Source organism: Martinezella miluonensis (assembly GCF_900094545.1).
Lineage (GTDB): Bacteria > Pseudomonadota > Alphaproteobacteria > Rhizobiales > Rhizobiaceae > Rhizobium > Rhizobium miluonense.
The window spans coordinates 114,260-169,589 of the sequence record NZ_FMAH01000005.1; the positions used below are offsets into that span (position 1 = coordinate 114,260).

The window sequence follows — 55,330 nt, forward strand, 5'->3', positions numbered from 1 at the left end:
GCAGCGGGCCATTATTGGGCCTTTTTCGGCGAGCGGCGGTCGTGGCTCCGTTGACTTGAGCTTCGGCTCGCAAGGCCGAGTCCTTCGGCTTGAAAACTTGCGGCTTGTTGTTATGATTTCTTAATGGAACTCACTTTGCTCGCTCACGCCCTTGCCTGGACCGTGCTCGGTCTGGTCGTGTTGACCACCGTCGTCCCGGTCGGGGCGAAATATCCATTCATGGCGATGGCGAGCATCGAGAGCGTCATTCCCTTTGGGCTTATGGGGTTCCTGTTCGTCATGGCCTATCCTGAAGACCGCCGCATTATTGCTCTCGTCTGCATATCGGTGGCCGCTATCAGCGAAGGGATGGCGTCGGTCCTGCCGGAAAAGTGTCTGCGGATCGAGCGTGCGATCCTGAAAGTGCTCGCCACGGTAGCGGGGTTGCTTTTGGGGGCACTGCTCATGGAATGCGTGTTGCAGATTTCTTAGCTTTGCCGCCCGTATCCAGGGTTCTGCGAAACGCAGCCACCTGAGCTACGCTCCTGCGCAGCGAATAGGTGATCTTATCTTCCATATACAACTAACGATCTGAAGGCTTGCCGCTTTGGCTCTCCAGCCGATAGCGATGCCCGGGGTAGACGAGGCGCGCCAGGGAGACGACGCCGCGCGCCGACCATGTCCGCCGACGGATCGTCAGGCAGGGTTCCGTCTTGAGGATCGTCAGCAGCTTGCATTCCCAGGCCTGCGGCATCACCGATTCGACCACATGTTCGGAGCCGCTGAGCGGGGCCACGTCCGAAAGATAGGCATTCGGCGTCATGACCGTGAAGTCCTGCTGCAGGTAGTCGGGAGCGGCTTCGGGGTGGACGTGGCGGTCCTCGATCTGCACCGGCACGCCGTTCTCGCTGTGCACGATCAGTGAGTGGAAAACGAACGATCCAATGTCCAATTCCAATGCGTCGGCAACGTCAGGTGACGCTGCTTCGCGGGCAAGCACGATCACGGTTGCCTGGTGAGAATGGCCGCGTTCGGCGATTTCTTCGGCGATATTGCGCACTTCGAATAGGGCGGACACGCCTTTGCGCTCGGCAACGAAGGAGCCGACGCCCTGGATGCGGACCAGTTCGCCCTCGTTAGCTAGCTCACGCAGGGCGCGATTGGCCGTCATCTTGCTGACGCCGAGTTCGGTGACGAGTTCGTTTTCTGAGGGTACGCGATGCTTGGGTGGCCACTCGCCGCTGTGGATGCGATCGAGTATCATTTGCTTGACCCCGACGTAGAGCGGCGATGCGTCGTTTTCCGCCAGTTCGCGTTTCATCTCGCCGGAGTGCTTCATTGATTAATCCCTTTGCACGACCTGAATCTGCCTCGAAAACAACTTTCCCACTTGCATATCATAAATTATCTCATATGGTACCCTATACAACCTCGCAATCAATCCAAAAATAAATTGGAAAAAAGCGGGCAAGCCGGCGAAGATCGGTAGGAAGTGCTGCAAGGCCCATTTCAACCTCAGAGGAGCTCTATACGATGAAATTCAGTGCAATTCTCTTGTCAGGCGTCGTAGCTGCCGTCGCCTTCACGGCGCCCGCCGTCGCCAAGGACTGGAAGACGGCGACGATCACCCTGGAAGGCGCCTATGCGCCCTGGAACATGACGAATGCCGACGGTACGCTCGGCGGCTTCGAGCCGGAACTCGCCAAGATCCTGTGCGAGCGCGCCAAGATCGATTGCAAGCTGGTCGCTTCCGATTGGGACGGCATGATCCCGGCTCTCAACGCCGGCAAGTTTGACGTCATCATGGATGCGCTGTCGATCACCGACGAGCGCAAGCAGGTTATCGGCTTTACCGTTCCCTACGCGGCTACTCCGGCAGCCTTCGCAACTGCCAAGGACAGCCCGCTTGCCAAGGCTGCAGGCACCGGCGCCACGATCAAGATGACCCCTGGCCAGACCGGCGTCAAAGAAATCGACGTGCTGAAGGAAGCCTTCAAGGGCAAGACGATCGGCATTCAGGCCGCCACGGTCTATGCCAAGTTCGTCTATGACAATTTCGGCTCGATCGCCACGATCCGCGAATACAAGACCGGTGCTGACCGCGACCTCGATCTGCAGAACGGCCGTATCGATCTCGGTTTCGACGACGCGGTCTACTTCGCGAACGCTTTTGCCAGCGCCAATGACTCGCTCGCCTTCACTGGTCCGGAAATCGCCGGCTCCATCTGGGGCGAGGGCGAAGGCCTCGGCATCCGCAAGGCCGATACCGACCTGCGCGACAAGCTGAATGAGGCGATCAAGTCGGCACTTGCCGATGGCACCATCAAGACCCTGTCGATGAAGTGGTTCAAGGTCGACGTCAGCCCGAACTGATCGGTGCGACCTCCGGGTCGCGGCCGCGGTCTCCGGCTTTGCCGCCGGAGGCCGTATGATATCCTGACGCTTGAAACTGCCACGGACGGGGAATGGACGCTATGGCAACCTTGCAATTGCTGGGCTTCGGCTCGAACGGGTGGGGCGCGCTGCTGCTCGTCGCGGCCTTGATGACGCTCGCCGTCACGGCGACGGCGTTGTTGATCGGGGCGGTGCTGGGCGCAATCGTCGCCTCGGCGAAGCTCTCCGGCAACCTGATCCTAAAGACGCTCGGCAATGTTTACACGACCGTCTTTCGCGGCGTGCCGGAGCTTCTGATCATCTATCTCATCTATTTCGGCGGTTCGTCGGCGGTCACCTCAGTCGGCAAATGGCTCGGCTATGACGGCTTTCTCGGCCTGCCCTCCTTTGCGGCCGGCGCGCTTGCCGTCGGCATCATTTCGGGCGCCTATCAGGCCGAAGTTTTTCGCGGCGCCTATCTCGCCATTGCCAAGGGCGAATTGGAGGCGGCCTCAGCGATCGGCATGCATGGCGGCCTGCGCCTGCGCCGCATCATCATTCCGCAGGTGATACGCTATGCCATTCCTGGGCTCGGCAATGTCTGGCAGCTCAGCCTGAAGGATTCGGCGCTGATCTCCGTGACGGGACTTGCCGAACTGATGCGCACCAGCCAGGTCGCTGCCGGTTCCACCCGCCAGTATTTCCTGTTCTTCATCGTTGGCGGCACCCTCTATCTGATCCTGACCAGCCTGTCGGATCGCATCTTCAACAACGCCGAACGCCGCGCCAACCGCAGCATGCCGGCTGCGACCATCGGCCAGGCCTGAGGAGGAAGACATGGATTTCGACTTCCTCTCGAGCACGATGATCACGCTGCTGCAGGCAGTGCCGATGACGTTGCTGCTGTTCTCTCTGTCGGTCGTATCGGGCGGCCTTTTAGCGCTCGTTATCGTCGCCATGCGCGTCAGCGGCAATCCGATCCTGTCTGGTTTCGCCAAGGGCTATATCTTCGTCTTTCGCGGTTCGCCGCTGCTGATCCAGATGTTCCTCATTTTCTACGGCTTGGCGCAGTTTTCCGTCATCCGCTATTCGTTCCTCTGGCCTTTCCTGCGTGAGCCCGTGGTCTGCGCGATCCTTTCGCTGGCACTGTGCACGGCCGGCTATACGGCCGAGATTTTCCGCGGTGGCATCCGTGCCGTTTCGCCGAAGGAAATCGAGGCGGCACGCTCGATCGGCATGTCCCGCCTGCTGCTCGTACGCCGCATCATCGCGCCGATCGCCTTCCGGCATGCTCTGCCGGCCTATTCCACCGAGATCGTGCTGATGATGAAGTCGACCGCGCTCGCCAGTCTCGTCACCGTTTGGGAAGTGACAGGCGTTGCGCAACGTCTCATCTCGCACACCTATCGCACCATGGAGGTCTTTCTCTGTGCGGCGATCATTTATCTCGTGCTGAATTTCATCATTCTGCAGGCCATGGCCCTGCTGGAATATTCGCTGTCCCGCCATCGCCGCGCCGTTCCGGCGGCGTTGAAGGCCTAAAGACTTCATTGGAGCAGGCAAATCATGCCAGGTGTCACCCGACTTTCAGTTCGCAACATCCGCAAGAGCTTCGGCACGCATGAAGTTTTGCGCGGTATTTCCCTCGATGCCCAGGATGGCGACGTGATCTCCTTGCTCGGTGCCTCCGGCTCCGGCAAGTCGACCTTCCTCCGCTGCATCAACCTGCTTGAGATCGCCAGTGACGGCGAGATCTGGGTTGACGGCGAGCAGATCCGCATGATCCACAAGAACGGCCAAAGCCGCCCGGCAAGCCACAAGCAGGTGGATCATATCCGTTCCGAGCTCGGCATGGTGTTCCAGAGCTTCAATCTCTGGTCCCACATGACGATCCTGCAGAATGTGATCGAAGGGCCGATCCATGTCCTGAAGCGCTCGCGCTCCGACTGCATCGCCGAGGCCGAAGCGCTTCTGGAAAAGGTCGGTATCGCCGACAAGCGCCATGCCTATCCAGCGCATCTTTCCGGCGGTCAGCAGCAGCGTGCGGCGATCGCCCGCGCGCTCGCCATGAAGCCCAAGGTCATGCTGTTCGACGAACCGACATCGGCGCTCGATCCCGAGCTCGTCGGCGAAGTGCTGCGCGTCATGCGCGCTCTTGCCGAGGAAGGCATGACCATGCTCGTTGTGACCCACGAGATGAGCTTTGCCCGCAATGTCTCCAACCGCGTCGTCTTCATGAAGGAGGGCCTTGTCGAAAGCACCGGCACTCCGGACGAGATGTTCGGTGGCGGCGCATCGCCGGCCTTCCGCCAGTTCATCGGTCATTTCGGAAACGGACAATGAGCGTCACCATCGATAGGCCTCTATCCTGGCGCGAGGTCGCTCGCATCGGCGTCGGCGAACCGCTGACCTTGTCTGAAGCGGCCTGGAAGTGTGTCGACCAGGCCAGCCGCATCGTCGAGCGCATCGTCGAGACGGGCGTGCGTGCCTATGGCGTCAATACCGGCGTCGGCGCCTTGTCCGATACCGTTGTCGACCGCGCTTCGCAGAGCCGTCTTTCGCGCAATATCATCATGAGCCATGCCTGCGGCGTCGGTCCTCTGCTGCCGCCGTGCGAAGTGCGCTCTATCATCGCGGCGCAGATTGCTAATTTCGCCCATGGCCATTCCGGCGTGCGGCCTGAGATTATCCGGCATCTTGCGGCGTTTCTCGAGCATGATTGCATCCCCGAAGTGCCCTCCAAGGGCTCGGCTGGCTATTTGACCCACAACGCCCATACAGCGCTCGTTTTGATCGGCGAGGGACGGGCTGTTGTGAAGGGGAAGGCCATGACCGGTGCGCAGGCGCTTGCCACGATCGGTCTCAGCCCCCTGGTGCTTGGCGCCAAGGAGGGGCTGAGCCTCGTCAACGGTACGGCTTGCGCCACGGGATTGTCGGCGCTAGCGGTCTACCGCGCCGAGCGCCTGCTCGATTGGGCCGATGCCATCGCCGCGTTGACGCTGGAAGCCGCCGGTTGCCAGATGGCGGCCTTCGATGAGGCCGTGCTCGCACTGCGCCCTTCGGCAGGCATTGCCAAGGTCGGCCGCAGGCTGCGCAGCCGCCTGCAAGGTAGCGGCCTCGTTGCCGCAGCCCTTGGTCGACGGACGCAGGATGCCTTGAGCTTGAGATCGGTGCCGCACGCCCATGGCGCCGCTTGGGATGTCTTCGAGCAGACCGCCCGCATCGTGGATCAGGAATTGGCCTCGGTAACGGACAATCCGGCGGTTTCGGGTACGCCCGAACAGCCTGTCGTCTCTTCGGAAGCCCATGCCGTCGCGCCGGCCCTCGGTCAGGCGGCCGATAGTCTCGCGATCGCGATCGCGCAGATTGCTGCCATGAGTGAGCGGCGGATGGATCGTCTGGTCAATCCGCTTGTCAGCGGGTTGCCGCCGTTTCTGGCAAGCGATGCCGGCAGCCATTCGGGTTTCATGATCGCGCAATATACGGCTGCTGCACTCAGCAACGACAATCGGCGGCTCGCCGCTCCCGCCTCGCTCGATGGCGGCCTGACATCGGGTCTGCAAGAGGATTTTCTTGCGCATCCGACGGCGGCCGCCGGCAAGCTGCTCGCGATCCTCGACAACGCCGAATATATCCTCGCGATCGAACTGATGGCGGCGGCGCAGGCGCATGATTTCCTTGCTTCGAAGGCCACGAGAGCACCGGGAACGGATCGTCTTTATGCTATGGCCCGTTCGCGCGTTCCTCTTTACGGCGACGACCGTCCATTGAATACCGACATGGAGAGCCTGCGGGACATGATCGCGCAGACTGCGCCGCCCGCTGAAAGTGAAACTGGAGCATAGAATGTCCGTGGAATTCGACGTCGCCGTTGTCGGTCTCGGCGCGATGGGGAGCGCTGCTCTGTCGTCGGCTGCGGCCCGAGGAGCAACGGCAATCGGCATTGAAGCGCATTTTCCGGCGCATGCCCTCAGCTCGTCACACGGCGACAGCCGGTTGATCCGGCTGGGTTACTTCGAAGATCCATCCTATGTTCCGCTGCTGAAGCGGGCCTATCATAACTGGCGCTCACTCGAGGCGAGGCTGCGTGCGGAGATCCTGACCGTCACGGGCGTTCTGCAGATCGGCGCGCCCGACAGCAAGATCGTCAGCGGCACGCGTGCATCCTGTGACATGCATGGATGCCGCATGAGATACTCGACAAGGATGCCATGAAGCGCCGCTTCCCGGCCTTTGCACTTGAGGACGGCGAGATCGGGCTGCTGGACCCGCAGGGCGGCTATGTGCGCCCGGAGGCGGCTATCATGGGCTATTTGAGACTTGCCGCGGAAGATGGAGCAGTGCTGCATTTCGGCGAGCGTGTTGTCGCAATCGAGCCTGACGACACCGGCGTGACCGTCATTTCCACGACCGGGAGATATCGGGCGCGCAAGGTGGTCGTCGCCACCGGTGCCTGGATTGCAGAGCTTGTGCCGCAGCTGAAGGCGAATGCGCAGCCGATCCGACAGGTGGTCGCCTGGTATCAGCCGAAGGATGGCTTCGTGGCGGAGCCGCAGCGCATGCCCTGCTTCCTGCGCGACGAAGGGGACGAAGGCTCCTATTTCGGCTTCCCTGCGATCGGCATCGACGGCGTCAAGATCGGCCGCCACGCGCATTTCCGGGAGCCCATCGACCCGGAAGTGCCCAACCCGCCCGTGAACGAGACCGACACCGAACTGCTCGACAGTTTCGCCCGCAAGCGTCTACCGGACGCGGCCTCATATCGCGTGCGGGCGACGACCTGCCGTTATACAATGCTGCCGAGCGAGGATTTTCTGATCGACACATTGCCGGGGCAGGCGAATGTGGTTGTTTCTTCGGCTTGCTCCGGTCATGGCTTCAAGTTCACCAGCGTGGTGGGCGAAATCCTCGCGGATCTGGCGCTTCAGGGCGGCAGCGCACTACCGACCGCTCTCTTCTCCTTCGAGAAGCACTTTGGCGGCCAATCGGCTTAGCCGCCATTTTTGCAGCCAGTCTAGCCGATCGTCATGCGCCGCAGCACGTCCGACCTGAAGTAGAAATGCTGGACGAGCGCACCGAGTATATGCAGGACGACAACGGCCCAGAGCAGGGACTTGATCGGACCGCCATGGACGAAGGCGGCCGTGTCGATGCCGAAATAGTAGGCTGCTATTCCCGATAGAGGCATTGCGAAGATCAGCGCATAGAGCAGGAAGTGCGTTACGCTGGCGATATAATGCAGGAACGCGGGCTGATCATCCGGCGGCGTTGGGACATCGGATACCAACCTCAAGCCAAGGCGCACGATAGCCAGCAACAGGATAGCAATACCGGCATAGGCGTGGATATTGGCGCTGGCGACATCGGCTGGCGTCGGCGTCTGTCCATGGCGAATAAGACGCCGCCAGGCATTCATGCCATCGGGAAACAAGAGATTGAAGAAGATGAGTATGGCCATAAGCCAATGAAGGATGCGTTGCGGAACGGAGTAGGCGGATCTTGCAGGCATCGGATCTCCTTAGATTGGAATTGTTCTAAAGGTAGAACATGATTCTAACGAGAACCTGAATGTCATTGCCGCTTAAGGCGCCCCGGAAACCCATCGAGGTCCTCCGGGGCTCTCGCATGTCAGCTTAACACGGCACGCGGCTCGAGAAACGATTCCAGGCCGTAGGCGCCGAATTCGCGGCCCATGCCGGATTGCTTGAAGCCGCCGAAGGGTGCCAGCGGCTCGTGCGGCGCGCCGTTGATGACGACGCGGCCTGCCTCGATCTGCTCTGCCACCCGCTTTGCCCTTTTTACATCGGAGGAGAAGACGTAGGCCTGTAGGCCATAGACCGTGTCGTTTGCGATCTCGACGGCATGGGCATCATCGCGATAGGGAATGACACACAACACAGGCCCGAAAATCTCTTCGCGCGCGATCCGCATATCGTTGTTGACGCCGGAGAAGATCGTCGGCCGGACGAACCAGCCGCGATCGAGCCCTTCAGGACGTCCTTCCCCGCCAACGATCAGCCGTGCGCCTTCCTCCTGGCCGAGGTGAATATAAGACTGAACGCGATCCCATTGTTTCTGGCTGACCATTGGGCCGATACTGACGGCCGGGTCTTTGGCGTCGCCCACCTTGAGCGCCGAAACGGCATCAGCCAGTCGTAGTTGGATTTCGTTGAGACGGCTTTCGGGAGCGAGAATGCGGGTGCCGGCAATGCAGGCCTGGCCGCTATTGGCAAAGCTTGCCGCCAGTACCTGCGGAATGACGAGATCGAGATCGGCGTCATCGAGAATGATGTTCGGGCTCTTGCCGCCGAGCTCAAGCGTCACCCGCTTCATGGTCATCGATGCAGCCTGCAAGATCGCCCGTCCTGTGGCTGTCGAACCGGTGAAACTGATCTTTGCGATGTCGCGGTGGGCGCTAAGGGCGGCGCCGACGACATGGCCATAGCCGTTGACGATGTTGAAAACACCATCCGGCAAGCCGGCGGCGTGCAGGCATTCGGTGATGAGCTGCGTCTGGATCGCACTCATTTCCGATGGCTTGATGACCATGGTCGTACCGGCGGCGATGGCTGTCGCCAGTTTGCTGCAGATGAAGCCGTAATTGCTGTTCCAGGGCGTAATGGCGGCGGCGACACCGGCGGGCCTCATTTCCACTTCGGCATGGCCGATGCGGCGTCGAAACTCATAGTCATTGAGCGTCTCGGCCATGTGCAGAAAAGCCGTTGCGGCATGTGGCACTGAAAAGCCGATGAAGGCAGCCGGAGCGCCGTATTCCTCGCGCATGGCGTCGACGAGGTCCGCGGCACGAGCCGAGACGGCCTCATGCAAGCCATGCAGCATTGCAATGCGTTCGGCCTTGGAGCTTTGCGATAACCCTGCAAATGCCGCCTTGGCGGCGGCGACGGCATCGTTGACGTCCTGCTCGTTTCCAAGGCGTACGGCGCCAATCTGCGCTTCGGTGGTTGGGTTGAAAAGAGGGGCTAGCTCTGTGCCATGGGGCTGAACGAAGCGGCCGTTGATGTAAATCGTATCTATCGTGCGCATGAGCGTCTCCTTCATCTTTCCGATAAAGGTAAAGCGCGCTATTTGATTGGTGTAGTAGGACAAAGATGGACAGGCTGATGAGGAAAATTGCGCAATGAAGGCAAGCCTGGCGGAGCTTGAGGCAATCGCGGCTGTTGCGCGCCATGGCGGCTTTCGTGCCGCCGCACGCGAACTCGGCATGTCCTCGTCGGCGCTCAGCCATGCGGTTGCGGCGCTGGAGGAGCGTCTGTCCGTTCGGATCTTCAATAGGACGACGCGTAGCGTGACACTGTCGGATGCGGGTGAACGTTTTATTGCGGATATAGCGCCGGCTCTCGCCGCGATCGACAGGGCGATCGAGAACGCCGGCATATCCTCAGGGTCGGTATCGGGTACGCTGCGGCTCAACATGGCGCCCGGCGCGGCGCGCATGCTTTTGGTCCCCCTTATCCTCCAATATGGGCGGCGTTACCCGAACGTGGAGGTCGAAATCGTCACCGACAACGCTCTGGTCGATGTGATTGGCAAGGGTTTCGATGCCGGTGTACGTCTCGCCGAAGCCGTCCCGACGGATATGGTGGCGATACCGATCGTCCCCACGGTCCGCTCGCTCGTTGTGGGATCGCCGGCCTATTTCAGCGAAAGGCCACGACCGCTCACTCCCGGCGATCTTTCGCAGCACCGCTGCATTCGCGCCCGCATGGCGAGCGGCAAGCTTTATCGCTGGGAGTTCGAACGGCATGGGCAATCGATCCTGATCGACGCGCCAGGCAGCCTGACCCTCGACGCGTCCGACCTGATGTTGACTGCCGTTCTCGAAGGGGCGGGCCTTGCCTATATCGGCGAACCGTCCATGGCCGATCATATCGCGGCAGGCAGCTTGATCCCCGTGTTGCAGGATTGGAGCCCGCCCTATCCGGGGCTCAGCCTTTATTTCGCCCAGCGGCGCCAGATGCCCGCGAGGCTCCGTGCCTTTATCGATCTTATCCGTGAACAGACAGCATCCGGCGGCTCGCGGCCGGAAGATTAAATTTCATGCAGGCACCTCGCTATATATTGCGAACTATATCGAGATGTTCGATCACGGTGTCGGTCAGGCGATTGCCACCGTGCTTGATGACGCAGCCCGCACAATCGCACGCCGGTAAGCGACTGACTCAATGAGGAGTTTGTTATGGATCAGAAGATCGAAGCCGTCCTTGAGGCCTATCATGAGCTTATTCGCGAAGAGCAGAGCAAACCCAGGGAAGTGCCGCCGGGTGGACGTGATGGTGGTCAGGATCGCCGGTTGAGAGCCGTCGGCCCCGAGACCGGTCGTTTCATCAACATAGTGGCGAAAAGCCTGAAAGCGCCGACCATTCTCGAACTTGGCACGTCCTTCGGCTATTCCGGCATCTGGCTTGCAGAGGCTGCACGCTCCAGCGGCGGAAGGCTCATTTCCATGGAGCTGCATGCCTACAAGACCAAGTTTGCCAGGGAAATGGCAGAGAAGGCGGGGCTCTCGGAGCACATCGACTTTCAGATCGGCGATGCCGTCGAGATGATCAAGACGCTGCCGTCCGGTGTCGACTTCGTTCTCGTCGATTTGTGGAAGGATCTCTACATTCCTTGCCTGGAGGCCTTCTATCCGAAGCTCAATGCCGGCGCGATCATCGTTGCCGACAATATGTTCATGCCCGGCAATGAAGACGTGAAGCGCTATGGCGAGGCCGTTCGCGCCAAGCCGGGGATCACGTCCGTTCTATTGCCGGTCGGCTCCGGGATCGAAGTCAGTCGCTACGATCCCGTGTAAAGCACAGAGATCGGCGGCGGCTTTGTTCAGGAGGCCGCCGCCGGTTTGTTGTTACTTGCCAGCGTCCTTGGCTGCCTTTTCGATGACGGCGGCAACCTTTTCCGGCTGCGATGCGAAGACGGCATGGCTTGCCTTGATTTCGGTCACGTCGCTGGCGGCACGCTTTGCCATGCTGCGCTCAAGTTCCGGATTGATGGAGCGATCATCGCTGGCGACAACTGCCCAGCTCTTCTTCGCCTTCCAGGCAGGATCGCTGACCTTGGCCGTAAAGGCTGCCTTGGAGGCGAAAACCTGCGACTTTCCGAGGAAATCGGCTTCGTCTTTCGGCAAGTCCGCGGCAAAATCCGCCGCGAAGGTCGTCGGGTCGATATAGAGATACTGGCCGTCCTTCGTTTCGCGGATATTCATGCTGCCTGCGGGTTTGGAACTCGCAAGACCGATCAGGCTTTCGCCCTTATCAGGTTGGAATGCGGCGACATAGACGAGGCCTGCAACATCCGGCCGGTTGCCGGCCTCGGTGATAACAATGCCGCCATAGCTGTGGCCGACGAGCAGGCTCGGCCCGTTTTGAAGGTCGAGCACACGATTGGTTGCGGCGACATCGTCGGCGAGCGAGGTGATGGGCTCCTGGACGACGGTGACCTTGAAGCCATCCTTTTCAAGGATATCGGCGGTCTTGCGCCATCCCGAGCCGTCGGCAAGGGCGCCGTGGACGATGACGATGTTCTTGATCTCGGCTGCCTGCGCCGCAAATGCCACGGTGCTTGCGGCAAGGCCAAGGGCGGCGATGGAAAGAAAACGGGTATTCATGGGTGTGACTCCTATCAGTTGTGGTTCATGCTTTAGGTAGAGGAGGAATTTCAGCCGAAGGTGAAGGCGTAGGCCTGGACCCCGGGGTCGAGGAATCGGATCTCGAAGTTATGGGCGGTGACATCGCCGGACTGCCGGACAAGCTGGTAGAGCTTGGTCGCAGTCACAGTGCCATTTCCGGCGGCATCGATATCGGCGCCGTGGTCGGCGCCAGGCGCCTTTCCATCCACGGTCACCTGAAAGCGGATCGGCTTTCCATCAGCTGATGGCCCGAGGACGAGGTGCAGGTCGCGGGCGCTGAAGCGGTAGCTGATGCCGCCGCCTGCCTTGTCGAGTAATGCTTGCTCCGGGCCGACGGTCCAGGTTCCTGCCAGTCCCCATTGGTTGAGGCCGGGATTGGCAACAGAATAGTCGGCTGCAGTGTCTGCCTTCACGGGTTCAGGGGAAACGAAGCCCGTTGCCTGCTTATAGCCGACATAGGTTTCGCCGGAGCGGATATGGTTGAGGTCAGGGCTTGCTTCCGCACCCTTTGCGTCTGGAACGACAGGGGCACTCTGGGCCATGTCGCTGCCGGCTTCGCGCAGGAGATCCTGGATCGCTTGTTCGGTCTGGCGATAATTGCCTTCGCCGAAGTGCTGGTAGCGGACCTGTCCCTTGGCATCGATCAGATAATGAGCGGGCCAGTAGTTGTTCTCGAAGGCGCGCCAGATGCGATAGTCGTTGTCGATTGCGACCGGATAACCGATCTTGAAGTCGGCGATCGCCTTCTTGACGTTATCGACATTCTTTTCGAAGGCGAATTCCGGAGCGTGGACGCCGATCACGACGAGGCCCTGATCCTTATACTTTTCCGCCCAGGCGCGAACATAGGGGATGGTGCGGATGCAGTTGATGCAGGAGTAGGTCCAGAAGTCGACGAGCACCACCTTGCCGCGAAGCTCAGCTGTCGTCAGCGGCTCGGAGTTCAGCCAGGTGACCGCGCCATCGAGGGAAGGCGCGGGGCCTTCTACCGGAAGGTCGCTATGGAACGGGCGGGCCGCATCGCTGGCGGGGACTACCGCGCCATTGCTGGCAACCTCGGTTTCGGGACCTGAAGCCTTGGGGTGCAGCTTCTCCAGCAAAGCCTGTTCGAAGGAACCCGTGCTGGCGTAAGAGAGGCGAGCAAGCAGGCCGGTGTCAAGGCCAAGCGCGATGGCGGCAACGCCTGCCAGAACGGCGGCCCCTGCAAGCTGGCGGATGCGTTCGCTGACGCCGAGAGACCGCTTCATGCCGGCAAAGATCTTGCCGCCGGCAAAGAGTGCAACGGCAAGCGAGGTCGCAGCACCGGCGCCATAGGCCAGCAGCAGGAATGTCGTCTGCAGATTGGCACCCTTCAAGGCGGCGCCCGTCAGAACGAGCCCGAGGACCGGGCCGGCACAGGGCGCCCAGAGCAAACCTGTCGCAATGCCGAGCACGAAGGAGCTTCTGACGCTTGCAGTCGTGCGATGCGCGCCGGCGGCATTCAGGAGATTGTTGCCGAGATCGACGACGGGCCGCGATAGAGCGCTGGCTATGCGGGGCGAAATCAGGCTGAGGCCGAAGAGCCCAAGCAGGACGATTGCCACTAGGCGACCATATTCATTGGCGCGGATGGCCCAGGCGCCGCCGACCGCAGCAAGGGTTGCGACGAATGCGAAGGTGAGCGCCATGCCTGCAAGCATGGGCAGCGTGCTCTTGACGAAGGGCTGTCCGGCCCGGGCAAAGATGAAGGGGAGAATGGGCAGAATGCATGGACTTAAGATCGTCAGCGCACCGCCGAGATAGGCAATGATGAGAAGCGTCATCGTCTTGCTCCTTTAGAAGCGATTGACCGGCTGGCGGCGGCGATGGGCCGTCCTCAGCGTTGACGTCATCTGCCGGTGGCGACGTATCTCGAATGTGTCGGGGTCGATGGGAGAATGTACCGAAACGTCAATCTCTTCGGCTTCGATACACTGCGATACAAACTTGGCGATGCCGGCGCGATTTTGCCGCTGGCTCAGCGGCCTACCACGGCTGTTCCGCCAAGAGCGGCGGATTGTATCAGACTGTATCTTGGGTGCCGGAAGCTACATAATCATTCAAAAGACGGCCGCTTGCGACACACCGGCGATACATGCGGCTGGCTTTCTCAAGCTCACGATCCAATCGACAGGAGAGACAGATGTCTGAGGAAATCAATCACACCCGCCGCCGCTTCTTCGGCATTGCCGCAATTGCCGTCGCGGCTGCCGAATTTGGTCTGCCCGCCATCGCCGACGCCGAAGAAGCGAAGCCTTCCGCTTCGACGCTGCCCGCCGTCAAGGCCGGCAGCCATACTTCTTTCGATGCGCTGAAGCAGATCGATGCGGGCGTGCTCAACATCGGTTACGCCGAAGCCGGTCCCGCCAATGGCCCGGTCGTGCTGCTGCTGCATGGTTGGCCTTACGATATCTATAGCTTCGTCGATGTCGCCCCGCTGCTTGCCGGTGCCGGCTACCGCGTCATCATTCCCTATCTTCGCGGCTATGGGACCACCCGCTTCCTTTCGAAGGAAACCCCGCGCAACGGTCAGCAGGCAGCCCTTGCCGCCGATATGATCGCGCTTCTCGACGCACTGAAGATCGAAAAGGTCGTTGTTGCCGGTTACGATTGGGGCGGCCGTACCGCCGACATCATGGCGGCACTTTGGCCCGAGCGTTGCAAGGCGCTGGTCTCGGTCAGCGGCTATCTCATCGGCAGCCAGGAAATCAACCGCAAGCCCCTGCCGCCGAAGGCAGAGCTTGCCTGGTGGTATCAGTTCTATTTCGCCACGGAGCGCGGCCGCCTCGGCTATCAGGAAAACCGCCACGATTTCGCAAAGCTGATCTGGCACACCGCCTCGCCGCAATGGGCCTTTGACGACGCCACCTACGATCGCTCGGCTGCCGCCTTCGACAATCCCGACCATGTCGATATCGTTATCCACAACTACCGCTGGCGCCTGGGGCTCGTCGAAGGCGAGACCAAGTTCGATACCTATGAAAAGAAGCTGGCCACAGGACCGGTGATTTCGATCCCGACAATCACCATGGAAGGCGACGCCAACGGGGCGCCTCATCCGGAGCCGTCAGCCTATCGTGGCAAGTTCTCCGGCAAACATGAGCATCGCACCATCACCGGCGGCATCGGGCACAATCTTCCCCAGGAAGCGCCGCAAGCCTTTGCGCAGGCTGTGATAGATGTTGATCGTTTCTAGTTCGGCGATAGTGTGCGACAGGGCGCCGGCGTAAGCTGGCGCCTTCTGCCGTTGGCGCGACAAGAGAATGAATATTCGTAGGCTGCCGCTTACGATGATGAATGGAAAATGAGGATGGAACATGTCGACCATATCCTGATCGTGGATGACGATCGGGAAATCCGTGAGCTGGTGTCGAGCTATCTGAAGAAGAACGGCTTGAGGGCGACGACGGCCGCCGACGGCCGGCAGATGCGCAGCTTTCTCGAGGCCAATTCGGTCGATCTGATCGTGCTCGATGTGATGATGCCGGGCGACGACGGCCTGGTACTGTGTCGTGAGCTTCGCGCCGGAAAACACAAGGCGACGCCCATCCTGATGCTGACGGCGCGCAGCGACGAAATGGACCGGATCCTAGGCCTGGAGATGGGTGCCGACGATTATCTGGCCAAGCCGTTTGCCGCCCGTGAACTTCTAGCCCGCATCAAGGCCGTTCTTCGGCGCACCCGCATGCTGCCGCCCAATCTGCAGATCAGCGAAGCCGGACAATTGCTGGTCTTCGGGGACTGGCGGCTCGATACGGTCGGCCGCCATCTGCTCGACCGGGATGGAACGGAAATTACCCTGAGCGGCGCCGAGTATCGCCTGCTGCGCGTGTTCATCGACCACCCGCAGCGAGTGCTCAATCGCGATCAGTTGCTGAACCTGACGCAGGGTCGCGATGCCGATCTCTTCGATCGCTCGATCGACCTGCTTGTCAGCCGTCTTCGTCAGCGCCTGGGCGACGATGCGCGCGAGCCGACCTATATCAAGACGGTGCGCAGCGAAGGTTATGTCTTCTCGGTTCCGGTGGAGATCGCGGAGTTGCGCTCATGAGCACGGTGGCCCTGCAGCCTCGGGGTCTGTCATGGCCCAGCACCTTGCGCTCGCGCATCTTCATCATCCTGCTGCTCGGTCTTGCGATCGCCTACGGGCTCTCCTTCAGCGTTTTGTACCTGGAGCGCTACATGTCGGCGAAGGCCGTCATGCTCGGTACGCTGGAGCGCGATGTCGCGACCTCGATCGCCGTGCTCGACCGCTTGCCGGCGGGAGAAAGGGCGAATTTCGTCGATTGGCTGAGCCGCGGCAACTATAATTTCGAGCTGGGGACAGGGCTGCCGGGCGTGCCCGATACGTCCACCCGCAGCGCGGAGATCGCCGCCAAGATAGAGGATGCCGTCGGCCATCGTTTTCCCATCCATGTCGAATCGATACCCGGTCCGATCATGCGCCTGCAGGCGCATCTGAACCTGAGTGACGGCAGTCCGCTGACCATCGACATCGTGCCGAAGGGTATCATGCCCATCGCCAACTGGCTGCCTTACGTCTTTGTCGTGCAGATGCTGGTGATCGTCCTTTGTACCTGGTTCGCCGTCCGTCTGGCGATTCGTCCACTGGCTGAGCTCGCGGCGGCGGCCGACGCGCTCGATCCCGACAAGAAGGGACCGGCATTGAGCGATGGCGGGCCGAGCGAGGTGGCCCACGCCGCCAAGGCCTTCAACGCAATGCGGGACCGGATAGCGCATTATCTTGAGGAGCGCGTTCAGATTCTCGCGGCCATCTCGCACGATCTGCAGACGCCGATCACGCGCATGCGCCTGCGCGCCGATATTGCCGATGATTCGCCTGAGAAAACCAAGCTGCTGCAGGATCTCGGCGAGATTGAGCGTCTGGTGCAGGATGGGATAGCCTATGCGCGCAGCGCCCATAGCAATGGCGAGAAGAGCTCCCGCATCGACCTTGCCTCCTTTGTCGAAAGCATCTGCTACGACTATCAGGACACCGGCAAATCCGTCGAGATCCTTGGTCTTGTTCAGGGGACGACGACGACGAAGCCGCATGCGCTTCGCCGCATCCTCACCAATTTCATCGACAATGCGTTGAAATTCGCCGGGGCGGCGGAAATCGCTGTGGAGCGCAGGGATAAGGGCGAGATTGTCATAACAGTGCTGGATCGCGGCTCAGGCATTCCGCAGGACCAGATAGAAACGGCGATGCAGCCCTTCTTCCGGCTGGAACAGTCGCGAAACCGCAATACGGGCGGCACCGGGCTTGGCCTTGCGATTGCCCAGCAGCTGGCCCAGACGCTCGGCGGTTCCGTCAGGCTCTATAACCGCGATGGCGGCGGTCTGGCGGCCGAAGTCGTCATTTCCTGATTGATCCGACTGAAGATTTACAGGCTCTTTGTAAGCAATTGTATCCGGTCTGCAACGGCCTACGTTTTGTAACACTTCCGGCGATTCCGGAAACATGCCGGATACGTCGATCCATCAAAAAACACTCCGTCAACGGACGTCGCCCCAGACGACACAGCAAACCGGGCGACGCAACAAAGGAGTGTTCCATGACCAAGATCGACAAGGTTCTATACACGGCAAGAACGCATACCATCGGCGGCCGCGACGGCTCCGCGCGCAGCGATGACGGCCAGCTGGAGGTCAAGCTTTCGCCTCCCGGCAGCGCCCATGCCGGCACCAATCCCGAACAGCTCTTCGCAGCCGGCTGGTCGGCTTGCTTCATCGGCGCAATGGGCCTTGCCGCTGGCAAGCGCAAGATTAAGCTTCCCGCCGATCTGGCAGTCAATGCCGAGGTGGATCTTGGCACCACGGAAGGCGCCTATTTCCTGCAGGCCCGCCTGACCATCAGCATGCCCGGCATCGAGCCCGAACTCGCACGCACGCTGGTCGAGGAAGCCCACCAGACCTGCCCCTATTCGAAGGCGACTCGCGGCAACATCAATGTCGAGCTGAAGCTCGCCTGAGAATCGCCTGTACGCTGATATTGCGCGTCGTTTCGGAAGGCGCGGCGCGCAGAATCGTTAATTTTTTCGCATCGAGTCATCAGCAAGGCAACGTCTGCCTTGCGCCCGGAGGATTTCATGAAGCCGATCATTCTTCTCCTTGCAGGAGCTGCGATTTTCGCCGCTCCATGCGTCTACGATCCGAGCTCCAGCGAGCCTTCGGCGCTCGCGAGCATCGCCGTTTTATGGGGCGGTTCGGGCTCGAATGGAGCCTCGCGTTAACCACTTGTTAACCATATGAGCGGTACACAAGGTCAACGATTTATTTACATAGATGACCAAAGTGCTAACAGACGCTCGCTCGATCCGTATCAAGGGCCGCTCCTTCCTAGCGGTCATGCTTTCGCCGGATCTTCCGCTGGACCAGTGGTTGATCAGGCTTGATGATCTCGCAGCCCGTTCGGCCGGCTTCTTTCTGGGGCGGCCGGTTGTGCTCGATATCACCGATCTGCCGATAGACCGCGCCCAGCTGAAGGAGCTGATCGGCGAGCTTTCGGCCCGCAACGTCAGCATCATGGGCATCGAGGGCGGTCGTCCGTCGATCGCCGGGCCAGGCATGCCGCCGATGCTGAAAGGTGGGCGTCCGGCTGCCGATTTTGAGATCACCGAGGCGGAGCCTGTGGTGGAGCGTCGCAACAGCGAGCCGAAGGCGCCGCCTCCGGAAGTCCGGCCAGTCACGCAGTCACTGATCATCCGCGAGCCGGTGCGTTCCGGCCAGTCGGTGATCTTTCCCGAGGGCGATGTCACCATCATCGGTTCGGTGGCATCCGGTGCGGAAGTCATCGCGGGTGGATCCATCCACATCTATGGCGCCCTGCGCGGCCGCGCCATGGCGGGCTCGATCGGCAATGCCTCGGCGCGAATCTTTTGCCGCAAGCTCGAAGCCGAGCTGCTGGCGATCGATGGAATTTACAAAATGGCAGAAGACGTATCACCCAGCCTCAGAGGGCAGCCTGTTCAGCTCTGGCTGGATGGTGAAACGATCATGGCTGAAAAACTAATCTGAGCCGAAGCCGGCCAAAACAGGAGAGCGAGATGGGCAAGGTAATCGTCGTCACATCAGGCAAGGGCGGAGTTGGGAAGACGACTTCGACTGCCGCATTGGGGGCGGCTCTGGCGCAGAGGGGCGAAAAGGTCGTCGTGGTCGATTTCGACGTTGGCCTGCGCAATCTCGATCTGGTCATGGGTGCGGAACGGCGCGTCGTCTACGACATCGTCAACGTCATTCATGGCGATGCCAAGCTGCCGCAGGCGCTGATCCGCGACAAGCGGCTGGAGACGCTCTTCCTCCTGCCGGCTTCGCAGACCCGCGACAAGGACAATCTTACCCCCGAGGGCGTCGAGCGCGTCATCAACGAGCTCAAGAACTATTTCGACTGGGTCATCTGCGACAGCCCGGCCGGTATCGAGCGCGGTGCAACGCTTGCCATGCGTCATGCCGATGTCGCCGTCGTCGTCACCAATCCGGAAGTCTCCTCGGTACGCGATTCCGATCGCATCATCGGCCTGCTGGACTCCAAGACGCTGAAGGCCGAGCGCGGCGAGCGCATGGAAAAGCATCTCCTCTTGACCCGCTTTGATGCCGCCCGCGCCGAGCGCGGCGACATGCTGAAGGTCGATGATGTGCTGGAGATCCTCTCCATTCCGTTGCTCGGCATCATTCCTGAAAGCACGGACGTTCTGCGCGCCTCCAACCTCGGCTCGCCCGTCACGCTCGCCGATGCGCGCTGCGCGCCAGCGCTTGCTTATTTCGAAGCCGCACGCCGTCTTGCCGGCGAGCAGCTGCCGGTCACCATCCCCGGCGAGAAGCGGGGTATCTTCGGCAAGATCTTCGCAAGGAGGGCCGCATGAGCATTTTCAAACTGTTTCGCAAGCAGAGATCTGCACCGATGGCGCGCGAGCGTCTGCAGATTCTCCTTGCCCATGAGCGTGCCTCTGTGGGTTCGGATCTCGTATCCGTGCTGAGAGAGGAAATCCTCGCCGTCATCGCCAAGCACGTCCAGGTCGATCGCGATAAGGTGCAGGTGAAGATGGATCGCGACAAGGACGTCTCCATGCTGGAGATCGACGTCGAGATCCCGCGAGACGCCGCCTTGAAGGCGGCCTGACGGAAGCTCAGGCTGGGTACATATGTGCGAATTCCGCCGCTTGAGATCCCAAGCGGCGGAATTCTGAATTTTCTCGAAGTTTACCCTTGCAAAGGGTGCGATTCGCTATTATCTGCAGGCCATCACCTGTATCGATGGCCTGCCGTGCTGACATTTCTGTGTCGAGCCGGTGTTCGCTGTCCGGGTTAAAAAAGCAAGGGCGCTCCCCAGAAATGGGTAGAGCGCCCTTTGCTTTTCTCGCATTCGTGGCACTTTTCTTGTCCAGCGCGATATGCCAGTTTGCAAAGATGATGCGGGGGGCGGCAGCTTGGGCGAAGTGCATGACCTGATGAGTGCGTTGTTCAGATGGATGCTTGCCGGCATTTTTCTCGTGGCATGCGCGGTCGGCGCCCAGGCTGCGGACAAGACGATCTTTCTGACATTTGACGACGGGCCGCTGCCCGGAACGAAGAACATTCTCTCGGTACTGAGCCAGGAAAATGTGCCCGCCGCCATGTTCATGGTCGGCTTGCATGTCGAGACCATTCCGGCCGGGCGCGAGCTGCTGGCCGAAGCCAAGGCGATGTCGCTGGTGACCATCGGCAACCATAGCTACAGTCACGCCAACAATCGCTACAGGAAATACTACTCCAACACTCAGGCCGTCGTGGCGGACATGCTTCATGCCAATGACGTTCTTGGCCTGAAGCCGATCGTCCATGCGCGGCTGCCGGGCAGGGACGTCTTTCGGCTTCCGACTGTCTCGAGAGAGGATCTGTCCATCAATGTCGCCCAATGGGAGCGCGAGTGGCTGGACTATGAGTTCGTTGCCGAAGCGGGCTTCTATCTCTACGGCTGGGATTTCGAATGGGTACACAGCGACGACGGCAAGCCCGTTCAATCGGTGGACCGTCTGGTCAGCGAAATCGACCACCTCTTTCAATACGGCCGCTTCACGCAACGCGGCAAGATGATCCTGCTGATGCACGACGAAATGTTCCAGGACCAGTTCAACGGCCAGGAAAACCTGCAGGCGCTCACCCGCACGCTTCGTCAGCGCGGCTATGCTTTCGGCGATATCAGGGACTATGCGCCGTCGAATCCCTGAACCGCGAGAATTTGCCTAGGCCTGCCTTGCCGCAGCTCCGGCCGCCACGGTCAGAATGAAGTCGTCGAGTTCCCGTTCCAGGCTTTCGACCGGCAGACCGACAAACCGCCCCTCGAGGCTGATGCTGACGACGCCATGAACGGCGCCGAACAGGGTTCTCGCGCGAATAGCGCGCGCCGTCTCCGACATGGTCGGCTGCAGTTCGGCAAGCGGTTCGGCAATGACGCCCATCAGGAACATATGCTCCTCAAGATGCCATTCCGGGCTCGGACGATTGTCCGGTGGCCGGTGATCGAAGAGCGCCTTCCATAGATTGCGGTGGGTGACGGCAAACCGCAAATAGCCGCGCGCGAGATTGCGCAAACGGTCGGTGGGCGTGTGATCCTTGACCTCGGCCAGAGTTAGCGAAGCTTCGAGCCCCTTCAGCGTCGCCGAATTGACGTGAATGACCAGATCGTCGAGATCGGCAAACACGGTGTAGAGACCTCCAAGCGCGCAGCCGACATCCTGCGTTACGTCGCGCGCCCGCAGGTTGGAAAGCCCGTCGGCCGCTATGCGATTGCGCGCCGCCTCGATCAGCCGCAGCTTCAGATCCTCGCGCTTTTCCAGGGTTTTTCTCGCCATTGACCATTCCAATCCGATTTTTGAACGTTGTTCAAAATTTTTCTTGAACGGCGTTCATGATTCTGGCATACATCATTTCGTGAACATCGTTCATAAACGGGAGACGACAAATGTTCAATTCAATTCTGACGCTCATCCGCGGTAGAGCTTACGATGCGGAGCAGGCATTCATCGATCGCAATGCCGTGCCTCTGCTTGCGCAGCAGATCCGCGACGCGGCCGTCGCCATTCAGTCGGCACGGCGGGCAGTGGCAATTGCCGTTGCACAGAATGAGCAGGAAAAGAGCCATTATTCAGCGATCGTCGGTCGCATCGCCGACCTGGAAACTCGCGCCGTTGCCGCCTTGCAGAAGGGCAATGACGAGCTTGCCCTGGAAGCCGCCGAGGCGATCGCCCAGCTCGAAGCCGAGCGCGATGCTTCCGAGAAGGCGCAGGCGCAATTCAACCAGACGATCGGCAAGCTCAAGGCAACCGTTCGCGCATCGGAAGTGCGGCTGCAGGAATTGCAGCGCGGCGAGCGGCTGGCCCGCGCTACCGAGCAGACACAGAAGCTCAATGTCGCCTGCGACGACAAGTCGGGCCTCGCGACCCTCGACGATGCGGAGGAAACGCTTGCCCGTCTTCAGGCCTACCAGAACCGCTGCGAGGTCGCAGCTTCCGTCATGAAGGAAATGGACGCAGCGAGCCGGCCGGCAACCATTGTCGAAAAGCTTGCCAATGCCGGCTTCGGAGCCCCGCTCAGTCCTTCAGCCGACGAGGTGCTGACCCGCCTTCGCGAACGCATGAATTCAGCAGCCTGAAACCGAACACATCAAACAGATTAGAGAGGGTACGATCATGAACGACAGTTTCCAGAAACATTCCCAGGCTTGGGTGAGCTTTTCCTACATCTCTTTCGCCGCCGCTGCTTTCATGCTTTTCGTCGGCCTCTACATGATGCCGATCGACCTCTGGGGCAAAGGCTATCTTGCCATGGGCATCCTGATGCTGGTGCAGACGACGGTCAATGTTACCAAGACGGTTCGCGACAATTCCGAGGCTGACAAGCTGATCCGCAAGGTAGAGGATGCTCGCACGGAGAAGCTCTTGGTTAAGTTCAATCGTGACGGTCAGGACTAAACTTTATTAACGACGCCACAGGGTTGTATCTGCGCTCAACCTTTGCGTAACAACTCTGTGGCGTCTTGTTGGCTAAACGAGGGATATGCCATGCAAAAGCACCTGATGAGATCGAGGAAATTCGCGCCGCTGTTCTGGACGCAGTTCCTCACCGCCTTCAACGATAATTTCCTCAAGCAAACTCTGGTTTTCGTCATTCTCGCGCAGATGGCGACGGAGGGGGCGGCGCTGGTGACGCTTGCCGGCGGCATCTTCATCGTGCCGTTCCTGCTTTTGTCGGCGATTGCCGGCGAGCTCGCCGATAAATACGACAAGGCCAAGATGGCGGAGCTGCTGAAGCGCTGCGAGCTTGGCGTCGCGGCGATCTCCGTCATCGGCATCGCCTTCTCTTCCATCTGGATCCTGATGCTTGCCCTCTTCGGTTTCGGCGTCATCTCCTCGCTCTTCGGACCGATCAAATACGGCATCCTGCCGGATCATCTGGCAAGCCGGGACCTTCCCAAGGCCAATGCCTGGATCGAAGGCGGCACCTTCATCGCCATTCTCACCGGCACCATGATCGCCGCGGTCGCCTTCCGTGAGGGCGAGAATGTCTGGATCTTCGGCCCGATGATGATGGGGCTTTCCATCCTCTGCTGGTTTGCCGCCCGCATGATCCCTTCGACGGGTTCCAAGGCGCCGGATCTGGTCGTCGATACGAATGTCGTGCGTTCCAGCTACAGGCTGGTCAACGAGCTTCGCGCCGATAGCCGCATCTGGCGTGCCTCGCTGATGAACTGCTGGTTCTGGTTTGTCGGCGCCTTCATCATGTCGATGCTGCCTGTTATGGTGACCGATATTCTCGGCGGTTCCGAAATCGTCGTTCCGGCCTATCTGGCGATCTTTGCCATATCCGTCGCCATCGGCTCGGCCATTGCCGGATGGATGGCTGCCGGCCGCATCGTGCTTTTGCCGGCGCCCGTCGGTATGCTGATCGTCGCGCTCTTCGGCCTCGACCTCGCCTGGAACCTGTGGGGCCTTCAGTCGACCGATCACGCGCAAACCATTCTTGCCTTCTTCTCTGGGCCGAAGACTATCCACGTCGCGGTCGACCTGGCCGGCATGGCGATCGGCGGTGCCTTCCTCGCCGTTCCGACCTTTGCAGCCATGCAGAGCTGGGCGCATGAGGATCGTCGTGCTCGCGTCATCGGCGCAGCCAACGTCCTGTCGGCTCTCTTCATTGCAGTGGGCCTGGCGCTTGTGGCCGTGCTGCAGGCCGTTGGTCTGTCGATTCCGGTCATCATTCTCAGCATCTCCGTGCTCAACATCGCGATCGCCTGGGTCATGCTGGAAATGCTGCCGACCAATGCCTTCCGCGACCTCATTTCGATCATCTTCCGCGCTTTCATGCGGCTGGAAGTCGAGGGTCTGGAAAACATCCGCAAGGCCGGCCCGGCGCCGATCATCGCGCTCAACCATGTGAGCTTGCTCGACGGTGCGCTGGCGCTTGCCATCACCGAAGAAGAGCCCGTCTTTGCCATCGACTATGCATTTGCCAAGAAATGGTGGGTGCGGCCGCTCCTGAAAAAGTGCAAGTTCCTGCCGCTCGACCCGACGAAGCCGATGGCGACGCGTTCGCTGATCAAGGTCATCCAGGACGGCAGCCCGGTCGGCATCTTCCCCGAGGGGCGTCTGACCGTGACGGGCACGCTGATGAAGGTCTATGACGGCGCCGCCATGGTCGCCGACAAGACCGGCACAATGATCGTGCCCGTTCGTATCGATGGTCTGGAAAAGAGCTATGCCTCCTATCTGACGTCGAGCCATGTCCGTCGCCGTCTCTTTCCCAAGGTCAAGGTGACGATTCTCGAACCCGTCAAGCTTGACGTTCCGGTGGAACTCAAGGGCAGGAAGCGGCGCATTGCGGCCGGTGCCGCCCTCTACCAGATCATGTCGACGCTGATGTTTCGCACCGCCGACACCGACAACACGGTCCTCGGCCGTATCATCGAAACCGCCCATGAACACGGCGGCAAGAAGCTCGCCGTCGAGGATCCGATTGCCGGAAAGCTGTCCTATGCCAAACTTCTGACCGGTGCTGCGGTCCTGGGGGCGAAGTTCAAGAAGATGTTCCCCAAGGAGAAGACGCTCGGCGTCATGCTGCCGAACGCCAATGGCACGGCTGCGACCGTCCTCGGCGTCATGTCGGCGGGCAAGGTCCCGGCCATGCTGAACTTCACGGCAGGCGCTGCCAATATCCTGTCCGCCTGCCGGACCGCCGAGGTCAAGCACGTCCTCAGCTCCCGCGCCTTCGTCACGCAGGCCAAGCTCGGCCCAGTGGTCGAGGAGCTCGAAAAGCAGGTGACCTTCGTCTGGCTGGATGAGCTGCGCACGCAAGTCACCTTCCTCGACAAGATCGTCGGGTCGCTTCGCAAATATCGGCCGCTGGTCAAGCGCAATGCCGGTGATCCGGCTGTCATCCTCTTCACCTCCGGTTCCGAAGGCGCGCCGAAGGGCGTGGTGCTGAGCCACCGCAATATCCTTTCGAACGCGGCCCAAGCGGCCTCGCGCATCGACTTCCATCCCGGCGACAAGGTGTTCAACATCCTGCCGATGTTCCACTCCTTCGGTCTGACGGCGGGCACGATCCTGCCGCTGGTCTCGGGCGTGCCGATCTTCCTCTATCCGTCGCCGCTGCACTATCGCATCGTGCCGGAGCTGATCTACGTCTCGAATGCGACCATCGTTTTCGGCACGGATACGTTCCTGAACGGTTATGCGCGCAGCGCTCATCCCTACGATCTGAGGTCGATCCGCTACATCTTCTCCGGTGCCGAACCGGTGAAGGCCTCAACCCGTGAGGTCTATATGGAGAAGTTCGGTCTGCGCATCCTGGAAGGCTATGGCGTCACAGAGGCCGCTCCGGTGATCTCGCTGAATACGCCGATGTACAACCGCTCCGGCACGGTCGGAAAGATCATGCCGGGCATGGAATGGAAGCTGGAGCCGGTTCCCGGCATCGACGAGGGCGGACGTCTGCACATCCGCGGTGCTAACGTGATGGCCGGCTACATGCGCGCGGACAATCCCGGCGTTCTTGAGCCGCTGCCGGAAGGCTGGCACGATACCGGCGACATCGTCACCATCGATGAGGACGGTTTCGTCAAGATCCGCGGCCGCGCCAAGCGCTTTGCCAAGATAGGTGGCGAGATGGTCTCGCTCGCAGCAGTGGAGACGCTTGCCGCGCAGCTCTGGCCGGGTGCGCTCAGCGTTGTTTCGTCCGTGCCAGACGCCAAGAAGGGTGAGCGTCTCATCCTCCTCACTGATGCGCCGAACGCCACGCGAAGCGATTTCCTGGCATTTGCCAAATCGAAGGGTGCCACGGAAATGATGGTCCCGGCGGAAGTGACCATCGGCAAGGTGCCGGTCCTCGGCTCGGGCAAAGTCGATTTCGTGACTGCCCGCGCCATGGCGCTCGAAGGACTATCGCAATCGCAGGCGGCATAAATTCAAGCAGCTGAACGGCAAAGCGGTCGGTGGTTGGAGCCATCGACCGTTTTTGCCATCGACATCAAAGCATTACAGATCGCTTCGATTCCGATTCAGAAGATGCGTGGCAGGACGATCTGGAAGGTCGTGCCGTCCTTGCTGCTTTCCAGCACCTCGATGCTGCCGCCATGCGAGGCCAGCATGGCCCGGACGATGCCAAGGCCCATGCCGGTGCCGCCATCCTCGCGCCGCGTCGAGAAGAAGGGCTCGAAGATGCGATCGCGATTGCCATCGGCAATGCCGCCACCATTGTCGCGAATTCGGATCGTCATCCTTCGCTCATCGCCACTTGCCTTGATCGCGAACCTCTTGGCACCGTTCTGAAACGCATTCTCCGCCAAATTGGCGAAGATGATGCCGGCGGCCTCGCCGGGTAGCGCCAGCATCTCGTCGGTGCTTCCATCGTCGATGACAGCCAGCCGGCGAAACTGGGCTCCGAGCTCAGCTATGATGTCGCTGACGCTGCTGGAACCCTGTTCGGACGGCAGCTCGGCTTTCGCCAGGTCCCGCAAGCGTGACAGCAGAGTATCCAGTCGATCGGTATCGGCGATGATGTTGGTGAGAAAGCGGTTGCGCTGCTCCTGGCTCATCGGACTGTCTTCGTCATCGTCGCGCAGCAGTTCCGCCGCGCCCTTGATCGAGGTGAGGGGCGATTTCAGCTCATGCGAGACATGCACTGCAAAGGTGCGGACATGATCGGAATGATCGACCAGCTTACCGGCGAGGTCGAGAAAGCTCTGCGACAGCGTCGCCACCTCCCGCGTGCCGTAATTGTCGAGCGGCCGGATCGCCGCTCTGCCACCGCGGGCGATTTCGTCTGTTCTGGCAATCAGGGCATTGATCGGCACGGTCAGCGTGCGCGTCAGTACATAGGCGACCGCGAGCGTGAGGATCAGAACGACGGCAAGCGTAGCAATTTCAGCCGGTGCCATCGCGCCGGAGGCGGCGCGCACCGCGCGAAACCAGATGACGGTCAGCACCGGAAGCGTCATTACGGTCAGGAGCACGGCATAGACGATAAGGTAAAGCGGCGGCCGCCACTTCGGTTTCACCCGCGGAGCGTCCATCAGGCGCGCCCTTCCGTGCCGGATGTCAGCTTGAAGCCGATGCCGTGTATCGTGGTGATGATGCCCTTGCCGCCTGCGGCGGAAAGCTTGGCGCGGATATTGCGGATATGGCTGTCTATGGTGCGATCGGCGACCTGCATGTCAGCGCCATAGGCCGCCTCCATCAGCTGATCGCGGCTGAAGACGATCTCGGGGCGCGACAGCAGCGTGTCGAGGATGGCGAATTCGAGCGCCGTCAAGCTCAGCGGCATATTGGCGAAACTTGCTGTACGGCCACCGCGATTGAGTTTCAACAAGCCAACGGAAACCGAACCGTTGCTCGCATCCGGCTCCGAACCGTGTCCGCTGCGCTTCAGGATGGTCTTGATCCGCGCGACGAGTTCGCGCGGGCTGAAGGGCTTGGTGACGTAATCGTCGCCGCCGATCTCCAGGCCGAGGATCCGGTCTATTTCCTCGTCGCGCGCGGAGAGAAACAGGATTGGAAGATTGGATGTCTTGCGGATGCGCCGGCAGACCTCCAGCCCATCCATTTCAGGCATGCCGATATCGAGCACGATCAGATCGAGGCTGCCCCGATGAAAAGCCATCATGGCCTCCGTGCCATTGCGAGCTGTCGTCGTCGCCATGCCGGCACGATCGAGCGCGAAGCAGATCACGTCGCGGATATTGGGTTCGTCGTCGACGACGAGGATGCGCTGGGCCATGCGATGCCTGTTTTGGTTTCACCGCCTGTTTTTCCTCGTTTCGGCATCATCTTGCAAGCGTTGGGTGCTCTTGAAGATAGCGACCGAGACGAGCGGCGCGATAGGTCCAGCTTCTCCAGTCGCGCGGTTCTTGCCATTCGCCCCAGGTCAGCGCGCCGCGGGCTGCGCTCGCAAGAGCAATCTGCTCTTTCGCCTCGGCGGGCAAGGCGGCCATATATGCATCAAGTGCGGGGATGGCCGCAGGGCCGAGTGTCAGGAGATAGTCGATATCGAGGGCAATGCCTTCGCCCGAAATTTCCCGGCTATGGTTTACGTTAAAGCGGGCGATGAAGGCAGGAATATCGACCAATGCGGCGGCGTAGAGCGTCAAAACCAGCGTCGCGGAGCAGAGTGCGATCAGCCATTCGTTGGAGCGGCGCAGCAGAATGCGCAGGAGGATGAGGAAGAGGCCGATAGCGACGAGGCCCATCCATATGCCGGCCGCAACGCGCAGCTCCGTCAGCGAATAGACTTCGACATAGAGATCGAGCCGCAGGATGGAGGAGAGGCAAAGCAGGATGTTCTGCGCGATCCACAGATGCACCAGGCCGCGGAGCAGAGCACTTTTGTCCCCAGGGCCGCCGTGGCGCATGGCAACGAGTACGAAGATTGCAGCCAGGAGCGCGGTGACCAAAAGCGGATAGGCGCCGCGATGCGCATATTCGGCATGGCTCATGCCGTTGGGCAGGCTCGCCCCGCCCCAGAGATAGGTGAGATCAAGCAGCGTCTGCACGGCAAAAAGCGCGTTGAAGACGGCAAGCGAGCGTAGCAACGCGGCATGCCCGAACAGCCCATCCTCAACCCCTAGGGCGACCTCCGCAATCTTTTGCCGATGCGGGCGCCGGCGCTTCAGGCGCGGGTGAAGCAGCAGGGACAGGAAGACTGCGGCAGCGAGCCAGAAGCCGATGCGCCACATGCTCAACAGTTGCAGCAGGAAGGTAAGGTCGATGCTGCGCAGCGTCCTGTCGATCAGCGGATTGGCCATTGCGAACAGGGCAAGGAAGCCGGCGGCGAAACTCAGTGGCATGATCCAGCCGCGAAGATGATGCCGGACGCCTTCCGACGACGGCTTTTGCAGGCGCTGCAGCCAGCGATAGCTTGTCTGGCGGAAAGGCCGCAACGGCACCTCCAGGAGGAAGCGGAGCAGGGTCAGCGGTAAGCGGATCCATTGCCGAGGGAGAAGCCCGGAGGCGCCGAGCGAAACGCAGCTGAGGCCGAGCAGGCTGATGGTGATACCCATCCGGGATGCGGTTTCGACAAGCGGCGCCGACGCCACAAAGTTAAAGGCGAGAAGCGCCGAAGTCTCTAAAGCTGATTGTCTTCTTCTGGAGCAGATCAGCAGGCCGGCGGCAGCGATATTGGCAAAGAGAAAGAGATTGAGTCCAGGATACCTGTTGAAGAGGAGGATGTCGGCCAGTGCGACAAGAACGATCAGTATCAGGAGTTTGCGATTGGAGCTGCTTATGGGCTTCGTCGAAAGGACAGTTGCATTCGAGAGGCTCATCGGCATCGGCTCCACGTTGTTCGTTCGGCAGCGATAAAGGGGATGATCCTGGCCTGCTGAACGGGCCGGCCGGCTTGAGGATGATGATCTTCCGTCAGCCACCAGCCTTCCCTGAGGAGGTTACGTGGCAGGCGAACGGGCGGAGCGGTGATTTCTTCGGGTGCGTTGTTCATGGCACGACAGTGGCGCGCGCCTTTGCAGAATTTGTGCAGAGCCCGAGGAGCTATTCAGGAAAATTACAGGGCGATTCTCCAGCTGGAAGCGGCCTCGGAACCTGCCTTGTCGGAAGTATGGACAATAACTGCAGCCGGCAAATTCCATTGAAGCGAGGATTGATTGCAGGATTTTGCGTCTGATGTTTCGAAATGAAGCAATCAATTGTGGAACTTAAGCATATATTTTCCAACTTGCCGTCCGCTTATGGATTGCCGATCTGAAAATCGATTTGTTGACCGGGCTGTCGTACGCACCCCTGACGACAGCCGGGAGTCCCGGTGCCTGCCGTTCAGTCAGGCCCGGGATTCTCGTCAATGGAAAGCGATCATGATGTCTCGCCGTCTCGGATCGCGCAGACGGGGGCGTTGACGAGGGCGTTCCCATGTCAGGGTGCGACGCGGGCGTCAGATCAGCACAAGGAGATTCATGCCAAATGAGCTCGGCGCTTTCCTCTCGGCTTATTCGCGCTTTATCCTGATGAATGCTTGTTCTAACTGGGGGATCGGCAAAGCAGGCACTCTGGGCATGCATGAGCCAGGCGCAAAGGAAGTCGGTAGATGAGAATTACGACAATTACGAATTGGGCCTACGGTATCACCATGGTCCTGACCGTGCTGTCTGCCGCGGCTTTCATTCTGTCGGCTCAAAGTGCAACCCAGGAAAGGCAGGCGGTCGAGCAGCACCTGTTGCTCAATAGCATGGGCGAGGAGCTTGCACTCGGCGCGGAGGAGACGACGGATGAGGCGCGTCTCTACGTCATGCGCGGCGAGGCTCGGCATCTCGATGCCTTTACCATCGATGAGGGCGAAGAACGCCGCCGCGATACCGCGATCAATGCCCTGCGCGGCCTTGGCATTCCCAATGGCGAACTTCAGCTCGTCGAGCAGGTCACGACCGATGCGGAAGCGCTTGATAAGGTTGAGGAAGCGGCGGTCGCGGCCTATCGCGGCGGCAATCAGACCGGCGCGCGCGACACTCTGTTCGGCCCGGAGCACGAGCGCATCCAGACTGCTCTTCTCAATGACGTGACCCAATTTCGCTCTTTGGCAGCGGCGCGCACCCAGGCTACTGTTCGCAGCGCACAGGCGCGAAGCGATCTTTGGGGCGATATCGCCAAGGTCATGCTCGCTCTGACCGCGGTGATATTTCTTGGAGTGCTTTACTTCATCCTTCGGCGCAGGGTTGCCTTGCCGCTGGTTCGCATGACGGGAATCGTCAATCGGCTCGCAAAGCAGGATTATGCCGTCGAGGTGCCCAACGACAGCCGACGCGACGAGATCGGCGAGATGAACGACGCGATACAGGTCTTCCGCGAGAACGGGCTGGAGCGCAATCGGTTGGACGCCGAGCGCAAGCGGGATCTGCAAACCAAGGACCTTATCCTGCAGATGATGCATCGTCTCCAAGCCTGCTATGCGCAGAAAGAGCTGGCGGAAGTCGTCGCGCTTTTCGTGCCGCAGATCTTCCCGGGAATTGCCGGCTGCCTCTATACGATGAATGAGAGCCGGTCGGCGCTGACCGAGGTGAGCCGATGGCTCGATCCTGCCCACACGCAGCCGTCTTTTCCGGCATCCGCCTGCTGGGGACTGCGCCGAGGACGGCTGCATGTCAGCCATGTGGCGGATCACGATATTGCGTGCCAGCATCTGGATGAATCGGGCGTTCCGGGGCTTTGCGTTCCCTTGACCGCGCTCGGTGAGGCGATCGGGCTGCTCTATTTCGAGGACCGTAAGAAGGATGCGAGTGCCGTGGACGCGCCGCAGCTCTATCTGGAGCTGATTGCCGAAAACGTCGGCCTGGCGATCGCAAATCTGCAATTGCGGGACAAGCTCGTCAACCTCGCCGTGCGTGATGCGCTGACGGGGCTGTTCAATCGGCGCTCGCTGGACGAAGCGCTGAACGCCCTTCACAGGGACCAGTCTGCCCGCACGGTCGTCTGCATGATGATCGACATCGATCACTTCAAGCGCTTCAACGACGAGTTCGGTCATGATGCGGGGGACGAGGTCTTGCACCATGTCGCGCAGATCGTTTCCGATACGATCGGCGATGTCGGCACGGTCTATCGGTTCGGTGGGGAGGAACTGACGGTGATCGCAACCGACATTGCCGATGGGGCAGGCTTTGAAACTGCAGAGAAACTCCGCACGAGCGTCTTCACCACGCCCTTCTCCTATCGCGGCCGTATCGTGGGGCCGCTTTCCATCTCCGTCGGCATAGCCTCGTCTCCGGTCTCGGGGCCGACGACGACGCTGATCAATCGCGCCGATGGTGCTTTGCTCCAGGCAAAGTTGAGCGGGCGTAACAAAACGGTTGCCGCATTCGCGATGGGGCCCGAAGGGGAATTGAAAAGGGGATAGGGCTGATTTTCCGGGTCGAATGTGGATGCCGAAATTCGGTTTTATCATCTTGATGAATACGCGTATCGATTGTAGCCTAAGGTCAAAGTCATGTAGCGAAGGGCGGAGATTTCATGGTCGTCACGCAGAGCGCTTCACCTTTTTCGCCGGATGGCGAAACCCTGAAAGCTCTAGGCTTCGATCCGACGCTGACGCGTAAGCTTGCGGCCGGTATCGAAGCCGGCTTGCTGCGCGACCTTCATGTGGTGCTCGCGGCCCGTTCCCACCAGGTTTTCCTGGAGTATTATACCGCCGGCCCCGATGAGAATTGGGGAGCCGCACTTGGCGATGTCGCTTTCGATGCCGACACGCTGCACGATCTCCGATCGGTAACGAAGAGCATCGTCAGCCTTCTTTATGGCATTGCGCTCGACAAGGGATTGGTGCCGCCACCGCATGCGCCTCTCTTCGAGCAATTTCCGGAATACGACGATCTCGCCAAGGATGCCGCGCGCAGCAAGATCACCATCGACCACGCGCTGACCATGACGCTGGGGATGGAGTGGGACGAAAACCGTCCCTATACCGACCCGCAGAACAGCGAAATCGCGATGGAGAATGCACCGGATCGCTATCGCTTTGTTCTGGAGCGTCCGCTCGTCGCGGAGCCGGGAACACGTTGGATTTATTCCGGCGGCAGCGTTGCGTTGGTCGGCGCCATCATCGAGCGCGGCAGCGGCAAGCGTCTGCCCGATTTCGCGCGTGAGGTTCTCTTTGAGCCGCTGAATATCGCAAAGTTTCATTGGACGGCCGGACATGACGGCGTGGCGTCGGCAGCGTCGGGACTGCGCCTGACCGCTCCCGATTTGCTGAAGATCGGCATGCTCCTTCTTCAGAAGGGTAGATGGAACGGGGAAAGGGTCGTCTCGGAAGATTGGATCGTGCAATCGTTCTCGCCGGTGATATCGACCGAGGACGGTTTGGGTTATGGCAGGCTTTGGTTTTGTGGCGACGCTCCGGCGCCGGCACTTTCCGATCCGTGCCCTTGGTACGCCGGGTTTGGGAACGGCGGGCAAAGGCTCTGGCTCATGCCGGATGCCGATATCGCCGCCGTCGTCTATTCCGGCAAGTATAATTCATGGGATGCCTGGATTACGCCCACCCGCGTCTGGCGGGAGATCATTCTTGCCAACTTCCTGAGAGCGTGAAGATGGCGCTGCCGAGAAGCGAGTTTCCCGCACTTCTGACCGAGCGGCTGCGACTTCGCGAACCGAGCATGGATGATCTCGACAGCTTCCATGCGCTGATTTCGATTCCGGAGGTCACACGGTTCTCGAACTGGTATGATGCTCCGAAAAAGGCGCAGATCGAGCGCTCCTTGAAATGGATGTGCAAAATCTTCCCCAAGGGAGCGGGCTGCACATGGTTTATCGAGGACCGGGATTCCGGCAAGCTACTCGGCGCCATCCGCTTCAACAGTTTTGACAAGCGCGCCTGCTGCGCGGAGCTCGGTTATGAATTGCATCCATCGGCCTGGGGTAAAGGGCTGATGAGCGAGGCAGCACGGGCCGTCGTCCGATGCGGCTTCGACGATTTTTCGTTGAACCGTATCGAGGCTTGGACGCTGCCCGGAAACGCCGCTTCCGATCGGGTTCTCGAAAAGACAGGGTTCCGATATGAGGGCACGCTTCGCCAGAAGGCGCGGTTCAAAGGAGCCTTCCATGATTTCCGCATGTTCGGCTGCCTAGCCGGCGACCGATAGCGATTGCCCGTCTGTAACGCCCTGCGCCGTCTCCTCGGGCGGGTTCAAAGATTGAAAATAGTTGCGTGGTGATCGCCCCAGAGATCGTCGAAACATGGCGGAAAAGGCGCTCGGGCTGTCATAGCCGCATTCCAGAGCGACATCGAGGATGCTCCTGCCTTCTGCGAGCAAGGCAAGTGCCTTCAGCATCCGCGCCTGCTGTCGCCACTGACCAAAACTCAGGTCGGTCTCCCGCTGAAACAGGCGCATGAGGGTTGCCCGGCTCATGTGGAGTGCGGCTGCGGCTTCCTCGATCGAGCTCGCGCTTGCGAGGTTGTCGCGCATGGTCGCGCAAAAGGCGGCAAGGGCGGGGTGCCGCGGTAGCGGTAGGTTGAGTGGTTGAGCTGGCAGGAAAGTTAGTTCCAGAAGCAGCAGCCGAATAACGGCTTCCACCATTTCCTGACCGTCGGGCTTCGCCGCAAAATTGGTCAGCCTCAGGATGAGCTCGCGGAGCAGCGGCGTGACCTCGACCACCGTGCAGGCTTTCGGCAAGGCGTCATTGTCGCCGATATCGATCAGCAACGACCGAAATTGAACGCTCGTGTGGCTGGCCGTCACATGTTCGAGGTTCGGCGGCAGCCAGACCGCGCGGCTTGGCGGCACGACCCAGGTGCCACTATCCGTTGTCAGCGAAATGACGCCGCTGACGGCATAGAGAAGCTGCGCTTGCGGATGACTGTGCTTGGGGCTGGAGAAGCGATGGTCATCATGTGAGATGACGGCAACGGCGTCGGTGACTCTTGTGCCAGATCGCAAATGCGTATGATCCTTTTGCGACGATAATTGATCCACACGCGCGAGAATATCAATAATTCCGGCGATATCCTAGGGATACTTTCAAGCAGGATATCTCATCAGGTGTTTGCCCCATCCCATAATCTGCATCGATCGGAGCGGCCGCTTCATACTGCCATCGCATCGATTCATGCCTGGGCAAGCGCGGGAGCCGCGTTCGACGCGTGCACTTCTCTTCTGCTTTCCGTTGCACTGCGACTTAGCGGCGGTCGTCGGGATTGACGGCTTCCCGGCGACCGTAGGCCGCTGTCTTCCAAAATACCGACAAGCAACGGAACGGATCATGTTGAAGAATCCCGAAACGAAATATCGTCCCTTTATTTCCCCCATCGCATTGCCGGATCGGCAATGGCCGAACAGGCGGCTCACCAAGGCGCCGCGCTGGCTCTCCACGGATCTGCGCGACGGCAATCAGGCGCTCGCCAACCCGATGGATGTCGAGCGCAAACTGCGCTTCTACGACATGCTGATCGCCTCCGGATTCAAGGAGATCGAGGTCGCTTTCCCGTCGGCCTCGCAAATCGAGTTCGATTTCGTCCGCGCGCTGATCGAGGAGGACCGCATCCCCGAGGACGTGACGATACAGGTGCTGACCCAGTCGCGCGCCGATCTTATCGCCCGTACTTTCGAATCCGTGATGGGCGCCCGCAAGGCCATCGTCCATCTTTACAACGCCACCGCACCGCTCTTCCGCCGCGTCGTCTTCGGCATGGAGCGGCACGAGATTGTCGATCTCGCTATCAATGGTGTTACTGCGATGCTGGAGGAAAGCCTCAAGCAGCCGGAGACCGATTGGACCTTCGAATATTCGCCGGAAACCTTCTGCTTCACGGAGCCCGACTTCGCTCTGGAAATCTGCGAGCGCGTGCTCGATGTCTGGCAGCGAACGGCCGAGCGCCCCGCCATCCTCAACCTGCCGGCCACGGTCGAGGTTGCGATGCCGAATGTCTATGCGGATCAGATCGAATGGTTTTGCCGCAATATTTCGCGTCGTGACGCCGTTGTCATCAGCGTCCATCCGCACAATGATCGCGGCACGGCTGTGGCCTCCGCCGAACAGGCGCTGCTTGCGGGCGCCGACCGCGTCGAAGGGTGCCTGTTCGGCAATGGCGAGCGCACCGGCAATGTCGATCTGGTGACGCTGGCCTTGAACCTTTACACGCAGGGCATCGACCCCGGCCTCTCTTTTCCGTCGATCCGCGAAGTCGTCAAGACGGTGGAATATTGCAATGGGTTGCCGATCCATCCGCGTCACCCCTATGCGGGCGAGTTGGTGCATACCGCTTTCTCCGGCTCGCATCAGGACGCCATCCGCAAGGGGTTTGCCGCGCATGAGCGACGCAACGACGGCGTTTGGGAAATGCCCTATCTGCCTGTTGATCCCGCCGATATCGGCGAGAGCTACGAGGCCGTTATCCGCGTCAATAGCCAATCGGGGAAGGGTGGCGTTGCCTGGGTGATCGAGCAGGACAAGGGCCTGAAATTGCCGCGCGCCATGCAGGTCGATTTCAGCAAACGTGTGCAGCTCCTCGCCGACAGCACCAAGCGCGAGCTGACGGCGGAGGATATCTGGAAGGAATTTGCGCGGGCCTACCACGTCGACGATGTCGAAAACTTCGAACTTGTCGATTATGAAGGCGGTTTCCGTAAAGGCCCGGGTGCGGAGCGTGTCTTTACCGGCCGTATTCGCCATCGGGATCGGAACGTCGCGGTGACAGGCCGCGGCAACGGCCTCGTCTCGGCAGTCCTTGCCGCGATTGGCGAAGCCTTTGGAGTCGACCTCAACGTCATCGACTACCAGGAACATGCGCTTCGTCGCGGAACGGATGCAAAGGCGGCTGCCTACCTGCAATGCGTCCGGCCGGACGGTATGCAGGTCTTCGGCGTCGGCATCGATGAAGACGTTGCCACGGCAACGGTCAAAGCCGTCCTCAGCGCTGCAAGTGCGGCCAGCTAGCCACAATGATTACGTCGCTATCGGCCGTCAAGTCGGCCGTTAGCGACGGGGTAGTCGCACAACGCGTGGGATAAGATCAGTCAAGCTGCCGCAGCCAGCCGCGATAATGGACGACCAGGCCGATGAGCGGCAGGGCGATCGAGACATCGAAGTGAAAGCGGTCATCCTCCGCCCACTCATCGGCGGTACTGCGCGGCGCCAGGAACAGAGGAAGGGAAGCCGGAGAAATGACCAGCCGCGTATCTCCATGCTGAGGCCATTTCCGCGCGCCGGCAGGTCGAATGCGAACCGAAAAGGGCCGAAGCGCTCGACGAGATGGCCTTTTTCCTCACTCAGGTGACTGCAGAAACATCGGCCGGAGAAGTCACGCTCCCATCGCTCGATGCCGTCTTCCTCCTCGAAGGAGACGTGAAGGGGGTGATTTCCGGCAGGCGGAAATCCGAACACTCCGGCAACCAGCCGGGCCGCGAGAGAGCGTCCGCGGCTGACGGTCGCTTCGCCCTCAGCACCGCCGTCCCCGAAGACTGCATGCATGGCACGGACAGGTTCCGACAGGCGTGCGAAGGCTGCGCCCATGACGCGCTGATAGAGCGGCGTGTAGGATGTTTCGTTTGTCTCGTCGCTGATGGCCAGAGCGCGAAACAGGTCGCGGAACTGTGTAAGCTCCAGCAGGCCGCCGGCGGGCCGGGCCCCGGGCGCGAGCTGTCCGCTGCGCAGAGCGCGCGCCAAGAGCTGCGCGGGAAGGGGCGGGATTTCCACGCCGTCGCCGTTGTCGGCAATAAGTGTCCAGCGTCGGGCCAACATCGCCCCCTGCGAAATCCCCTTGGTTTCGATCGTCATCGCGGAACGCGCTGTACCGAGCTTTGCGGTGAAGCCCTGCAACGGCAACAGAAAGTGGCCGATCTTTCGTAGCGACGTCACCCAGCCCCAGACGACCGGCCAGGAGAGCAACCACAATGCCAGGGTCTGGAAGGCAAATTCCGGTCCAGCCCGGAAGAGAACGCTCGGTCGGCCCGGTGTGCCGTCAACCAGAAGATCGTGATCCGGTACGTCGGCAAGCGCAACCAGCCGCTGCAAGCCGGGCTTGCCGATGACAGCATAGTTTTGACGCTTCAGCATATGCCAGCCGCGTTTCTCCCGCCAGCGCCGGCCACGCCACAGGGGCACCGGCTTGCCGACATAGCTGAGGATCGCCGATGCGACGGAGGCGCCGGCTGTCGCCCTATTGGAGGCGCTGATTGACATCTCGATGGAATGAACCTCGTCCATGTCGCGAGTGAGGGCAGCAACGACGGCGCTGGACAGAGCGGGTACGCTTGACGCACCGGAGACGATGGCAACGCCGGCGGCGCGGGCAGGCTCATCGAGCGAGCTGATTGCGCCAACGAAATCGCGCGCATCGGCAAGGTCGATATAGTGGATTCCGGCTGCGATGCAGGCTTGGGCGACCCGTCGCTCGCTCTGCTGAAAGGGGCCTGCGGCGTCGATCAGGAGAAAAGGCTTTTGCTCGCTGAGGATGGCGGCCAGGTCGCCATTGCGGTCGGCGCGCAGCGCAATGGCATTCGGCAGCTGACGGGCAAGCGCTTCCGCCGCCTCGTAGTCCCGCCCGGCAACCACAACCTGGAAGCCGTCGCCGGCCAGGCGCCGCGAAAGGCGCGAGCCGAAGCCGCCATAGCCACCGAGAACGATGATTTTCTTCAAAGGATGCGATCCGCCTGCTCGGGCGTCGGCAACCAGCACGTTTCGCGCCTGCCGAAAAGGCGGTATCGGTTGCGAGCCAGCCAACGATAGACGGGATTGCGTACCATTCTTGGTACGAGCCTTAGAAGCGCAAGCGCTTTCCAGGGCCAGCCAAGGCCGGCATAGATGGCAAGCAATGCGTCGCTATCCCGCAACACTGTCTCGCCGTCCACGATGATCATACTATTGGGATTGGCGGGATCGATGCCGCAGCGCCGATAGAGCCGGGCTCCCGTTTCATTCTGCATGGAGGCGAGGCGAAAACGGCCGGTATGGTCGTGACGCAGGACGAATTGCGCATTGGCGGAGCACAGGACGCACATGGCGTCGAAGACGATGATGGGCCCCTGATAGTCGGTGTCGTTGCTGTCGCTCATGCGCGAGGTCGATGCTCGTTGCCGCTTATTCTGACGACAGCTTTGCCCGGTTGTGAAGCGCGCGTCAATTGCACGCTGACCTGCGCGGAGCGCCATCGGTCCGGGGAACATGCAAGGCGGAGATCCGGCAAAGGCCGGCCATCAGATCGACGCGCGGATTGCATTCGACCCGATCGCGGCGATCGGGTCGAATGTCTTGGCTTAGCGATAGCGCCATCCGCCGTGCCACCATTCGCGGTGCACCCAGTAGCGATGACCATCCCAATAGCCGCGTCCGGGATAGACAACGCCGTAGGCCGGGCCGACGGGCACGACGACAATGGGGTGGCGATCTGGGCGGCAATAGCCATAGGGGTTGCGATGGAAACCCATGCCGCATCCGTCGCGGGCCTCGGCCGGGGAGATTGCGGCAAAGCAGGCGGCGGCCGCCAAGGCAAGCAAAGTGAGCTTTCTCATGATGTACTCTCTTCCAAATGAACCTGAGTTATCCCTTCGATGCTTGAACGGCGGCGACCGACAAATCCGTCGCTGCGCAAACACGAAATTTGCGGGCGATCGCATGGGAGATGACGTGGGAGCCGAGCTGGGTCGAGGTGGCGGTAGCAGGGTGGAGATTGCAGCCTTGTTCGCGCAGTCGTACCAGTCCCCTGTGCGCGAAGGCTTTTGCCGGGTGATCGGCGCCGGCTTCAAACGGGTTGGCTGTGAGGGACAGAGCCTTTTGCTGGACTAGGGCTGTGTTTCCAATGCTGGGGGAGGAAGGCTGGCTTTCAAAGCGCATGCCTTCTTGTTCCTCGCCAGCCTGCGTCGCAGCAGTGTGCGCAGAATCATCAGAGTCGTCCTATATCGTTCTCTCGCGCACAAATGACCGTCGGAGCGGTAGGTGAACAAGATCCTGCGGCGGGCAAAGGCGTGGGCCAGCGACAAGGTGAATGCCACTCCGACGCCCCAACCCATCAGGGTGTCGCTCGCCCAATGGGCGCCCACCCACTGCCGAGACAGACAGATCAGTACGCCGGCCGGTATGAAGAGCGGGCGCAGGCGCGGAAAAACGAGCGCCAGCGACATCGCCATCGCGCCTGCCGTTGCCGAATGTCCGGATGGAAATGATGCGAAATCCGCATGGAAGGCAAAAGGCCGAAAGTAAAACGCGCCGTTGGTCTCCAGGAGCTCCGGACGGGCGCGGCCGATAACATTCTTCAGAAGCGAGTCGACAAGGCCGCCGCCGGCCACGGACAGGAAGATGAACGCAGCGGCGGTTGCGACGAGATCTGCGCCGGCCCGCGCTGATTTCCGCAACTTGTGTGCGGGTATGAGGACAGTGAGTATCAGCAAAACGCCGCTGAATGAAAGAACGAGAAGGCCGGTGCCGAAGCTGCTGATCCACTTCGCCGCTCCGCGCAACTGCTCGGGAAATGATTTCATCCAGACCCCGAGCGGGTAATCCGCGGTTTTCATGACGAGCAGGGAGAGGATGAGGAAGATGATGATGATAGCGATCGGGCGCTCGAGCAGTGGGCGATTTGCAGGGGGCGCAGCAGCCGGCGTTGCGAAGAAACGTCTGACGCCATTGACCAGGCGTGCGCGGCAGGTATTGGCGGCTCCGATCAGGGTTTCCTTCATGAAGTCAGAACCTCGAAGGCGGGCACAGGGCTGCTTCCCCGCTGCGGGCAAAACGCTCACCTATGAACCTGGCATTCATGAAACTGCGCCTCAAGCTCCGTCTTCTCGCTTCGCTGCTGTTATAATAACACGCTGACAACGGCCTGAAAGGGTTGCGTCATCGGATGCCTGACGCCGGCCGATCCAGCAGGACCCAAGCGCGCGAAATCTGCCGGCGGGTGCGCGACGGCGAAAGGTCCGGTGGGGAGGATTGCGCTGACCGGCTTTTTTAGCGACAATTGCTATTGCGTTCGGTGGGAGGAGCCAGATGCACGAATATTCCGCACATGCGGATCAGGTCTACGCATCGGCGAAGTCGGCCGCAGCCAGTTCGTCTGTCGCTGCCTCCTGGCGGCGCTGCATGGTCATGCACCGCCTTGCACCGGAGGAAAAGCGTTTACCCATGCGGCTGACGGCACAGGAATTCGCGGCCGCCGCGGAGCGGTCGGGGCGCCTGATTGCCGAAGCCTCCAATGAACTGGATCGTCTCTTTCTTGCAGTCGGCAAAGCCGGTTGCTGTCTGCTGCTGACCGATCGGGAAGGGATTGCGCTTGACCGTCGCGGCGCCGCCGGCGACGATAAGGAGTTTCACGATCTTGGTCTCTGGACCAGCTCCGTCTGGACCGAGGCGAGCATCGGCACGAATGGTATCGGCACTGCCCTGGCGGATGAACGGGCCGTGGCGATTTTCCGGGATCAGCATTTCCTCTGTGCCAATATCGACCTGAGCTGCACAACTGCGCCGATCCGAGATCATCGCGGGCAACTGGCCGGCGCGCTTGATATTTCCACCTGCCGCGATGACGTCAACGACGCGACATTGGCGATCCTGTCCCAGACCGTTCGCGATGCGGCACTGCGCATCGAGCTCAACTTGTTCAGGAGCGCCTTTGCCGGTGCCCGTTTCGTCATGGTTCCGACGGATATCGCCTCCACCTCGGCGCTTCTGGCCGTCGATCGCAATGATCTCGTCCTTGGGGCGACGAGAGCCGCGCGTCTCGCGCTGAAGCTCGACGATTATCGTATCGCGGCCGGCATCCCTGCCGCCGACGTATTGCGCGAGCAACAGGGGGAGGCGGGCGAGGACCTGCTGGAAGCCGAACGTGCTGCCTTGCTGCGCGCCCTTTCCCGCGCCAACGGCAATGTCTCGCAAGCCGCAACGGCGCTCGGCATGAGCCGCTCGACGCTGCATCGAAAGATGAAGCGGCTTAATCTGCACTGATACTTCCGCAATGTGCGCTTGCGTGGCGCAGCTGTCGCAGAGTTGCGACACTGTGCGCTGCACCATGACGGGGCACATCTATCGCCCGAGAGCATATGCACTCAGATTTCTCCCATTGGGTTCGCTCACCGGACCCGCGACCAAGGGAGGATTGCATGCTGCATCAGAAGATCGTCGAATCTCCGTTCAAACTGAAATACGGCAACTATATCGGCGGCGAGTGGCGCGAGCCTATCGGCGGTAGATATTTCGACAACCTCACGCCGATCACTGGCGGCAAGATCTGCGAAATTCCGCGCTCCGACGAAAAGGATATCAGCGCCGCGCTCGATGCTGCCCATGCGGCAAAGGACAAATGGGCCCGGACCTCCGTCACCGAGCGTTCCAATATCCTGATGAAGATCGCCCAGCGCATGGAAGACAAGCTGGAAGTGCTGGCGCAGGCGGAAAGCTGGGACAATGGCAAGCCGATCCGCGAAACCATGGCAGCCGACATTCCGCTCGCCATCGACCATTTTCGCTACTTCGCCTCCTGCATCCGTGCCCAGGAAGGCTCGATCGGTGAGATCGACCACGATACCGTCGCCTACCACTTTCATGAGCCGCTCGGCGTCGTCGGCCAGATCATTCCGTGGAACTTCCCGATCCTGATGGCCGCCTGGAAGCTTGCGCCGGCGCTTGCCGCCGGCAATTGCGTCGTCATCAAGCCGGCCGAGCAGACACCGGCCTCGCTGCTGGTCTGGGCCGAGCTCATCGGCGATCTCCTGCCGCCGGGCGTTCTCAACATCGTCAACGGCTTCGGCCTGGAGGCCGGCAAGCCACTGGCGACCAGCCCGCGCATTGCCAAGATCGCCTTTACCGGCGAGACGACGACAGGCCGGCTCATCATGCAATATGCCAGCCAGAATCTGATCCCCGTCACGCTCGAACTTGGCGGCAAATCGCCGAACATCTTCTTTGCCGATGTGGCCGCCGAAGACGACGATTTCTTCGACAAGGCGCTCGAAGGCTTTGCGATGTTTGCCCTCAACCAGGGTGAGGTCTGCACATGCCCGAGCCGTGCGTTGATCCAGGAATCGGTCTACGACCGCTTCATGGAAAGGGCGGTCAAGCGCGTGGAAGCCATCAAGCAGGGCAATCCGCTGGATTCCGCAACCATGATCGGCGCTCAGGCCTCGAGCGAGCAGATGGAGAAGATCCTCTCCTATCTCGATATCGGCAAGCAGGAAGGTGCCGAAGTGCTGACGGGCGGCGCGCGCGCCGATCTCGGCGGCGAGCTGTCGAGCGGCTACTACATCAAGCCGACCATCTTCAAGGGCCACAACAAGATGCGTGTGTTCCAGGAAGAAATTTTTGGTCCGGTCGTGTCGGTGACGACCTTCAAGGATGAGAAGGAAGCGCTCGAAATCGCCAACGATACGCTTTACGGCCTTGGCGCCGGCGTGTGGACCCGCGATGGCAATCGTGCCTATCGCTTTGGCCGCGAGATCCAGGCAGGCCGTGTGTGGACGAATTGCTATCACGCCTATCCGGCCCATGCGGCCTTCGGCGGCTATAAGCAATCGGGCATCGGGCGTGAGACGCACAAGATGATGCTCGATCACTACCAGCAGACCAAGAACATGCTGGTGAGCTACAGCCCGAAGGCGCTGGGCTTCTTCTGAGCCCTCCCAACGAAGCCGATGAGGCTCCCGGCTGCGGCCGGGGGCCTTCAAGCATCTGCAGCTCGGTGATGGAGGATCATCATGGACGATAATGGATCCGAGCCTCGGGTGCTCGCGACCGACAAGGCGCTCGAGCTTATCCGCGAGATTCAGAAGGATCATCCCGATATCCTGTTTCATCAGTCGGGCGGCTGTTGCGATGGTTCTTCGCCGATGTGCTATCCGGCAGACGAGTTCATGATCAGCGATAACGACGTCAAGCTCGGGGAGATCGGCGGCGTGCCGGTCTATATCAGCGGCAGCCAGTTCGAGGCGTGGAAGCACACGCAGCTCATCATCGACGTCGTGCCGGGCCGCGGCGGCATGTTCTCGCTCGACAACGGGCGGGAGAAGCGGTTCCTTACCCGCTCGCGCCTGTTCGGCGGCGGTGAGGCTTGCGCTGCTCCTGATCTTGGCCGTCCGCCGACCCACTAAGTCCCTTCAAAAATAGCGTGTAGTATTCGCCTAATACCCGCGATCCCAGGTGCTTTGATAATGTGCTGCCGTTGGTTTTAAGGGAGGAAGACGATGCCAGCAGCGAAGATTTTGATGATCACCGGTGATTTCACCGAAGACTATGAGACCATGGTGCCGTTCCAGACGCTGCTTGCCTGCGGCTATACGGTCCATGCCGTGTGCCCCGGCAAGAATGCCGGCGAGACGGTGGCAACAGCCATTCACGATTTCGAAGGCGACCAGACCTATTCCGAGAAGCGCGGTCATAATTTCGCGCTCAACGCTTCCTTCGCCAGCATCCGCGCCGAAGACTATGATGCGCTCGTCGTTCCCGGCGGCCGCGCGCCGGAATATCTGCGCCTCAATCCCGATGTGATCAAGGCCGTGCAGCACTTCTTCGAGGCGGGCAAACCTGTTGCCGCCATCTGCCATGGCGCGCAATTGCTGGCGGCTGCAGGCGTTCTCAAAGGACGCACCTGCTCGGCCTATCCCGCCTGCCGTCCCGAGGTGGAACTTGCCGGCGGCATCTACGCCGATATTGCCATCAATGACGCTGTCGCCGATGGTAACCTCGTCACGGCACCGGCGTGGCCGGCGCATCCGTCGTGGCTGCGGCAATTCATGGCGGCGCTCGATGCCGCCGCTTTGTCGGAAGCAAACGCCGCCTGAAACTGAAGGGGAGATGCGCATGTGCGAATTGTTCATCAAGGCCGATGCCAAGCTCTGGGAAAGCACGACGCGGTCGCTCCGCATCGACGGCATGGTGACCAGCGTCAGATTGGAGAATTTCTTCTGGTCGAAACTGGAGGAAATCGCACGGCGTGACGGCATGAACGTGGTGCAGCTGATTACCAGGCTGCACCATGAATCAATCGATGCCGGCCACGATCTCGGCAACTTCACGTCTTTCCTGAGGGTCTGCTGCGCGCGCTATCTCGACCTTCAGCTTGCAGGCGACGTTTCGACCGATCTCTCCCAGCCTATCGCCGGCGTCGATGCTCCTGCCATCCTGGGGCGGGAACGTCTGAAATATCATTGACTGTGCTTGTCCTTCGCCGCGCCCCACGCGGCGGAGGCCGCTCTATCTCCAGTCAGGCAATCGGAGAGTTTGTGCGACAGCCGGGGTGTGATTGGACAACGATCTCTAAAGCTTGGCAAAGGCCACACTTCTCCAGATCCATCCGGCCTCCAGCGTTGTTTTCTGCAGCGGCGTCTTGATGGCGGCTGTGTCGAAGGCATAGTCGTAGATTAAGCCAAAGGATCCATCCTCGCGGAAACCATAAGACTTCTCGAAGCTCTTTTCCGCCGTTTGGCCGCGAAAAGCTGATGCCACCAGAGCAATTGTTGGAATGCCCGCACGCCATTCGACCGACCATTCCTGGTCAACGGAGCGGACCTCTCCCTTTTGCTCATCAAACCGCATCAATACCTTGAAGAGCCGTTTGATGCCGGCTTTCGCAAAGAACTCGTACCATCGCGCATCGACGATCTTCCACTCCGCAACAAGGTCCACGCCTTCGGCCGCACCGTCGCGGATGAAAAACGGCGCGGATTCCTGGTTGATCGACAGCAGGGCGTTGCGAAGTGTGTCCACCGATTGGTGCACCGCGCCCTTTGCCGGATACTTTTTGCCGGTGAACAATTCCCAAAGGCCCATTTTCGCCATCCGTGTCCATGTGAGGGAAGTCTGGCGATAGTGATACATGCGACACCATCAGCAGCAACCGCCATTTTTGGGGACATCGTTCAGCGCCGGCGGGATGGCGGGCAGGGTCGTCTTTCCACGGTAAAAATACAACCATAAAGGAGCCTGTTTTCGCCGGGGTATCCTTGGTTATTCTATGTTTAACAAGCCTATGGTGGGGGTTCGGATAATGACTATCGCGTGAGGCGTATCTGCTTAGCGCAACGCTTCCATGAGGTGCAAATCGATAGGAATGACGACGAAGAGGGCGATGCTCAGGCGGCCCATCAAGCGATTGTTGGACCAGATGATATCGGCCTCTACGGCCTCCTACCCTTCAAATAGTTTGGCTCGCGACTATTGGCTGAAGCCTGCCGGATACGGGTAGGCGATCACTGATAAGCCGGGCTGCAGCCTCCGCTGCGGTCTCCATATAGCTCGGGTCGCGATGCAGCAGCACGACTGCAAACGAGCCGTCGAGGAGCAGCATGATCTGCCGGGCGAGCGGTGCGGCATCGTTGTCTGCTCCTGCTTCCATGAAGATCGTTGAGAGCCAATCCTCGACGCGCTTCTTGTGGGCGCGGGCGACAATCAAAGCCGGATGGCCGGGAAGATTAATCAGCTCGACCGATGTGCGCAGAAAGCCGCAGCCTTTCCATTTGGCAATGCGGGCGGAGTGGGCGAGATGGCGAAAGATGCCGCCGACTTTCTCGGCAATATCGCCTTCCGCCTCGTTGAACCAGCGCTTGAAGAGCGCGAGGTTCGGCTCGTCGCGCGCCTGCAGATGGGCGGCGATCAAGTCGTCCTTGCTGCGGAAATGATAGTAGAGGGTGCGCTTGGTCACCCCAGCCTTTTCTGCGATCGCATCGACGCTGACCGTCCGGATGCCGTCTTGTTGGAACAGTTTTCCGGCAGCCTGAAGAATACGGTCGCGCGTCGGCAGGGGCTTGTCTTTCATGGCTCAAAGTATACCGGGTAGTGAATATACACAACGCCGCAATCATCCCATCTTACGGGCCATGAGCCAGCAACCACTCTCATCCTCGAACGCAAACAATCTGCCGATTTCCATTCGCTGTCAGGATGGCGTCGTTCTGGGCGGTCATCTTTGGCTTGCGGAGGCGAAGAAGCCGGAAGGCAGCGTCATCATCAATCCGGCAACGGGCGTCCTTGCGCGCTACTATCATCGTTACGCGCAATTTCTGGCGCGACATGGATTTGATGTTCTGACCTTCGACTATCGCGGCATCGGCCAATCACGTCCGCAGCAGCTGCGCGGCTCCCGATATCGCTGGCGGGAGTGGGGCGAGCAGGATTTCGATGCAGCGCTTCGCTGGATGACGGCCGACCGGCGCAACGGCCCTCTCATGGTGGTCGGTCACAGCATCGGCGGCTTCCTGCCGGGACTGGCCGAAAACGCTGGGAAGATCGACAGAATGCTGACGGTCGGGGCCCAATATGCCTGGTGGGGCGATTACATGCCGCGCCGGCGGCTCGGCCTCTTCGTCAAATGGCATGTCGCCATGCCCGTGATGACGGCCCTCTATGGCTATTTTCCCGGCCGTCGCCTTGGCTGGTTGGAAGACCTGCCGGCCGGCGTGGCGAACGAATGGAGCTTTCGCAGGCGCAGGTTCGAGCTTAGCCATCCGAGGGGAGAGAGGGAGGATGTGCTGCGCCGTATGGCCGCGGTCAAGGCGCCGATCCTGGCGGTTGCGGTTTCGGATGACGAACTTGGCACCGTGCCCGCCGTACGCCGTACGCTGAACTACTATACCGGCGCGCAGCGGGCAGCAGTGCTGCTGAAGCCTGAGGATTTTGGCCGTGACGCGATCGGTCATTTCGCTCTGTTCCACGACAGCCATGCGGCGGGCTTCTGGACCGACACGCTGTCGTGGCTACGCGAGGGCAGCAATCCCTGGCCGGCAGCGGCGCTGAAACCGGAAGGCTGATCGTTCGCCTTGCTGTATTCATGAAATCTGAATATAGCTCCATGCCGATTATGTCGGCTAATCGTTAGACGCCGCCTCGCATATCTTATCCGCATCGAACCCGGAACGCTCGCAGGAGCAGGAGAAATGCGATGAAGAAACGTATGCTTGGAAATAGCGGCCTTGAGGTTTCGGCCCTCGGCTTCGGCTGCATGGGTCTGAACTTCAGCTATGGCCACGCCCTGAGCAAGGATGAGGGTGTCAGGCTCGTACGCGATGCCGTCGAGCGGGGCGTCACCTTTTTCGATACCGCGGAGGTCTATGGTCCCTTCACCAACGAGGAAATCGTTGGCGAGGCTCTGCGGCCTGTTCGCGAGCAGATGGTGATCGCCACGAAATTCGGCTTCAATATCGAGAACGGCAAGATGAACGGCCTCGATAGCCGTCCAAATCATATCCGCGAAGTGGTGGATGCCTCGTTGAAGCGGCTGGGCATCGAGGTCATCGACCTCCTCTACCAGCATCGCGTCGATCCGGAAGTGCCGATCGAAGACGTAGCCGGCACGGTGAAGGATCTGATCGCGGCGGGCAAGGTGAAGCACTTCGGCCTGTCCGAGCCAGGTGCGCAGACAGTGCGTCGTGCCCATGCCGTTCAGCCGGTGACGGCTCTGCAGAATGAATATTCGCTGTGGACCCGTGGGCCTGAGAACAATGGCATCCTGCAGGCCTGTGAAGAGCTGGGCATCGGCCTCGTTGCCTACAGCCCCCTCGGCAAAGGCTTCCTGACTGGTGCGATCAGCAAGGACACGAAGATCAGCGAGAACGATTTCCGCAAGATCCTGCCGCGCTTCACGCCCGAGGCCATGGAAAAGAACCAGGCACTCGTCGATCTCCTGAAACAGATTGCCGATCGGAAGAAGGCGACGCCAGCCCAGATCGCGCTTGCTTGGCTGCTGGCGCAAAAGCCCTGGATCGTTCCGATCCCCGGCACAACCAAGCTGCATCGTCTGGAGGAGAACCTTGCATCGGCGGATGTCGAGTTGAGCCCGTCCGATCTGGCCGAAATCCAGCGCGCCGCAGCGGAGATCGCCGTCGAAGGCGAGCGCTATCCCGAGCAGCTGATGAAGACCACCGGCCTCTGAAGCCTATGGGTGAGAACTGGTGGCCGCCGATAGGCGGCCATCTTCTACGGGTAGTCTTCCGCAACGCCTTTGTGAACTGCCTCAAAGGGATGTGACGGCGTAACGCAGATGGATCACACCCTGATCCAGCGTTTCGCAGCTTTTGAGAGCGAGTTGAATTTTGCCTGCCAGCCCCTCCGTGCCGAATTCCACGAAACTCTGACTTGCGGCGCGTCCATCCAGAGCAGGCGCAATGAGCAGGCTGATTTCGTCGACGAGGCCTTCCGCAAGCAGGGATCCGTTGATGCCGGCGCCGCCCTCGAGCAGCAGCCGTTTGATGCCGAGTTCGCGTTCAAGAGTGTCGAGCATGGCATGCATGTCGGGTTGGGCTTGCGCGGAAACGATGTAGGAAATGCCATCGGCCACCAGTTCGGCCAGGTGGCTGTCGGGCACATCGCTGCCGAGAAGGACGACGATGTGATCGCCGTCGATTTCGTTCCTGGCGAAATGCAGCTTGCCGGAGGTGTCGACGGCAATTGCATAGTTGCCGGCTTGCCGATTGGCGAAGTGGGAGGGGCGATCGACCTTGCCGTGCTCACGCGGCGGATGCGGCTCGCCCTTGCTCATTTCGGCCATGGTGACGCGGCCGACCATCCAGGCGTCGCCCGCCAGCTTTTCGTGGCATGATTGGTAGAGCGCCGTCCAATCGCCGAGCTTGCCGTCGGGGCTCGCCGTCCAGCGGCTGAGGTGCAATCCGCCGTCGAGCGAGGAGATCATATGGCAGATGACATAGGGCCTCATGGTCATGCTGTCCCGAGATAGTCATCGTCGCTCACCTTCTCCATCCAGATCACCGCCGAACCGTTTTCCTTCTCGGCGATTGCGATGTGGCTCATGGCGCAATCGGGTGCCGCACCATGCCAGTGTTTTTCACCGGGCTCGAACCAGACGATATCACCGGGGCGGATCTCCTCTATTGGACCGCCCTCACGCTGGACGCGCCCCAGTCCGGAGACGACGAGGAGGGTCTGGCCGAAGGGATGGGTATGCCATGCCGTGCGCGCGCCCGGCTCGAAGGTCACCGTTCCGCCACTCAGATTGCCTCGGCCGTTGAAGGGTGCATCGATGCGAACCGTACCGGTAAAGTAGTCTTCCGGTCCCTTGGCCGAAGGTTGCGAGCCGCTTTGCTTGATGTCCATGCTCTTGAACTCCCTGATGAAAAATACGGCGCGGCGGCCGTTCTTCAGGGCAGCTTAGACTTGTCTGATTGTTGAGACTATACAATATAAATGGCATGGAACTATAGCTGAGGTTCATAAATGCAGCGCGAGGAATTGGTCGATCTGAACGCTTTTGCGGTCGTTGCCGAAGAAAAGAGCTTCACGCGCGCCGCGGCCAAGCTCGGCACGTCGCAATCGTCCCTCAGCCATACGATCCGGCGTCTTGAGGCGAGGCTCGGCGTGCGTCTGTTGACGCGGACAACCCGCAACGTCGCGCCAACCGAAGCCGGGGAGCGGCTGCTGGCGACGCTTCGGCCGGCGTTGGAAAGCATCGGCGCCGAGCTTGCCTCCTTGAGCGAATTGCGCGAGAAGCCCGCCGGCACCATCCGCATCACGACCTCGGAACACGCGGCCGTCACTGTCCTGTGGCCGGCGCTCGAAAGGCTCCTGCCGCAATATCCCGACATCCACGTCGAACTCAGTATCGATTCCGGCTTGCGGGATATCGTTGCCGATCGTTTCGATGCCGGGGTACGGCTTGGAGAGGCAATTGCCAAGGACATGATTGCTGTGAGGATCAGTCCCGATATGCGAATGATCGTCGTCGGTTCTCCAGCTTATCTTGACAGGCATCCCGCCCCGAAAACGCCGAATGATCTCGCCGAGCATAGCTGCATCAATCAGCGCTTGCTGAGTGCCGGCGGTCTCTATGCCTGGGAATTGGAAAAGGACGGGCGCGAGGTACGCGTCCGGGTAGACGGACGGCTTGTGTTTAACAATGTCGGCATGATCGTGCGGGCCGCGAAGGCGGGACTGGGCCTTGGCTTCGTCATGGACGATCACGTTGCCGAGGATCTGGCGAGCGGCCGGCTGGTGCAGGTTCTCGGCGATTGGTGCACGCCGTTCTCCGGCTATCACCTCTATTATCCAAGCCGCCGGCAACCCTCGGCAGCCTTCTCCCTGTTGGTCGATGCTTTGCGCTATCGCGGCTGATGGCGAATATCGATGCCTATGTCGATCACGAAGCGGCAGAAAGTGTCGGCGCAGCCAGTGAAAGCTGCCTGAAAAAGAGGCGATGTTGCGCCTTCCGGGCAGCCTGTTGTCGATACCAAGCTGATTGTCCGGATTCTCGAAAACTAAAATCATAAATTGCGGTCTAATTCGCTTTTCCTGCCAATATTATTTCTATACCCAGCTTACGCAGCTATGGAATCCAGGCCGGTCGGGGGACACGGAATGCTTCTTGATGATCTTACCGCGCTTGGCCGATCCGGCTTGCGTGTCAGTCCGCTTGCCCTGGGAACCATGACTTTCAGCGAAGGCCTCACTTGGCAGGCTGGTACAAACGGGCCTGCGGCCATCCTGGATCGTTATCTCGCTCTCGGCGGCAATTATCTCGACACCGGCAGAGGAGATGCAAAACCGGGGGCTCAGACGATTGTCGGCAACTACCTCGAGCGGACATCGCCCAGGCGCGAGCGGCTTGTCATCGGCGCCAAGTTCGGTGTCGATCAGCAGGGTGCCGGGCCTGGCCGCAAATCCATCATAGCAGCGTGCGAAGCGACGTTGCGACGGCTGCGCACGGATTATCTCGATCTCTTTTGGCTCGATAATTGGGATATGCAGGTCCCTCTCGACGAAATACTGTCGGGATTGAACGATCTCATACAGTCGGGAAAACTGCGCTATTTCGGTATTTCCGATGCCCCGGCCTGGAAAGTTGCGCATGCGCAGCTGATTGCGCAATTTCACGGATGGGAGCCGTTCATCGGCCTGCAGATCGAATATTCGCTGGCCGCGCGGCTGTTTGAAAGCGAGCTCATTCCGATGGCGCGTGGAATGGGGCTCGGCGTCGTCTCGCATTCGCCGCTGAATGGCGGCCTCATCAGCGGAAAATACACACGCAAGAATATCGCAAACCTCGAAACCGACCGTGCCTCGCCGTTTGCGCGGCATCCCGACGAGCAGCGTCTCGAAATCGTCGACGCCCTGATCCGTATCGCTGCCGAACTCGACACCACCACCGCCCGTGTCGCCCTTGCCTGGGCCCTGGCGCGGCCCGCCGTGTCGTCGACCATCATCGGTGTCCATACTCTTGAGCAGCTTGACGATGACCTGGGTGCGCTCGATGTTCGGCTATCGCCCGAGCAGACGGCAACGCTCGATGTGCTGACGATTCCAGTTTATTCGCTTGATCTGCCGCAGATCTTGAAAGATGCGGCGCCATCCTTCTGTGTCGACTATGCCACGATGAAGCGCAGGCTCTCCTGATTCCTTTCGGGCTTGCCTTTGCTGCGCGCGTTTCGTCTTCTCTTTTCGGCTGATCGTCCTATCTAAGCCCGCAATGGCAATAGGAGGAGCGGCATGGGTGACGGGCTGCTGCCGCCGAATGTCGATCGCAATGTAGCCTCGGAACCCGCTGCCCGGTCGAGCGGTCGTATGGTCCTGCCTGACCATGAGGCACGATTTTCTTGGAAGACCGATGCCGAGATGGGCGAAAGGCTGCATCTTTTCAGGAAGGCGATCCGCCATCATCTTGCCGCGCTTTACGGAAAGATCGAGGTGAAGGCAGCTTCTATCCGGTTCTATTCGCGTAATTGGCGGAAGAACCTGCATTCTCGGCGTCAAAAAAGCTACTTTATACTAAGGCAATAGTACTTTCTGCCCTGTAAGCTCAGGCATTGCTGCCCTATTTCCCTGTTCGTGGCCTTGGTCGAAGGCCAGCGCTTTTTTTTTGAGCAAGCTGAGGAGACAAGACAATGGATAAAAACCGTGTCGTAGGTGCCGCCAAGGAGGCAAGCGGCTCGATCAAGGAGGCCGCAGGAAAGCTGATCGGCAACGATCGGCTCCGGTTTAGAGGCACTGTCGAAAAGGTCGAAGGGAAAATCCTCGTCAAAGTCGGCAAGGCCAAGGACGCCGTCAGGAAACTGCTTCGCTGACGCCGATCAGCATGTGAATTCCCATTCCTGCGATCCCACCGAGGCTCATTAATGCTTTTCCTGCGCAAGCTTTCATCGCTGACGACATTGCCGGATAGCCGAGCGACCTGTGCTGCCATCCGCAGCCTGATTGCCTATGCCGATGGGCTCGAGGGCTCGCGCATCGACGTTACCGCGATCGAGGGTGCGATCGTGCTGTCCGGTGTGGCATCCTCCAATGGGGCGCGCGAACGGGCGCTTTGGATTGCCGGCGAGTACGCCGGAGTTCGCATTGTCAACAACATCGCCGTCCGCGCCGATCAAGAACCTTCAGGCCAGTCCGAGATCGGCGTCTAGCCGCGCAAATGCGGGCCGGACTGGTCATGGTGCTCAAACTGTCGAAGGAGACGTCATGAGAAAGATCTTTATTGTGGCCGCGGCTGTTTCCGTTGCCTTTGGTTCGGCGGCTTCCGCTGCCAGCACCCATCATCCCGCCAAGAAAGAGTCGGCGCAGGTCGCCTCCCAGCCGAAGGAACGTCTTGGAACTCTCTCCTGCGAGGTGGCAGGCGGCGTCGGCATGATCATCGGCTCCAACAAGAAGGTCAGTTGCACCTTCAAGCAACGAACCGGCAAGGTCGAGCGCTATGTTGGCTCGATCGGCAAGCTCGGTATCGATGTCGGAGTCACCGGCAAAAGCTATTTGAGCTGGCTCGTGGTCAATACCGCTCCTACGCGTGTCGGTGATGGCGCCCTCGCCGGCACCTATGTCGGAGCGTCTGCCGGTGCTTCGGTAGGTCTTGGTCTAGGCGCCAACGCCCTGGTCGGCGGCAATTCGAAGAACTATGCGCTGCAACCGCTGAGCGCAGAGGCCGGAACCGGTCTCAACGTCGCGGCCGGTGTCTCCCGGCTGGAGCTGAGTGCCGTGCGATGACAGACGATCGCCATCGGTTTTAGGCGGACATAATGCCTCCGTGCGGAAACTGCACGGAGGGCGACAGGATGATCCGGACGCGATCTGAATTATGTCGCGTCCGAATGTTTTGTGCCTTACATCAAGCGATGTCGAAGCGGTCGGCGTTCATCACCTTCGTCCAGGCCGCCACGAAGTCGTGGACGAACTTCTGTCCGGCGTCGGCCTGGCCGTAGACTTCGGCGATCGCACGCAGCTGCGAGTTGGAGCCGAAGACGAGATCGGCGCGGGTAGCGGTCCACTTGACGTCGCCCGTTGCGCGATCGCGCCCCTCGAACACGTCCTTCGCGTCGGAGACGGCCTTCCACTCCGTGCTCATGTCGAGCAGGTTTACAAAGAAGTCGTTGGTCAGCGTTTCCGGGCGCTTGGTGAAGACGCCATGCTGGGTCTGGCCGACATTGGCGTTCAGCGCACGCAGGCCGCCGATGAGGACCGTCAGTTCAGGAGCGCTCAACGTCAGCAGCTGCGCCTTGTCGATCAGCAGCTCTTCCGTGGAGACGGTGTAGGCCTGCCGCTGATAGTTGCGGAAGCCGTCGACGATCGGCTCGAGAACGGCGAATGCTTCGACATCGGTCTGCTCCTGCGACGCATCCGTACGGCCGGGAGCGAAGGGGACGACCACGTCGTGACCGGCCTTCTTTGCAGCCTGTTCGATGGCGACAGAGCCGCCGAGAACGATCAGATCGGCAAGCGATACCTGCTTGCCGCCGGTATGGGCGTCGTTGAACTTCGCCTGGATGCCTTCGAGCGTCTGGAGCACGGAAGCCAGCTGAGCCGGCTGGTTGGCCTCCCAGTCCTTCTGCGGCGCAAGACGGATGCGTGCGCCGTTGGCGCCGCCGCGCTTGTCCGAACCGCGGAAGGTCGATGCCGAAGCCCAGGCGGTGGAGACGAGCTGCGGGATGGTCAGGCCAGAGGCCGCGATCTGGCCCTTGAGTGCCGCGATATCGTTGGCGTCGATCCGAGCGTAGTCAGCATCCGGGATCGGATCCTGCCAGATGAGCTCCTCGCTCGGCACTTCCGGGCCAAGATAGCGGGCGCGTGGACCCATGTCGCGATGCGTCAGCTTGAACCAGGCGCGGGCGAAGGCGTCGGCAAACTCATCCGGATTTTCGAAGAAGTGGCGCGAGATCTTCTCGTAGGCCGGGTCGAAGCGCAGGGCAAGGTCCGTGGTCAGCATGGCTGGTGCATGGCGCTTGGACTTGTCGTGTGCATCCGGTATCGAGCCGGCGCCGGCGCCATGCTTCGGGGTCCACTGATGGGCGCCGGCCGGGCTCTTGGTCAGTTCCCAGTCATAGCCGAACAGGTTCCAGAAGAAGTTGTTGCTCCACTTGGTCGGCGTCGAGGTCCAGGTGACTTCGAGACCGCTGCCGATCGCGTCGCCGCCTTTGCCGCTGCCATAGCTGCTCTTCCAGCC

General features: G+C 60.5%; 56 protein-coding genes and 1 pseudogene (1 of these 57 only partly in view). 38 read left to right on the forward strand and 19 right to left on the reverse strand.

The genetic code is table 11. The annotated features are described in order from the left end of the window. The first annotated feature begins 123 nt into the window (after positions 1-123). Entirely contained in the window at positions 124-471 is a 348-nt protein-coding gene (locus GA0061102_RS07490; protein WP_092845490.1) for a hypothetical protein, read from the forward strand. Between the two features lie 91 nt (positions 472-562). Here GA0061102_RS07490 and hutC read toward each other — a convergent pair whose 3' ends face one another. Continuing rightward, the gene (gene hutC / locus GA0061102_RS07495; protein ID WP_092845492.1) at positions 563-1,318 is read right to left on the reverse strand and encodes a histidine utilization transcriptional repressor HutC; all 756 of its coding nucleotides are present in this window, start codon (positions 1,316-1,318) and stop codon (positions 563-565) included. A 194-nt stretch (positions 1,319-1,512) separates the two neighbouring features. Here hutC and GA0061102_RS07500 point away from each other — a divergent pair, with 194 nt between their 5' ends. The 6 genes and pseudogenes from GA0061102_RS07500 to solA all read left to right on the forward strand — a co-directional run bounded on the left by GA0061102_RS07500 (position 1,513) and on the right by solA (position 7,346). Then, a complete protein-coding gene (locus GA0061102_RS07500; RefSeq protein ID WP_004124716.1) occupies positions 1,513-2,352 on the forward strand; it encodes a transporter substrate-binding domain-containing protein in 840 nt (279 codons plus the stop codon). A gap of 101 nt (positions 2,353-2,453) precedes the next feature. Beyond that, entirely contained in the window at positions 2,454-3,179 is a 726-nt protein-coding gene (locus tag GA0061102_RS07505) for an ABC transporter permease (RefSeq protein WP_092845494.1), read from the forward strand. Positions 3,180-3,189: 10 nt separating this feature from the next. After that, positions 3,190-3,894, forward strand: coding sequence for an ABC transporter permease (locus GA0061102_RS07510; RefSeq protein ID WP_092845496.1), 705 nt, complete (start codon positions 3,190-3,192; stop codon positions 3,892-3,894). A 24-nt stretch (positions 3,895-3,918) separates the two neighbouring features. Further along, positions 3,919-4,695 (forward strand): ABC transporter ATP-binding protein, encoded by a 777-nt coding sequence (locus GA0061102_RS07515; protein WP_092845498.1) that lies wholly within the window; start codon positions 3,919-3,921, stop codon positions 4,693-4,695. After that, positions 4,692-6,197, forward strand: coding sequence for an HAL/PAL/TAL family ammonia-lyase (locus GA0061102_RS07520; RefSeq protein ID WP_092845500.1), 1,506 nt, complete (start codon positions 4,692-4,694; stop codon positions 6,195-6,197). The genes GA0061102_RS07515 and GA0061102_RS07520 overlap by 4 nt, the downstream gene beginning before the upstream one ends. Position 6,198: 1 nt before the next feature. Further along, positions 6,199-7,346: pseudogene (gene solA / locus GA0061102_RS07525) on the forward strand (N-methyl-L-tryptophan oxidase). 20 nt (positions 7,347-7,366) lie between these two features. On the opposite strand, the gene GA0061102_RS07530 reads toward solA, so the two are convergent. Further along, positions 7,367-7,861 carry a cytochrome b gene (locus GA0061102_RS07530; RefSeq protein WP_092845502.1) on the reverse strand — a complete coding sequence of 165 codons (495 nt, stop codon included), beginning with the start codon at positions 7,859-7,861 and terminating at the stop codon, positions 7,367-7,369. A gap of 119 nt (positions 7,862-7,980) precedes the next feature. Continuing rightward, positions 7,981-9,396 carry an aldehyde dehydrogenase family protein gene (locus GA0061102_RS07535; protein WP_092845660.1) on the reverse strand — a complete coding sequence of 472 codons (1,416 nt, stop codon included), beginning with the start codon at positions 9,394-9,396 and terminating at the stop codon, positions 7,981-7,983. A 94-nt stretch (positions 9,397-9,490) separates the two neighbouring features. Between GA0061102_RS07535 and GA0061102_RS07540 the strand changes: the two genes are divergently transcribed. Beyond that, positions 9,491-10,405: a LysR family transcriptional regulator gene (locus GA0061102_RS07540; protein WP_092845504.1), complete on the forward strand. Its 915-nt coding sequence runs from the start codon at positions 9,491-9,493 to the stop codon at positions 10,403-10,405. Between the two features lie 144 nt (positions 10,406-10,549). Further along, positions 10,550-11,167, forward strand: a complete 618-nt coding sequence (locus tag GA0061102_RS07545; RefSeq protein WP_092845506.1) for an O-methyltransferase — start codon at positions 10,550-10,552, stop codon at positions 11,165-11,167. A gap of 51 nt (positions 11,168-11,218) precedes the next feature. Here GA0061102_RS07545 and GA0061102_RS07550 read toward each other — a convergent pair whose 3' ends face one another. Both GA0061102_RS07550 and GA0061102_RS07555 read right to left on the reverse strand, forming a co-directional pair. Further along, a complete protein-coding gene (locus tag GA0061102_RS07550; protein WP_092845508.1) occupies positions 11,219-11,977 on the reverse strand; it encodes an alpha/beta fold hydrolase in 759 nt (252 codons plus the stop codon). A 50-nt stretch (positions 11,978-12,027) separates the two neighbouring features. Beyond that, positions 12,028-13,800 (reverse strand): cytochrome c biogenesis protein DipZ, encoded by a 1,773-nt coding sequence (locus tag GA0061102_RS07555; protein WP_092845510.1) that lies wholly within the window; start codon positions 13,798-13,800, stop codon positions 12,028-12,030. 359 nt (positions 13,801-14,159) lie between these two features. On the opposite strand from GA0061102_RS07555, the gene GA0061102_RS07560 reads away from it, so the two are divergent. The 9 genes from GA0061102_RS07560 (at position 14,160) to GA0061102_RS07595 (ending at position 21,225) form a co-directional block, all read left to right on the forward strand. Further along, on the forward strand, positions 14,160-15,212 hold the full coding sequence (locus GA0061102_RS07560) for an alpha/beta fold hydrolase (RefSeq protein ID WP_092845512.1): 1,053 nt from the start codon (positions 14,160-14,162) through the stop codon (positions 15,210-15,212). Between the two features lie 114 nt (positions 15,213-15,326). Beyond that, positions 15,327-16,067, forward strand: a complete 741-nt coding sequence (locus GA0061102_RS07565; protein ID WP_092845514.1) for a response regulator — start codon at positions 15,327-15,329, stop codon at positions 16,065-16,067. Beyond that, entirely contained in the window at positions 16,064-17,386 is a 1,323-nt protein-coding gene (locus GA0061102_RS07570; protein ID WP_092845516.1) for a sensor histidine kinase, read from the forward strand. The genes GA0061102_RS07565 and GA0061102_RS07570 overlap by 4 nt, the downstream gene beginning before the upstream one ends. A 188-nt stretch (positions 17,387-17,574) precedes the next feature. Continuing rightward, positions 17,575-17,991 (forward strand): organic hydroperoxide resistance protein, encoded by a 417-nt coding sequence (locus GA0061102_RS07575; RefSeq protein ID WP_092845518.1) that lies wholly within the window; start codon positions 17,575-17,577, stop codon positions 17,989-17,991. A 117-nt stretch (positions 17,992-18,108) separates the two neighbouring features. After that, a complete protein-coding gene (locus GA0061102_RS33115) occupies positions 18,109-18,252 on the forward strand; it encodes a hypothetical protein (RefSeq protein WP_167667928.1) in 144 nt (47 codons plus the stop codon). Between the two features lie 52 nt (positions 18,253-18,304). Further along, positions 18,305-19,036: a septum site-determining protein MinC gene (gene minC / locus GA0061102_RS07580; RefSeq protein WP_092845519.1), complete on the forward strand. Its 732-nt coding sequence runs from the start codon at positions 18,305-18,307 to the stop codon at positions 19,034-19,036. Positions 19,037-19,065: 29 nt separating this feature from the next. Beyond that, positions 19,066-19,881 (forward strand): septum site-determining protein MinD, encoded by an 816-nt coding sequence (gene minD, locus GA0061102_RS07585; protein ID WP_092845520.1) that lies wholly within the window; start codon positions 19,066-19,068, stop codon positions 19,879-19,881. Then, positions 19,878-20,138: a cell division topological specificity factor MinE gene (gene minE / locus GA0061102_RS07590; protein WP_004124753.1), complete on the forward strand. Its 261-nt coding sequence runs from the start codon at positions 19,878-19,880 to the stop codon at positions 20,136-20,138. Before minD ends, minE begins: the two co-directional genes overlap by 4 nt. Before the next feature lie 328 nt (positions 20,139-20,466). Next, a complete protein-coding gene (locus GA0061102_RS07595; RefSeq protein WP_245297941.1) occupies positions 20,467-21,225 on the forward strand; it encodes a polysaccharide deacetylase family protein in 759 nt (252 codons plus the stop codon). Between the two features lie 15 nt (positions 21,226-21,240). Here the strand turns inward: GA0061102_RS07595 and GA0061102_RS07600 are convergent, their stop codons facing one another. Next, the gene (locus tag GA0061102_RS07600; protein ID WP_092845523.1) at positions 21,241-21,849 is read right to left on the reverse strand and encodes a TetR/AcrR family transcriptional regulator; all 609 of its coding nucleotides are present in this window, start codon (positions 21,847-21,849) and stop codon (positions 21,241-21,243) included. 110 nt (positions 21,850-21,959) lie between these two features. Between GA0061102_RS07600 and GA0061102_RS07605 the strand changes: the two genes are divergently transcribed. From GA0061102_RS07605 to GA0061102_RS07615, 3 genes are all read left to right on the forward strand, one after another. Next, positions 21,960-22,649: a PspA/IM30 family protein gene (locus GA0061102_RS07605; RefSeq protein ID WP_092845525.1), complete on the forward strand. Its 690-nt coding sequence runs from the start codon at positions 21,960-21,962 to the stop codon at positions 22,647-22,649. A gap of 37 nt (positions 22,650-22,686) precedes the next feature. Further along, positions 22,687-22,968, forward strand: coding sequence for a YiaA/YiaB family inner membrane protein (locus GA0061102_RS07610; RefSeq protein WP_092845527.1), 282 nt, complete (start codon positions 22,687-22,689; stop codon positions 22,966-22,968). A 90-nt stretch (positions 22,969-23,058) separates the two neighbouring features. Further along, positions 23,059-26,454 carry an acyl-[ACP]--phospholipid O-acyltransferase gene (locus GA0061102_RS07615; protein ID WP_092845529.1) on the forward strand — a complete coding sequence of 1,132 codons (3,396 nt, stop codon included), beginning with the start codon at positions 23,059-23,061 and terminating at the stop codon, positions 26,452-26,454. Positions 26,455-26,549: 95 nt separating this feature from the next. Here GA0061102_RS07615 and GA0061102_RS07620 read toward each other — a convergent pair whose 3' ends face one another. The 3 genes from GA0061102_RS07620 to GA0061102_RS07630 are packed head-to-tail and all read right to left on the reverse strand — an operon-like array spanning position 26,550 to position 29,810. Next, positions 26,550-27,563 carry a sensor histidine kinase gene (locus GA0061102_RS07620; protein ID WP_092845531.1) on the reverse strand — a complete coding sequence of 338 codons (1,014 nt, stop codon included), beginning with the start codon at positions 27,561-27,563 and terminating at the stop codon, positions 26,550-26,552. Beyond that, entirely contained in the window at positions 27,563-28,267 is a 705-nt protein-coding gene (locus GA0061102_RS07625; RefSeq protein WP_092845533.1) for a response regulator, read from the reverse strand. The genes GA0061102_RS07620 and GA0061102_RS07625 overlap by 1 nt, the downstream gene beginning before the upstream one ends. A 46-nt stretch (positions 28,268-28,313) precedes the next feature. Beyond that, positions 28,314-29,810, reverse strand: a complete 1,497-nt coding sequence (locus tag GA0061102_RS07630; protein WP_092845662.1) for a DUF4153 domain-containing protein — start codon at positions 29,808-29,810, stop codon at positions 28,314-28,316. Positions 29,811-30,583: 773 nt separating this feature from the next. Between GA0061102_RS07630 and GA0061102_RS07635 the strand changes: the two genes are divergently transcribed. The 3 genes from GA0061102_RS07635 to GA0061102_RS07645 all read left to right on the forward strand — a co-directional run bounded on the left by GA0061102_RS07635 (position 30,584) and on the right by GA0061102_RS07645 (position 34,127). Continuing rightward, the gene (locus GA0061102_RS07635; RefSeq protein ID WP_092845535.1) at positions 30,584-32,386 is read left to right on the forward strand and encodes a diguanylate cyclase; all 1,803 of its coding nucleotides are present in this window, start codon (positions 30,584-30,586) and stop codon (positions 32,384-32,386) included. A 113-nt stretch (positions 32,387-32,499) separates the two neighbouring features. Further along, on the forward strand, positions 32,500-33,573 hold the full coding sequence (locus GA0061102_RS07640; RefSeq protein ID WP_092845537.1) for a serine hydrolase domain-containing protein: 1,074 nt from the start codon (positions 32,500-32,502) through the stop codon (positions 33,571-33,573). A gap of 2 nt (positions 33,574-33,575) precedes the next feature. Continuing rightward, positions 33,576-34,127, forward strand: coding sequence for a GNAT family N-acetyltransferase (locus tag GA0061102_RS07645; protein WP_092845539.1), 552 nt, complete (start codon positions 33,576-33,578; stop codon positions 34,125-34,127). Here the strand turns inward: GA0061102_RS07645 and GA0061102_RS07650 are convergent. Further along, positions 34,110-34,922 carry an AraC family transcriptional regulator gene (locus GA0061102_RS07650; protein ID WP_092845664.1) on the reverse strand — a complete coding sequence of 271 codons (813 nt, stop codon included), beginning with the start codon at positions 34,920-34,922 and terminating at the stop codon, positions 34,110-34,112. The two genes, GA0061102_RS07645 and GA0061102_RS07650, sit on opposite strands and share 18 nt — an antisense overlap. Before the next feature lie 322 nt (positions 34,923-35,244). On the opposite strand from GA0061102_RS07650, the gene leuA reads away from it, so the two are divergent. Then, positions 35,245-36,918 carry a 2-isopropylmalate synthase gene (gene leuA / locus GA0061102_RS07655; RefSeq protein WP_092845541.1) on the forward strand — a complete coding sequence of 558 codons (1,674 nt, stop codon included), beginning with the start codon at positions 35,245-35,247 and terminating at the stop codon, positions 36,916-36,918. Positions 36,919-36,957: 39 nt separating this feature from the next. Here the strand turns inward: leuA and GA0061102_RS07660 are convergent, their stop codons facing one another. The 4 genes from GA0061102_RS07660 to GA0061102_RS07680 form a co-directional block, all read right to left on the reverse strand. After that, complete coding sequence (locus GA0061102_RS07660; RefSeq protein WP_425348520.1) at positions 36,958-38,619, reverse strand: DUF4166 domain-containing protein; 1,662 nt, start codon at positions 38,617-38,619, stop codon at positions 36,958-36,960. Then, positions 38,616-39,035, reverse strand: coding sequence for a thiol-disulfide oxidoreductase DCC family protein (locus GA0061102_RS07665; protein WP_092845543.1), 420 nt, complete (start codon positions 39,033-39,035; stop codon positions 38,616-38,618). Before GA0061102_RS07665 ends, GA0061102_RS07660 begins: the two co-directional genes overlap by 4 nt. Before the next feature lie 201 nt (positions 39,036-39,236). Next, complete coding sequence (locus GA0061102_RS07670; protein ID WP_092845545.1) at positions 39,237-39,491, reverse strand: GCG_CRPN prefix-to-repeats domain-containing protein; 255 nt, start codon at positions 39,489-39,491, stop codon at positions 39,237-39,239. Between the two features lie 270 nt (positions 39,492-39,761). Next, positions 39,762-40,655 carry a phosphatase PAP2 family protein gene (locus tag GA0061102_RS07680; protein ID WP_092845549.1) on the reverse strand — a complete coding sequence of 298 codons (894 nt, stop codon included), beginning with the start codon at positions 40,653-40,655 and terminating at the stop codon, positions 39,762-39,764. 307 nt (positions 40,656-40,962) lie between these two features. Here GA0061102_RS07680 and GA0061102_RS07685 point away from each other — a divergent pair, with 307 nt between their 5' ends. The 5 genes from GA0061102_RS07685 (at position 40,963) to GA0061102_RS07705 (ending at position 45,114) form a co-directional block, all read left to right on the forward strand. Next, positions 40,963-41,916, forward strand: coding sequence for a helix-turn-helix domain-containing protein (locus GA0061102_RS07685; protein ID WP_092845551.1), 954 nt, complete (start codon positions 40,963-40,965; stop codon positions 41,914-41,916). Between the two features lie 155 nt (positions 41,917-42,071). Then, on the forward strand, positions 42,072-43,580 hold the full coding sequence (adh, locus tag GA0061102_RS07690; protein ID WP_092845553.1) for an aldehyde dehydrogenase: 1,509 nt from the start codon (positions 42,072-42,074) through the stop codon (positions 43,578-43,580). Positions 43,581-43,661: 81 nt separating this feature from the next. Continuing rightward, a complete protein-coding gene (locus GA0061102_RS07695; RefSeq protein WP_092845555.1) occupies positions 43,662-44,054 on the forward strand; it encodes a DUF779 domain-containing protein in 393 nt (130 codons plus the stop codon). A 93-nt stretch (positions 44,055-44,147) separates the two neighbouring features. Continuing rightward, complete coding sequence (locus GA0061102_RS07700) at positions 44,148-44,744, forward strand: DJ-1/PfpI family protein (RefSeq protein WP_092845557.1); 597 nt, start codon at positions 44,148-44,150, stop codon at positions 44,742-44,744. 19 nt (positions 44,745-44,763) lie between these two features. Then, on the forward strand, positions 44,764-45,114 hold the full coding sequence (locus GA0061102_RS07705) for a ribbon-helix-helix domain-containing protein (protein ID WP_092845559.1): 351 nt from the start codon (positions 44,764-44,766) through the stop codon (positions 45,112-45,114). A gap of 105 nt (positions 45,115-45,219) precedes the next feature. Here the strand turns inward: GA0061102_RS07705 and GA0061102_RS07710 are convergent, their stop codons facing one another. Further along, complete coding sequence (locus GA0061102_RS07710; protein ID WP_092845561.1) at positions 45,220-45,732, reverse strand: hypothetical protein; 513 nt, start codon at positions 45,730-45,732, stop codon at positions 45,220-45,222. Positions 45,733-46,096: 364 nt separating this feature from the next. Continuing rightward, positions 46,097-46,717 carry a TetR/AcrR family transcriptional regulator gene (locus GA0061102_RS07715; RefSeq protein WP_092845563.1) on the reverse strand — a complete coding sequence of 207 codons (621 nt, stop codon included), beginning with the start codon at positions 46,715-46,717 and terminating at the stop codon, positions 46,097-46,099. Positions 46,718-46,778: 61 nt separating this feature from the next. On the opposite strand from GA0061102_RS07715, the gene GA0061102_RS07720 reads away from it, so the two are divergent. Together GA0061102_RS07720 and GA0061102_RS07725 are read left to right on the forward strand one after the other, a co-directional pair. Next, positions 46,779-47,708: an alpha/beta hydrolase family protein gene (locus GA0061102_RS07720; protein ID WP_092845565.1), complete on the forward strand. Its 930-nt coding sequence runs from the start codon at positions 46,779-46,781 to the stop codon at positions 47,706-47,708. Positions 47,709-47,839: 131 nt separating this feature from the next. Continuing rightward, positions 47,840-48,829: an aldo/keto reductase gene (locus GA0061102_RS07725; protein ID WP_092845566.1), complete on the forward strand. Its 990-nt coding sequence runs from the start codon at positions 47,840-47,842 to the stop codon at positions 48,827-48,829. Positions 48,830-48,910: 81 nt separating this feature from the next. On the opposite strand, the gene GA0061102_RS07730 is transcribed toward GA0061102_RS07725, so the two are convergent. Both GA0061102_RS07730 and GA0061102_RS07735 read right to left on the reverse strand, forming a co-directional pair. After that, positions 48,911-49,609, reverse strand: coding sequence for a dihydrofolate reductase family protein (locus GA0061102_RS07730; protein WP_092845666.1), 699 nt, complete (start codon positions 49,607-49,609; stop codon positions 48,911-48,913). Positions 49,610-49,611: 2 nt separating this feature from the next. After that, on the reverse strand, positions 49,612-50,007 hold the full coding sequence (locus GA0061102_RS07735) for a (R)-mandelonitrile lyase (protein ID WP_092845568.1): 396 nt from the start codon (positions 50,005-50,007) through the stop codon (positions 49,612-49,614). A 120-nt stretch (positions 50,008-50,127) separates the two neighbouring features. Between GA0061102_RS07735 and GA0061102_RS07740 the strand changes: the two genes are divergently transcribed. The 6 genes from GA0061102_RS07740 (at position 50,128) to GA0061102_RS07765 (ending at position 53,877) form a co-directional block, all read left to right on the forward strand. Beyond that, entirely contained in the window at positions 50,128-51,021 is an 894-nt protein-coding gene (locus GA0061102_RS07740) for a LysR family transcriptional regulator (RefSeq protein ID WP_092845570.1), read from the forward strand. Between the two features lie 243 nt (positions 51,022-51,264). Continuing rightward, positions 51,265-52,299 carry an aldo/keto reductase gene (locus GA0061102_RS07745; RefSeq protein ID WP_092845572.1) on the forward strand — a complete coding sequence of 345 codons (1,035 nt, stop codon included), beginning with the start codon at positions 51,265-51,267 and terminating at the stop codon, positions 52,297-52,299. Between the two features lie 93 nt (positions 52,300-52,392). After that, positions 52,393-52,683, forward strand: coding sequence for a hypothetical protein (locus tag GA0061102_RS07750; protein WP_092845574.1), 291 nt, complete (start codon positions 52,393-52,395; stop codon positions 52,681-52,683). A 104-nt stretch (positions 52,684-52,787) separates the two neighbouring features. Further along, a complete protein-coding gene (locus GA0061102_RS07755; RefSeq protein ID WP_092845576.1) occupies positions 52,788-52,967 on the forward strand; it encodes a CsbD family protein in 180 nt (59 codons plus the stop codon). A gap of 51 nt (positions 52,968-53,018) precedes the next feature. Next, entirely contained in the window at positions 53,019-53,303 is a 285-nt protein-coding gene (locus tag GA0061102_RS07760; RefSeq protein WP_092845578.1) for a BON domain-containing protein, read from the forward strand. Positions 53,304-53,358: 55 nt separating this feature from the next. After that, positions 53,359-53,877: a DUF992 domain-containing protein gene (locus GA0061102_RS07765; protein ID WP_092845580.1), complete on the forward strand. Its 519-nt coding sequence runs from the start codon at positions 53,359-53,361 to the stop codon at positions 53,875-53,877. A gap of 121 nt (positions 53,878-53,998) precedes the next feature. Here the strand turns inward: GA0061102_RS07765 and katG are convergent, their stop codons facing one another. Beyond that, positions 53,999-55,330, reverse strand: partial view of a catalase/peroxidase HPI gene (gene katG / locus GA0061102_RS07770; protein WP_092845582.1) — the 3' portion only. 867 nt of this gene lie beyond the right edge of the window; the window shows 1,332 of its 2,199 coding nt (coding positions 868-2,199); its start codon lies off the right edge, out of view — the gene reads right to left on this strand; it ends in the stop codon at positions 53,999-54,001.

Excerpts from the sequence above, each read along its gene's own strand:
- GA0061102_RS07490 (WP_092845490.1), top strand. The coding sequence starts at position 124 with ATGGAACTCACTTTGCTCGCTCACGCCCTTGCCTGGACCGTGCTCGGT.
- hutC (WP_092845492.1), bottom strand. The coding sequence starts at position 1,318 with ATGAAGCACTCCGGCGAGATGAAACGCGAACTGGCGGAAAACGACGCA.
- GA0061102_RS07500 (WP_004124716.1), top strand. The coding sequence starts at position 1,513 with ATGAAATTCAGTGCAATTCTCTTGTCAGGCGTCGTAGCTGCCGTCGCC.
- GA0061102_RS07505 (WP_092845494.1), top strand. The coding sequence starts at position 2,454 with ATGGCAACCTTGCAATTGCTGGGCTTCGGCTCGAACGGGTGGGGCGCG.
- GA0061102_RS07510 (WP_092845496.1), top strand. The coding sequence starts at position 3,190 with ATGGATTTCGACTTCCTCTCGAGCACGATGATCACGCTGCTGCAGGCA.
- GA0061102_RS07515 (WP_092845498.1), top strand. The coding sequence starts at position 3,919 with ATGCCAGGTGTCACCCGACTTTCAGTTCGCAACATCCGCAAGAGCTTC.
- GA0061102_RS07520 (WP_092845500.1), top strand. The coding sequence starts at position 4,692 with ATGAGCGTCACCATCGATAGGCCTCTATCCTGGCGCGAGGTCGCTCGC.
- GA0061102_RS07530 (WP_092845502.1), bottom strand. The coding sequence starts at position 7,861 with ATGCCTGCAAGATCCGCCTACTCCGTTCCGCAACGCATCCTTCATTGG.
- GA0061102_RS07535 (WP_092845660.1), bottom strand. The coding sequence starts at position 9,396 with ATGCGCACGATAGATACGATTTACATCAACGGCCGCTTCGTTCAGCCC.
- GA0061102_RS07540 (WP_092845504.1), top strand. The coding sequence starts at position 9,491 with ATGAAGGCAAGCCTGGCGGAGCTTGAGGCAATCGCGGCTGTTGCGCGC.
- GA0061102_RS07545 (WP_092845506.1), top strand. The coding sequence starts at position 10,550 with ATGGATCAGAAGATCGAAGCCGTCCTTGAGGCCTATCATGAGCTTATT.
- GA0061102_RS07550 (WP_092845508.1), bottom strand. The coding sequence starts at position 11,977 with ATGAATACCCGTTTTCTTTCCATCGCCGCCCTTGGCCTTGCCGCAAGC.
- GA0061102_RS07555 (WP_092845510.1), bottom strand. The coding sequence starts at position 13,800 with ATGACGCTTCTCATCATTGCCTATCTCGGCGGTGCGCTGACGATCTTA.
- GA0061102_RS07560 (WP_092845512.1), top strand. The coding sequence starts at position 14,160 with ATGTCTGAGGAAATCAATCACACCCGCCGCCGCTTCTTCGGCATTGCC.
- GA0061102_RS07565 (WP_092845514.1), top strand. The coding sequence starts at position 15,327 with ATGGAACATGTCGACCATATCCTGATCGTGGATGACGATCGGGAAATC.
- GA0061102_RS07570 (WP_092845516.1), top strand. The coding sequence starts at position 16,064 with ATGAGCACGGTGGCCCTGCAGCCTCGGGGTCTGTCATGGCCCAGCACC.
- GA0061102_RS07575 (WP_092845518.1), top strand. The coding sequence starts at position 17,575 with ATGACCAAGATCGACAAGGTTCTATACACGGCAAGAACGCATACCATC.
- GA0061102_RS33115 (WP_167667928.1), top strand. The coding sequence starts at position 18,109 with ATGAAGCCGATCATTCTTCTCCTTGCAGGAGCTGCGATTTTCGCCGCT.
- minC (WP_092845519.1), top strand. The coding sequence starts at position 18,305 with ATGACCAAAGTGCTAACAGACGCTCGCTCGATCCGTATCAAGGGCCGC.
- minD (WP_092845520.1), top strand. The coding sequence starts at position 19,066 with ATGGGCAAGGTAATCGTCGTCACATCAGGCAAGGGCGGAGTTGGGAAG.
- minE (WP_004124753.1), top strand. The coding sequence starts at position 19,878 with ATGAGCATTTTCAAACTGTTTCGCAAGCAGAGATCTGCACCGATGGCG.
- GA0061102_RS07595 (WP_245297941.1), top strand. The coding sequence starts at position 20,467 with ATGAGTGCGTTGTTCAGATGGATGCTTGCCGGCATTTTTCTCGTGGCA.
- GA0061102_RS07600 (WP_092845523.1), bottom strand. The coding sequence starts at position 21,849 with ATGGCGAGAAAAACCCTGGAAAAGCGCGAGGATCTGAAGCTGCGGCTG.
- GA0061102_RS07605 (WP_092845525.1), top strand. The coding sequence starts at position 21,960 with ATGTTCAATTCAATTCTGACGCTCATCCGCGGTAGAGCTTACGATGCG.
- GA0061102_RS07610 (WP_092845527.1), top strand. The coding sequence starts at position 22,687 with ATGAACGACAGTTTCCAGAAACATTCCCAGGCTTGGGTGAGCTTTTCC.
- GA0061102_RS07615 (WP_092845529.1), top strand. The coding sequence starts at position 23,059 with ATGCAAAAGCACCTGATGAGATCGAGGAAATTCGCGCCGCTGTTCTGG.
- GA0061102_RS07620 (WP_092845531.1), bottom strand. The coding sequence starts at position 27,563 with ATGGACGCTCCGCGGGTGAAACCGAAGTGGCGGCCGCCGCTTTACCTT.
- GA0061102_RS07625 (WP_092845533.1), bottom strand. The coding sequence starts at position 28,267 with ATGGCCCAGCGCATCCTCGTCGTCGACGACGAACCCAATATCCGCGAC.
- GA0061102_RS07630 (WP_092845662.1), bottom strand. The coding sequence starts at position 29,810 with ATGAGCCTCTCGAATGCAACTGTCCTTTCGACGAAGCCCATAAGCAGC.
- GA0061102_RS07635 (WP_092845535.1), top strand. The coding sequence starts at position 30,584 with ATGAGAATTACGACAATTACGAATTGGGCCTACGGTATCACCATGGTC.
- GA0061102_RS07640 (WP_092845537.1), top strand. The coding sequence starts at position 32,500 with ATGGTCGTCACGCAGAGCGCTTCACCTTTTTCGCCGGATGGCGAAACC.
- GA0061102_RS07645 (WP_092845539.1), top strand. The coding sequence starts at position 33,576 with ATGGCGCTGCCGAGAAGCGAGTTTCCCGCACTTCTGACCGAGCGGCTG.
- leuA (WP_092845541.1), top strand. The coding sequence starts at position 35,245 with ATGTTGAAGAATCCCGAAACGAAATATCGTCCCTTTATTTCCCCCATC.
- GA0061102_RS07665 (WP_092845543.1), bottom strand. The coding sequence starts at position 39,035 with ATGAGCGACAGCAACGACACCGACTATCAGGGGCCCATCATCGTCTTC.
- GA0061102_RS07670 (WP_092845545.1), bottom strand. The coding sequence starts at position 39,491 with ATGAGAAAGCTCACTTTGCTTGCCTTGGCGGCCGCCGCCTGCTTTGCC.
- GA0061102_RS07680 (WP_092845549.1), bottom strand. The coding sequence starts at position 40,655 with ATGAAGGAAACCCTGATCGGAGCCGCCAATACCTGCCGCGCACGCCTG.
- GA0061102_RS07685 (WP_092845551.1), top strand. The coding sequence starts at position 40,963 with ATGCACGAATATTCCGCACATGCGGATCAGGTCTACGCATCGGCGAAG.
- adh (WP_092845553.1), top strand. The coding sequence starts at position 42,072 with ATGCTGCATCAGAAGATCGTCGAATCTCCGTTCAAACTGAAATACGGC.
- GA0061102_RS07695 (WP_092845555.1), top strand. The coding sequence starts at position 43,662 with ATGGACGATAATGGATCCGAGCCTCGGGTGCTCGCGACCGACAAGGCG.
- GA0061102_RS07700 (WP_092845557.1), top strand. The coding sequence starts at position 44,148 with ATGCCAGCAGCGAAGATTTTGATGATCACCGGTGATTTCACCGAAGAC.
- GA0061102_RS07705 (WP_092845559.1), top strand. The coding sequence starts at position 44,764 with ATGTGCGAATTGTTCATCAAGGCCGATGCCAAGCTCTGGGAAAGCACG.
- GA0061102_RS07710 (WP_092845561.1), bottom strand. The coding sequence starts at position 45,732 with ATGGGCCTTTGGGAATTGTTCACCGGCAAAAAGTATCCGGCAAAGGGC.
- GA0061102_RS07715 (WP_092845563.1), bottom strand. The coding sequence starts at position 46,717 with ATGAAAGACAAGCCCCTGCCGACGCGCGACCGTATTCTTCAGGCTGCC.
- GA0061102_RS07720 (WP_092845565.1), top strand. The coding sequence starts at position 46,779 with ATGAGCCAGCAACCACTCTCATCCTCGAACGCAAACAATCTGCCGATT.
- GA0061102_RS07725 (WP_092845566.1), top strand. The coding sequence starts at position 47,840 with ATGAAGAAACGTATGCTTGGAAATAGCGGCCTTGAGGTTTCGGCCCTC.
- GA0061102_RS07730 (WP_092845666.1), bottom strand. The coding sequence starts at position 49,609 with ATGAGGCCCTATGTCATCTGCCATATGATCTCCTCGCTCGACGGCGGA.
- GA0061102_RS07735 (WP_092845568.1), bottom strand. The coding sequence starts at position 50,007 with ATGGACATCAAGCAAAGCGGCTCGCAACCTTCGGCCAAGGGACCGGAA.
- GA0061102_RS07740 (WP_092845570.1), top strand. The coding sequence starts at position 50,128 with ATGCAGCGCGAGGAATTGGTCGATCTGAACGCTTTTGCGGTCGTTGCC.
- GA0061102_RS07745 (WP_092845572.1), top strand. The coding sequence starts at position 51,265 with ATGCTTCTTGATGATCTTACCGCGCTTGGCCGATCCGGCTTGCGTGTC.
- GA0061102_RS07750 (WP_092845574.1), top strand. The coding sequence starts at position 52,393 with ATGGGTGACGGGCTGCTGCCGCCGAATGTCGATCGCAATGTAGCCTCG.
- GA0061102_RS07755 (WP_092845576.1), top strand. The coding sequence starts at position 52,788 with ATGGATAAAAACCGTGTCGTAGGTGCCGCCAAGGAGGCAAGCGGCTCG.
- GA0061102_RS07760 (WP_092845578.1), top strand. The coding sequence starts at position 53,019 with ATGCTTTTCCTGCGCAAGCTTTCATCGCTGACGACATTGCCGGATAGC.
- GA0061102_RS07765 (WP_092845580.1), top strand. The coding sequence starts at position 53,359 with ATGAGAAAGATCTTTATTGTGGCCGCGGCTGTTTCCGTTGCCTTTGGT.